Below are 54093 nucleotides of genomic sequence, written 5' to 3'. Positions count from 1 at the left end.
CAATTATGCCTCGGCATAATTGCGTCCGGAATCGGCTTTGTGCTTGCACAAAGCACTCCTTTCCGATTCCGTGACATCCGCCGGAGGCTTTAACTTCTTTCAGCGGGTGTTTGGACACCCGCTGAAAAGTGACTTTAAACCACATTCATCTCACCACCTATAGAAGCGGGAGATTTAGCTGAAAGAAGTTAGAATGTTAAAACTTTTTTCGCTGTTTCCATTACATCTTTATAGTTTGGTAACCAAACACCTTCAGCTTGTGGGAATGGGTACACAGTATCTGGTGCAGCCACACGAAGTACAGGTGCTTCTAAGCTTAAAATCGCGCGTTCTGTAATTTCAGCCACAACATTTGCAGCGATACCTGCTTGTTTTTGAGCCTCTTGTACAACGATTGCACGACCTGTTTTTTCAACTGACGTAATAATTGTTTCAATATCAATTGGTTGGATTGTACGTAAATCAATAACTTCTACAGAGTGACCTTCTTTTTCAAGCTCCTCTGCAGCCTTTAAGCTTTCGTGAACCATTAAACCATAGGCAATGATTGTTAGATCCTTACCTTCACGTTTTACATCCGCTTTACCTAGTGGAATTTCGTATGCTTCCTCAGGTACCTCTTCACGGAATGAACGATATAATTTTAAATGCTCTAAGAAAATGACTGGGTTATCATTTCGAATCGATGAAATAAGTAAACCTTTAGCATCGTATGGTGTAGATGGTACAACAACCGTTAACCCTGGCTGTGCAGTCATTAAGCTTTCTAAGCTATCAGAGTGCATTTCAGGTGTATGCACGCCCCCACCAAACGGAGAACGTATTGTTACTGGTGCATTATAGACACCACCGCTACGATAGCTCATACGTGCTAATTGACCACTGATTGAGTCCATCACTTCATAAACGAAGCCGAAGAACTGGATTTCAGGAACCGGACGGAAACCTTGTAGAGAAAGACCGACCGCTAAGCCACCAATACCTGATTCTGCTAACGGTGTATCAAATACACGGTCAACACCAAATTCTTTTTGTAGGCCTTCAGTTGCGCGGAATACCCCACCGTTGACACCTACATCTTCCCCGAATACAAGAACGTTTTCATCGTTCTTTAATTCTGTGCGAAGTGCATCTGTAATTGCTTGAATCATTGTCATTTGTGCCATAGGTTATTTCGACTCCTTCTCTTTGTAGATTTCATACTGTTCTTTTAAATTAGATGGCATTTCGCCTTTATACATGTTTTCCATTAACTGTGTTACTTTTTGTTTTGGAGCAGCATCGGCTTTTTTGATCGCTTCTTTAATTTCTTCTTTTGTACGTTCAATAACAGCCTCTTCTTTTTGCTCATCCCACAGACCTTTCGCCTCTAGGTATTTACGGAAGCGTACAAGAGGGTCTTTTTGTGCCCATTCATTATCTGTATCCGATGTACGGTAACGCGTTGGGTCATCCCCTGCCATTGTGTGAGGACCATAGCGATAGCACATTGTTTCAATTAAAGTTGGACCTTCGCCATTAACTGCGCGCTCACGTGCATCACGTGTTGCTACGTAAACTGCTAGCGCATCCATTCCATCTACTAAAATACTTGGTAAGCCTGCTGCTACACCTTTTTGAGCAATTGTTTTTGCAGCTGTTTGTAATTCACGAGGTGTTGAAATGGCAAATTGGTTATTTTGTACAATGAAGATTGCTGGTGATTTAAATGCACCTGCAAAGTTAATGCCTTCATAGAAATCCCCTTGTGATGAACCACCATCACCTGTATAAGTTACAGCTACAGCTTTTTTACCGCGTTTTTGAATACCAAGCGCTACACCCGCCGCTTGAATATATTGTGCACCGATAATGATTTGAGGTGCTAATACGTTTACGCCCTCAGGAACTTGATTCCCCATAAAATGACCACGTGAGAATAAAAACGCTTTATCTAAAGGTAAACCATGCCATACGATTTGTGGTACATCACGATAACCTGGTAAAATCCAATCTTCTTTTTCTAAAGCAAAGTGTGACGCAAGTTGTGAAGCTTCTTGCCCAGCCGTTGGTGCATAGAATCCTAAGCGCCCTTGACGGTTAAGAGAGATAGAACGTTGGTCTAAAATACGTGTATAAACCATACGCGTCATTAACTCAACTAGTTCCTCATTAGATAGTTTCGGGTCTGCCTCTTCATTTATAATTTCGCCTTCTTCATTCAAAATTTGAAACATTTCAAACTTATCTTCGATTTCAGTTAGCGTTTGTTTAGGATCAAAAATATTATTGTTTTTCTTGCTCATTTGTCACATCTCCCTTTCAGCTGTATTAAAATAAATCACCGTTTCAACTAGTACAACTTATTCTTTGCACTCAGTATACTGAATAAAATACTGTCGGTCAATCATATATTACGCGTACAAACAAAGATTTTTTCTAAAATAACGATTAAACGACTCTGTTCCATACTGTACCATTAATTAATAATAACTGTATTATAACAATACATTAAAGGTACTCAATTATTAAGTTTTCTTACATGATTACCAATAGTAGAATGCCCAGTTTCAGACAATCTAATAGCTATTGAAAAATTTTTTAAGTATATTCAAATAAGTTCTTTTTTCATGTGATTGTTTTAATACGTGATGTATACTTATAAGTAAGGCACTACAAAGTTGAAAGGAAGATTCATATATGATTTTAATGGATGATATTATTCGCGAAGGTCATCCGACTTTACGCACAAAAGCTGAGGAGGTAAAATTCCCTTTAACTGATGAAGTAAGACAACTTGCAGAAGACATGCTTCAATATATAATAAACAGCCAAGATCCTGAAATTGCAGATAAATATAATTTACGCAGCGGCATTGGATTAGCTGCCAATCAAGTAAATAGCCTCCATCGAATGTTTGCCCTTCATTTAATTGATGACAATGGCGAACAATTAAGTTTTGTAGCTATCAACCCAAAAATCGTTAGCCACTCTGTAGAAAACACATACCTTGCAGCGGGCGAGGGCTGCCTTTCTGTAGACCGCAATGTTCCAGGCTATGTACCACGTCATGCTCGTGTTACAGTTAAATTTAAAACTGTTGACGGTGAAGAGAAAAAAATTCGACTTAAAGGCATGCCTGCCATAGCCTTCCAACACGAATTAGACCATCTTAACGGCATTATGTTTTACGATCGCATCAATGAACAAAATCCATTTGCCGAAATTCCAGATTCTACACCATACGAGCGCGATTAGGAGCACAGAAAGAAAGCAAAACCCTGCAGTTATTTAAACTGCGGGGTTTACTTTTTTTCGACCACGTTATGAAATGCATCTGACACTTTAACTTTGGGATCAGTGTAAAAATTATTTCACGGATAAAGGTGTACAACTAAAAATAGTAAAAACAAACAAAGAAATTGAATAAAATTTACTAAATAGAAAAGCAACTAGCTGTATTCCTCCAACTAGTTGCTTCTCTTTCATTTCTTATATGATATTTAATTGCCGCATGATTTTCGCAAGACCATCCTCATCTACATGCTCTGCAATATGGGTAGCAACTGCCTTTACGCTCTCATGTCCATTCCCCATCGCCACGCCTGTCCCAACAGCCTGCAACATTTCAATATCGTTGAGTCCATCCCCAAAAGCAACAGCATCATTTAATGTCAGCCCTATCTTATCAAGGATCTTTTCAATACCAAGAGCCTTTGAGCCTCCCTTTGGTAAAATATCACAAGAATAGCGATGCCAACGTACAAACTCCACGTTTGGAAAAGCTTCACGATATAAATGTTCATCTTTTTCTTCCATGAATATAAGTGTTTGATAGACACTGTTCTGCATATAATAAGTTGAGTCTATCTCAGGATACGGGTAATTTAATGTATTTAAACTTTCTGCCACCCAAGCATTGTTTTCACCTGATGCAATCATTCGCTTGTCGTCTAAAAATACTAACAGTTCTTTTCTAGCTTCAGCAAAGGCAATAATCTTAGCTAGATCGTCTTTTTCAATACCATTTGTATAGACAACCTCACCTTTATAAACGACATATTGTCCATTAAAGGTTATATACGTATCAATTTCTAGCTCTTCTAGTAAGGATTGAATCATGAAAGGTCCACGTCCAGTTGCAATCGCTAGCTCATATCCATTACGACGAGCTTCAAAAAGCGCTTCTTTCGCAGAAGCAGGTAATATTTTCTCACTATTATAAAGTGTACCATCTACATCAAAAAATAATATTTTCTTCATCTTATAGTCCCCTTCATTATGTATTATTCTCCAAGGTTAATGACTTTACAGTGGCAATATTTTTCATTATAATGATCCTAAGGAGTGATGTGCCATGCTGAAGAAACTCAAACGTAAATTGTTGAAACAACTTCGCGGCATACTCGGAAAAAAATCAATTGCCTAACATTTGCCCTTCATTATTTGAAGGGCTTTTCTTTATTTTAGAGTAACTGCATGATAATATAAAGGAAATGCATTTATTTGGCTATGTGCAACCACTGTCTCATCGCTTTATTCAATTGCACCTTGTTGTAATTACGTCTGGATTGAAACACTGAGATACAAGAACTTCAAACGCCTAATTTCGCCCTTAGTATACTAGAAATTTGCTGTTTTTTCTTGTAGTACGTGCGTGGTATTAGTCAAAGGTGCAATAAAATTGTACGCAATAAAAGGAGAGCAAACTATGATTTACAAAGTTTATTATCAAGAAAGTGCAAATGAAATTCCAGTTCGCGAAAACACTAAAAGTCTATACCTTGAAGCTGCTTCAGAACGCGAAGTACGTGAAAAGCTAAAAGACCGAAACTACAACATCGAGTTCGTTCAACTGCTTGAAGGTAACTATTTAGTCTACGAACAAGCAAGTCCGAACTTCGTCTTGGAGGAAATTTAACAAGCATGAAGTTTGTTAAAAATGACCAAGCAGCTGTTTTCGCGCTCGGCGGACTGGGCGAAATCGGCAAAAACACTTACGGCGTTCAATTTCAAGATGAAATCATTTTAATTGATGCCGGCATTAAATTCCCAGAAGACGACTTACTCGGTATTGACTATGTTATTCCGGATTATACGTATTTAGTACGCAACGTCGACAAGATTAAAGGATTATTCATTACACATGGACACGAAGACCATATTGGTGGTATTCCCTACTTATTACGTCAAGTAAATGTCCCTGTCTACGGTGGTAAACTTGCACTTGGCTTATTACGTAATAAGTTAGACGAGCATGGCTTGCTACGTACAACAAAGCTTATCGAAATTAAAGAAGAAGATGTTATTAAGTTCAGAAAAACATCTGTTAGCTTCTTTAGAACAACACATAGTATTCCAGATGCTTACGGGATTGTTGTAAAAACACCACCTGGTAACATCGTGCATACAGGTGACTTTAAATTTGACTTTACACCTGTAGGCGAGCCAGCCAACTTAACAAAAATGGCTGAAATCGGACGTGACGGCGTACTATGCTTACTTTCAGATAGTACAAATGCTGAAAAGCCGAACTTCACTATGTCCGAGCGTACGGTTGGGAAAAGTATCGACGAAATTTTCCGTAAGGTTGATAGTCGTATCATTTTTGCAACTTTTGCATCCAACATCCACCGTTTACAACAAGCAACAGACGCTGCTATAAAATACGGAAGAAAAATCGCTGTCTTCGGACGTTCAATGGACAATGCCATTACAATTGGTCGTGAACTAGGCTATATTAATGCACCAAAGGATACATTTATTGATGCCCAAAGCATTAATCGTCTTCCTGCCAATGAAGTTATGATATTATGTACAGGCTCTCAAGGTGAACCGATGGCTGCCCTTTCTCGTATTGCAAATGGCACACATCGTCAAATCCAAATCCAGCCTGGTGACACAGTTATCTTCTCTTCTTCACCAGTACCAGGAAATACAGTAAGTGTAAACAAGATTATCAACTTACTTTTCCGTGCAGGTGCAGAAGTTATTCATGGTGCACTCAATAATATCCATACTTCTGGTCACGGTTCTCAAGAAGAACAAAAACTAATGCTGCGCTTAATGAAGCCTAAATTCTTTATGCCCATTCACGGTGAATTCCGTATGTTGAAAATGCATACTCATCTAGCAGAAGATTGTGATGTTCCACTTGAAAATACATTCGTTATGGAGAATGGTGACGTACTTGCATTAAGTGCCAATGAAGCACATGTAGCAGGTCGTATTCCTTCAGGAGACGTTTATATTGATGGTAATGGTATTGGAGATATCGGCAATATCGTCTTACGCGATCGACGCATTCTTTCTGAAGAAGGTTTAGTGATTGTTGTTGTAAGTGTAGATATGGAAAACCAAAAAATGGTTTCCGGTCCAGACATTATTTCACGAGGCTTTGTTTACATGCGTGAGTCAGGTACGATGATTAATGAAGCACAAAAAATGCTAAATCGTCACCTGAACGAGTCAATTCAAAGCAAAACTCCTCAATGGACTGAGCTAAAAAATGAAATTACTGACGTATTAGGACCATATTTATTTGAAAAAACAAAACGTCGACCTATGATTTTACCGATTATTATGGAGGTTTAACCTCATTACAAAAAACTGCGCAAAATTGCGTAGTTTTTTTATTTTTCCGAAACCTCTTTGCTCATTTATTCGTATATAGTATAACGACTCTAAAATCCTTTCAACGACAATAGGATTCGAATTGAATTAGAATACTACATTCAGTAAATACCGTTTTTGAAGTAGAGCTTCTTGAATGTAACCATGTAGTGCTATTAGTAGCACCGCAAGCAATTCTACTCCCTAGACTTTTACATAATTTCCACTATCACTTCAATTTTTCGTACGACCATTCGTTAATTTCAATAAAATAGGATCGCTCACCCGTTAGAGTGAGCAATCCTATCCTTATGTCTACAAATTAAAGTATTTAGCTATTACATAAGCAACCCATCTATAATCTGGCTGTAATCGTATGTTTTCGATTAAACCTTTTAAAATTGGTTTACTATAGGTTAGATTTTCAACTTGAAATTTTAATAATTCAAGAGACTCGCGTTCTATAGACTCTTCAAAGCCATCTAGATGTTGTTCGATTAATTCTAGCAAAGATTCCTGTGAAACTTCTTCATCGAAAGGTTTTGCTGTTAATTGAACGAGCTCTTCGGTTATAAATGGAATCGTCGTATACCTTGCAATAATTTCTGTCTTTTCAGCTAGAGATTTAGCCAATTGATCTAAATCGAGTGGTATATCCGAAAAAATAAAAAGTTCTGAATAACTTTTCATAAATCCTTTAATACAATACATGACATCATATTTTGTCTCGTGAAGTTCATCCTGATATAGCTGCTCAAGCATATAGATGATCGACTTAGACATATCGGCATCATAGGCAATTACTTTTTGAAACAACTCTTTTTTTGTAAGAAGTACTTTCTCATTAAAAAACACACGGGCAGATGCAGCATGTTTTTTAAATGCTTGAAAAATACTTTTGTAAAATTCAACCCAAATGATATCTTTACTAAACGAACTTCTGACTACTTGGTCAACATCAGTGACAAATTGTTGTAGGTAGTGCTCTACCATGGAAATTATAAGCTCGTCTTTTGTTTTGAAAGATAAATAAAATGCACCTTTTGAAATCCCACATCGTTCTGTAATTTGCTGTACAGATGTAGCTTCAAAGCCTTGTTCTGAGAATAGCTCCAATGCTTTCTCCATAATAAGTTGCTTTTTTAACATACTTTTAATTCTCTCCTAATGTATTTCATTGACAAATGACCGAATAGTCATTAGTATAAATAAATGAATCAAGTTAGTCAATAAAGGGTAGGTGTGAAAGTGAAAGGTTTAGTTAATTTCGTATTGAAAAACAAATTGGCAGTGTGGTTATTAACAATTATCATCACTGTCTCTGGTATTTATTCAGGTACAAGAATGAAAATGGAATCCATACCTGATATATCCATACCATATTTAATTGTAATGGGTGTTTATCCTGGTGCAACACCTGAACAGGTTATGAATGAGCTTTCCATGCCATTTGAAAAGTCAATAGAAAGCTTAGAAGATGTAAAGGCTGTTTACTCAAATTCCTCTTCAAACGTAGCTCAAGTTCAAGTTGAATACGACTACGGCATTGATATGGATGAGAAAAAACGCCAGTTAGAGTCCGCTTTAGATACGATCAAATTACCTGAAGGTGCTCAAAAACCAACAGTTATGGCAATTAGCATGAATATGATGCCTGTTGTCGCTTTATCAGTTAGTAGCTCTAAGGAAGATATTGTTGAATTAACGTCAACAGTAGAAGACATTCTACTTCCTAAAATCGAAAAAATTGATGGCGTTGCTTCAGCAACTATCAACGGTCAGCACATTAATGAAATATCATTTAAATATGATCAAGCAAAAATGGCTGCTCTCGGCTTAACAGAGGATTCTGTCAAGCAAATGATTCAAGCAAGTGATATGTCACTATCACTTGGTTTATATCAATTTACTGTTGGCGAACAAGCCGTATCAGTAGACGGTAAAGTACAATCTATCGATCAGTTAAAAGAATTATTGATCCCAGTCACACCTTCAGCTACAAATCCTTCACCATTCGTTCGCTTAGGCGATATTGCAACGATTGAAGTCGAAGGTAAAGTACAATCTGTATCACGTACAAATGGCAAAGATGCGATTGCGATTCAAATCGTTAAAGCTCAAGATGCAAATACGGTAAAAGTCGTAAATGCAGTGAAAGATTTAATGAAAGACGAAGAAAAATCATTAGCCGGCTTAAAAGTGGATATCTCACTTGACCAAGGTAAACCAATTGAAGATTCAGTCTTCACAATGATTGAAAAAGCAGTATTCGGTGGTGCCATTGCCGTATTAATTATTTTACTATTTTTACGTGATTTCAAATCAACAATTATTTCGATTATTTCTATCCCAGTTTCAGTATTCATGGCATTACTACTATTAAACTGGATGGATATCACATTAAACATTATGACTCTCGGTGCCATTACCGTGGCGATAGGTCGTGTTATCGATGACTCCATTGTAGTTGTTGAAAATATTTATCGACGTATCCATTTAAAAGGAGAAAAACTAACAGGTCGTGCTCTTATTCGTGAAGCGACAATTGAAATGTTCAAACCAATCCTTTCTTCTACATTAGTAACTGTGGCCGTATTCGCCCCACTAATGTTTGTAGGCGGTATGGTTGGTGAATTATTCATGCCGTTTGCGTTAACAATGTCATTTGCGCTAGGTGCTTCATTACTAGTGGCGATTACAATAGTTCCAGCTTTATCTCACTTCTTATTCCGTAAAAAAATATACGGCGAGAAAAAAGAAAGTCAACATAAAGAAGTTGGTAAACTAGCTCTTTGGTATAAAGGTGTATTAGAGAAAGCATTAAACCATAAAATCATTACATCAGTTATAGCGATTGTAATGCTTGTTGGTTCTCTTGCTTTAACACCACTTATCGGCTTCAGCTTCATGGGCTCTCAAGAAGATAAGGTTATGTACTTAACGTATACTCCTGGTACAGGCGAGCTAATGAAAGATACAGAAGCAAATGTTGCAAAAGTAGAAAAAGAATTAATGAAACGTAAAGACGTTAATATTTTACAAGTTTCTATCAATGACCCTACACATGTTGATCCTTCAGCAATGATGATGGGTGGCGGTGCTGGTGGTGCCTTAATGTACCTCATCTTCGATCCAGATATGAAGGACTTCCCTGAAGCACGTCAAGAAGTAGAAGACTATGTAACGAACATCAGTCAATCAGGAGAATGGAAATCTCAAAACTTCTCATCAATGTCGGGGTCTTCAAATGAAGTAAGTTACACATTATACAGTGAAGATCTAGATAAGCTTCGCAAAGCAGTGAAACAAGTGGAAGGCGCATTAAAAGAAGTTGATGGTTTAGAAGAAATTAAGTCTGATACTGAAGATCCATTTGTTGAAAATACCTTAAAAGTAGATCAAAAGAATGTTCTACAATATGGTTTAACTACTGCTCAAATTGTAATGGCTTTAAATGAAAATACATCACAAGAAGTTTTAACTAAAGTTCAGCATAATGGTGAAGATATTGATGTTATTGTACAACATGAAGAAAAAGCTGCGGCCAAATCTCTTGATGATGTATTAGCTACTAAAATCCAAACAGCTTTAGGCACAACAATGACAATCGGTGAGTTAGTAAAAGTAGAAGAAGGCACTACATTAAACACATTGTCTCGCTCAAAAGGTGAATATTTCGCAAAAGTTTCTGGTACGATTATCGGTGACGATATTTCAAAAGCAACTACAGCTGCTGATAAGAAAATCGATAAATTAGATTTACCTAAAGGTGTAACGACTGGCGTTGGAGGCGTTGCTGCAGACATGCAAGAAACGTTCACACAGCTTGGAATTGCTATGTTAGCTGCGATCGCGATTGTTTACTTCATCCTAGTAGTAACATTCGGTGAAGGTTTAGCACCATTTGCTATTCTGTTCTCACTACCATTCGCAGTAATCGGTGCATTTGTCGGCTTGTACGTTACAAATCAAACCATTTCTGTTTCTGTTATGATGGGACTATTAATGTTAATAGGTATCGTTGTAACAAACGCCATCGTATTAGTAGACCGCATTATTCATATGGAACGTAACGGACTTGCTATGCGCGAGGCCATTTTAGAGGCAGGTGCAACTCGTTTACGTCCAATCCTAATGACAGCCATCGCAACAATCGGTGCGATGATTCCAATGGCACTTGGTAATGGTGGCAGTGGTCTAATTTCAAAAGACCTAGCGATTACCGTAATTGGTGGTTTACTATCTTCAACATTATTAACATTAGTAGTTGTACCAATCGTGTATGAAATGCTATCTAAAATGTTAAAGAAAAACCGAAAAGATATGGAAGAAAATTAATAAATACATGTAAAAATGGGCTCTCCTTTAAAGGAGGCCCTTTTTTCTATATTTTGATGAAGCATTATCGTCTATATTCCTCTCAATCTCTAATAAAAAGCTTAACGAGAATTCACAAATCTTGTTATAATTAAATACACTTAAATGCTTTGAAGGGGGAGTTTTGTGAGCGACAAAATTTTCAAACAAGCACCACCTGTTTTAAAAACAGCAAGATTAACATTAAGGCCGATTTCATTAAATGATTTAGAGGCAATGTTTCATTATACGTCCAGTAAAAATGTAGCACGTTATGTCACATGGGATCCTCATAAAAGTTTAGAAGAAACAAAAATGTTTGTTGAATTAGTTTTAAATGGGTATACACAAGGTAATCATCTATTATGGGGCATTGAATATGAGCAGAAATTGATCGGCACTATCGACTTTGTTTCTTTTAATGACCAGCATAAATGTGCGGAAATTGGCTACGTTCTTTCTGAAGATTATTGGAATCAAGGGATTACGACCGAAGCAGTAAAAAAATTAATAGACTATGGATTTAACGAATTAAAAATAGTTCGAATACAAGCACGATGTTTCGAGGACAATATCGGTTCCCAAAAAGTAATGGAAAAATCGGGTATGCTTTTCGAAGGTACTTTACGAAAAAGTATGTTTGTTAAGGGTTATCATCGAAATGTGAAACTGTATGCCATCACGGACGATGACTATGTTAAATCATAATCGGACTAAGCCCTGCAAAAAATCAGCAGGGCTTATTTAACTTATAACCATTTCTCAATACAATAGACTTTTTTGGCCGTTGCATCTAACCTTACTCGTTTTCCTATAGCAATTGGATGCATTGGATGAGTATGACATATGTCAAATTCCGCTAAAATCGGAATATCAATACCATCTAACTGTTCAAGCAATACTTCATATGCGTTACGCCCAGTCCCTAAATCATCATAGCATTCATGCTTACCTAAAATAATGCCGCTTATTTTTTCAAATACACCATGCAATTTGAGCATCGCAAAATTTTTCTCAACGATAGCAGTATTTTTAGCACAATCTTCAATTAATAAGATATCTCCGTCTTTAATATTCGGAAAATAAGATGTACCAATGAATCCATACATAGCATTTACATTGCCACCGATTAACCTACCTTCAGCAACTCCTTCTTGAACCGTCACCCATTCATTCTTAAATAACTTCTTTTCCACCGTTTTTTCTAGCCAATTGACAGGTTCATCTGACCAATAAGTAGGCATTGGAATTTCATAAGGTATTGATTGTGATTTAAAGAAGTAGTTCTCGAAGAATTGATATGTATCATTAACTAAGGGCTCAAACTCACCAAAGGAAGGAACTAATGCTGGACCGTAATAAGTTGTAATTCCTGTTTTTGCGTAAAGTGCCAGTAAAATTGCCGTTGCATCAGAGTAACCAACCACGATTTTAGGATTGCTTCGAAACGCCTCAAAATCAATATATGGCAGCATACTATTTGAATTTGTACCACCTATTGTCGACATGATGATGTGGATATTTGGATCACGTAATAATTCATTCAATTCCTCTGCACGCTCTTTAGGAGTGCCTGAGCGATAGATATCAACTTTGCCCGTCAAACTACCTTCAATTAGATTAATATTTTTTTGTTCAAGAAAAGCTTTTGCACGCTTATATCGAGAAAGTGCATTGACGGATGCAGGGGAAGACGGTGAAAAAATACCGATATTAATACTTCTAGTGTTTCTTCTAGAATTCATATACATCCCCCCTTTGCATTACAATATTTTTGACATATAATATTCATCCATATATTCCCCATCAACATATAAGGAATGTCTTTTAGTCCCCTCAATTTCAAACCCCATTTTTTTATATAAAGCTATACCTGCCTTGTTATTCGCCATTACTGTTAGTTCCAAGCGATGCATGCTCTTTTCTTTTACCCAATCGTCGAGGTGACTAAACAACGCAGTACCAATTTTCTGTCCTCTATATTCACTATGGATACCTACGACTATATAGGCTCGATGTGAAACACTGGATGGCATATGATTACCTTGAACTATTAAATAACCAACTACCGTCTTTTCAATTTCAGCTATAAATAAAGCTGAATGGCTGTTATTGTTCATATTCTCGATAAATTTAGTAAACTGTTCAGTCTCTAACTTTCGTTCGCCTGGCCTGAATAACATAAAATTAGACTCTTCCGCATTTTTGATGACAGCTATTACCCGTTCAGCATCTTTACCTATTGCCTCTCTTACTAACATCTTGATCGTACTCCCTTCTTCATCAATTATGCCTTCAGCGGATGTTTGGACATCCGCTGAAGGAAGTTAAAATTTAGTGACATGGATTATCAAGTCTTCCGTGTTCATTTGAATTTCACCACCGATAGGAAACGTAAAGATCGGCTGTGTATGTCCAACATCAACATCATAGATAACTGGTATTCTTCTTAAATTTGGATGCTTATCTAAAATAAAATGTAGCTGCTCCTCTGTCATATTAGAAGCTCTTTGAAAACGCCCTATCGCTATGCCTTTAATATTGGTAGTGGCTTGTAATAATGAGGTGAAATCACGGGCAAATATTTCTGGATTAACTATTTCATCATCTTCTAAAAATAAAATACTATTCGTTAGATCAGGCATATACGGTGTCCCTTGAAGTAAATTTAACGTACATAAATTTCCACCAAATAATTGTCCACTTGCCTCTCCGTCAGAATACACCTTCCAGCTAGCTGCTTCAAAATGACGATTATGTTGATCTAAATACCATGCATCATCACTCCATACGCTTGATGCTTTAATTGTATATGGATTCTTTTCTAGTAAGCATTTTTGAAAATAGGATAGTTGATAGTCTTGTGCCTGTTCCATACGAAAGCTAGAAAAATGCGGACCCGAGTACGTAACAAATCCACACTTTTTTGTAATAGCGGTTGCTAAAGCTGTGATATCACTGAAGCCACAAAATATTTTTGGGTTATTTGCTATCATGTCGTAGTCCAAATAGGGTAATACCTCATTACAATTAAAGCCACCAATAACTGTTAATACAGCCTTTACATTGTTATCACGAAAGGCATCATGAATGTCTGTAACCCGATGCTCAATTGATGATGAATGTTGGAGATCACTTTCAAAAATATGTCGACCAAAAGATACACGAAAGCCTAATTCTTCAAGCTTTTTCTTCGTTTGTTCAGCGCCTTCTGCTGTGATGATTGCCGCACTACGACTAGGTGCGATAACCCGTATCTCATCACCTACTGTTAATTTATTCGGAATACGCAAACTGCTCCCTCCCCTTATACAATTTTCGCTATTAATCTTTCATCTTTAACCTGAATCTCATAAAGTATAAACTAGTAAAGATTCTTACTTTCTCACTCATTCATCTAACTGTGTGTTTTCTTTTTCAAATAGCATTTTTAATGAAGAATCGCCCTATTAGAATATAATAAATAAATATCTTTTATAGTCCCGCTCCCTGTGAAGGTTCATCTCAGAACTAAAATTTTCTCTATTATTACAAAGCGTTTATGGAAAATCAAGTATAAAATTACAATTTTCTGAATTTTCATCATGAAGGGTGGTTGATTACCGTTCCGACTGGGCGCTTTCACTTCTTCCGGAATGCTACATCGTTATTGTTTAGCGGCGATTTTGAGGTTCTATCGGTGTTGGTGTCCATTTTTCCGGCGATAAAAATCCATCAAAAAAGATGCATCGTAAAGTAATTTTACAATGCATCTTTTTTTTGATTGGCCAAGCGAATACTTCCGTCTAAGTAATTATGCTGGCAGCACAGACTCTTTAAAAAGATTATTGAACTTCCTACTCTAGTCAATCAGAGTGAACCTTCGCTACTTATTTTCTCTTTTTGCCAATCAATAGCGTGACTTGTGCCATTGTAAATGGCAATGAAGATTTCTTTCGATACGCTATATACTTTGGCTCCCAAAAATCTGCATATTTTAATTTAAAGTTTTTTAAGCCTTTAAAATGATAGAAATGCTGCCCATGTAAAAATATTTGTGCTGCAATTTTTTCACTCAAAAAGGAATACCTAGACCGCCCGACATTTGACAATGGCGACATCCCCATATTAAAAACACGATAGCCTTCTGTCTTTGTCCATTCAAAGAGCGATAGGAAAATGAAATCCATCGTTCCAGATGGTGCTCCTGGCTTAAAACGCATGAGATCTACTGAGACTCTTTCGCCATTATCGTACATGGGCATGATACTGGCAAAGCCAATAACTCCCTCTGCGCCACGTAAAATGGCAATGTTTGAAGTGTTTAAATAGTGTTCATCAAAAAAGCCAAGAGAAAAGCCTTTTTCTGCCCTTCCCTGCAACCATTTCGTTGATACTTCTTTCAATTCATTCATTAATTCCTGTGAGTAAGGAGGGCTTACTATATCAACAGTAAAATTTTCTCTTTCAAATTTATTTTTTACCGCTCGACGTCCCTTCATTCCCTTACCAGTAAGTGTAAACTTATCTAAGTCTACAAAAGCTTCCTCGCCTAGCTTAAAAAAACTATACCCATGCTCATGTAAGGAAGGGAAAATTTTATTGTTAATTTCATAAAAGACTGGTGTATAGCCATGCTTGTCCGCCAATTCCAAAAACTCCTGAATAGCAGATAAAAAATCTGCTTCATTTCCCACAGGATCTCCGAGTACAACGATCTTATCTGCATATATTTGATAAGAAAATAAAACTGTCCCTTCTTTATTCCAATGTACAAATTTGTCATGTAAAAAAATCAAATGTGAATACTCTGTCCCTTTATAGGTCATCAAATGATGTTTGATACTCTCTTCCTGCGCACTAGACAAAAGCTTTTCCATTTTCTTAGGTGCACGGATAAAATAACCTATATAAAAAATAACAATTGCTATTAGGATACCCATTACTGCACTATAAAATAGGTCTCGGTAATCTGTAATAATGTATTCCTGCAAAGTGGCCGGAATATGAATTATGGAAGTAGGTAAGTTCACATAACCAATCAATACATACATCGCTGTAATGATTGTCACTGCAGCAAGATCAACCAAAACGATCCCCCATGTCAAAACGTAACTTTCACGGTAAAATTGTTTTTTGGAGGCAATTAACAACACTGCAACAATCACTAAAAAAATCGCTTCTTCATAGTCGAAGCCTTTAAAAATCGAAAATAGTGCGGAACTACTGAGCACTATAAGGCAAAGCTGATATGCCCTTTTTACTTTATATTTAATTCCCCTACATAACCCTAAGAGAATAAAGCCAGCTGCAACAGTCAGTTGATGAGAGACATGCATGATTGGCGAAGATAAAAATTCCTGTGCTATTTTTAGTCGACTTAACACCCCCGGCACCGAAGCTGATAACAATAATACAATGCCAGAAAGAAATACCAATATCGTTAATAACGTGTGACTAAGCTTCTGAAAAATAACATTCGGCAAGTCATCCCACGATTGATTCCAACGATTCCAATATTCTTTTACAAATAAAAGAGCAGACACTAAAAACGGAAGCACAAAGTAGCCAATCCGGTACAAAATTAATAGAAAAAGCACTTTCTCATCAGCGATTCCTACACTTTGAGTCCCCCATAAAAAAACAAGGTCAAATGAGCCAACTCCACCAGGTATCATGCTGACAATTCCTGCACAAGAAGCAATTAAAAATATAGGAATTAAAGCGGATAATTCTATTGGTATCTTCAAAATAAACGTTAAAATCCAGATCACTAAAAAGACCGCAAGCCATTCAGTTACTGAAGTTACCATCAATTGAAGCGAGATCTTTGGACTTATAGAACCTGATTTTTTATAGCGAATGATGTGCATAGCAATAAATATCGGAACATATAAGCTAACAAGAATAACCGCTATCTTTAACCATCGCACCTCTTTCAGCAATGGGAAGTCCCAAAAGAATATATACATCATCCAGGCTAACAGTGAAATCCCTGTTAAATAAAAGAGTGTGACGGAGGCTATGCTTTTTAACAAGTCTTCCTTATCCTCTTTATATTTAGAATAGAAATAATTACGCAAAAATACACCAACTAAACCACCAAAGCCAATAAGATTAGAGAAGGTATTCACAATAAATGAATGATTCAGCAAAATACGTTTATTTATTTTGATTCCTACTATTTTCACTAAAATAACATCATAAAAAATCATCGGTGTAATGGCAAAGAAGGTGATGAAAAGAATAAATAAGAGCTCCCATATCTGCAGTTCATTCACTTCTTTCTTAAGTAAATGAACATCTATCCCACTTATCGATTGTAGAATTTCATAAATAGCTATCGCTAAAAGTACTATTGGAAATAGAACTTTCAAAAACTTCAATAGCGCCTCTTTTCGAACGTTGAACATGTGCTAAACCTACTCCCCATAAGCTTTCTTGAAACATCTAAGTTCATTGACAGCAGATTCTTTTTTAAAAAAATCTTCTGAAAACTAACACACCATTATTGTAGCGTATTCTCTGCTATATGTATCGTTCCCAGATACCCATAGTTACTATAATAAAAAGGTTTGCCCTATAAAAGATGTATTAAACAGCTTTATAAGACAACCGATGCAGAATCAATTATACCTCGGCATAATTACGTCCGGAATCGGCTTTGTGCTTAGGCCTGCAGATGTTTTTTGTGCGAAAGCGCAGTGCTTCAGCGGGTGTTTGGTCACTCACTGAAAGATGTTAAATATAATATCGATGGATAGGACGTCCCACACTTCCATATTGTATATCCACCTTTAATAAATTTTGTTTTTCTAAAAAGTCTAAGTAACGTCGAGCCGTTACACGCGCTGTTCCAATGTATGTAGACACTTCCTCTGCCGAGACCGCTTCGCTTCTTTCTTGAATATAGGCAAGCACTTTGTCTAATGTTGCTCGGTTAAAACCCTTTGGTAGCTCTTCTATTAAAATTGTCTCCACGATCGGAGGAACAGCCTCTTGCTCAAGGATACGTTGCTGCATTAGATGATCCACATCATGCTGTGTTAGATCTTGCATACCGCTTATTTCCTTTTTATATGTTTGATAATTCTTTAAAGTTTGCTCAATTCGTTCAAACGTAAAAGGTTTCATAATATAATCATAGACGCCTAGGTGTAAAATTCGCTGCACAGTAGGCATATCATTCGCAGCTGTTACAGCAATAACATCAACCGGGAGATGTTCTTCACGAATTTTCCCTAGCGTAGTGATACCATCCTGCTCAGGCATAAAAATATCCATAAAGACAAGCTCCGGGTTTAATTGTTTAATCCTCTCAATCCCTTCTATCCCATTACTAGCATAGCCTATTAGCGAAAATCCTTTGATTTGCTCAATAAATTGCCTGTTCACTTCTCGTACCATCGGATCGTCCTCAATTAATAACACATTTATTACATCCATCTACTCTTCTCCTAACTCCAATAAGATTAAGAAACTTGTCCCCTTCATAAACTCACTCACTACCTCAATATCACCATTACCTTTTCTTACAATTTCATGTATTAAATGCAAGCCAATACCGCGATTCTCATTTGCCTTTGTAGAAAATCCATTTTCAAACATACGAGCTTGCACCTCTTCTGACATCCCAATTCCATTATCAGAAACAGCAATTGCTAACACACCATCATGTTCATCTACAGAAATCGCTACATATTTATCATCCTTTGACAGCACATTTAGCGCTTCAAAGGCATTTTCAATTAAATTTCCTAACAAGACAACAAAATCGTGGTGATCTAATAATGGTGGAAAGCGTTTAAAATGACTTTTTCGATCGATTTCTACTTGTATGCCTAATTCTTTGCCGTAGCTAACTTTACTTAGCAATAATCCTGAAATATTTTCATTATGAAAGCGTTCATTCAAAAACTTCGTTAAAGAAGCTTCATTTTCGGTAGTAGCTGTAACGTATTCAAGTGCTTGCTTTGTATGTCCCAACTGCAGTAGTCCTGCAATCGTATGAAGCTTATTTTTATGCTCATGTGTTTGTACACGCAGCGCTTGAACAAAAGCTTTAACCCCTGTTACCTCTTCTGCAAGCTTTTTCACCGCGGTTAAATCTTTAAACATGGCAACTGCTCCGACTAACTCACCATTTACAATAATCGGGACACGATTACTCAAAATACTATGATGATTGATGTAAAGCTCTTGATCGTATACAGGATTTGCTGTTTCAACAATTTCTGGCAATCGTGTGTCAGGCAAAACATCATAAATATTTTCCCCGATACAATCCTCTATCTTTCTAGTAACACCTAATATATCAGCTGCTTTTTCATTAAAAATTGTAATATTCATTTCTTTATCGACCGCTATAATGCCTTCATGCATAGCATTGAACGTTTCTGTTCGTTCCACATACATCTTCGCAATCTCATGGGGTTCAAGCCCAAACATTTGCTTTTTAATATGTCGGCCAAGTGTATATGCCCCCCAAATACTAAAAACAAGCGATATAAGAATAGTGATAAAAATTTCATGCTCATAATTTTGCAGCATTTCTATAAAAGTTGGTAGTGAATACCCTACAACGACAATGCCTACTTGTTCCTTTTTCTCATCAATAATAGGGACAAACGCTCGAATCATTACACCGGCTTCCCCTTGCGCCTTCGATACATAATAATGCTCACTAAAGGCAGCATTTAAATCCTGTGATTCACTACGTTTCCCTATTTCTTTACTGACTGGGTGAGATAGTTTAATACGATTCTTATTCATCACAACAATATACTCTGCTTTATTAACAACACGAATTCCATCTACAATTTTATTGACATTTTTCGCCGCTTCTTTAATATTGTCATCTTTCAAATGTATACTGATTTCTGGCACATTTGATACAGTCCGCGCAACGAGCATAGCACGCTGACCAAACTCCTTTTCTTGCTCCGTTAAGAGGTTACCAAGTACAAAAATGCCCCCAAGTAAAAAGGAGAATGCAATGATTAAAAATGTCACTAACAGTATTTTGCCGTTTACAGGCATTTTCATCATTCGAAATCCTCCCCCTTTCCAAATTTGCATTTGCACTAATCATTTATGCCTCGGCATTATCTTATCAGTGGGATGTAACTCGGCTCACTTCTACAAATGATATGCTTTTAAGATTATCTTCAAAAAAATCTTTTGACAACACTTTTAGTTGACATAAATAGGAGAAAGTCATGAACTTAATGAACAATATTACGAAAAATTGGTATAAAACAAAATTTTCTATCACTAATTACTTTTGTATTATAACAATAGTAAATTCATCAAACAGTATCATAACAGCTTAAACTATTAAAAACACTACGTTTCACTTAAAATATGGATGAATGTACTTAATGAACGATATGTTTCTTATTTTCTAAACCTCTTTTTTTCAAAAGGATTCGCTATGATAATTCTAGTGAAAACGATATCAAAGAGAAAATTTTAGAAAAGAGGTAGCATAAAATGAAATTACTGAAAAATTTGACTGTTCAGGTTATAGCTGCGATCATTTTGGGGGTTATTGTTGGAGCCATCTTCCCTGAGTTTGGTGCCAGCCTTAAAATCCTGGCAGACTTATTCATCAAGCTAATTAAAATGTTAATCGCCCCTATTATCTTCTTAACAGTTGTAATCGGAATCGGTAGTATGGGGGATATGAAAAAGGTTGGAAAAATCGGAGGAAAGGCGTTACTGTATTTCGAAATTGTCTCTACCATTGCCTTAGCAATCGGTATTGCTGTTGCAATAATCGTTAGTCCTGGTACTGGATTAGATACATCAGGTGCTTCCGAAGCTGATATCTCAAAATATACAACTGCTGCTGCAGAAAGTGAGCAAGGTATAGGCGCTTTCATCTCTAGCATCATTCCTGAAAACGTTGTAGGTGCACTTGCAGCGGGGCAATTACTTCCTGTGTTATTCTCTGCAATATTGTTCGGCTTAGCAGCTGCTTCTATTGGCGCACCTGCGAAACCTGTCATTACATTTTTTGAACAAGTGGCAGAAATTTTCTTCAAAATCGTAAGTATGGTGATGAAAATTTCTCCAATAGGTGCATTTGGTGCAATGGCCTATACGATTGGTAATTTTGGTTTAAAATCTTTGGCCAACTTAGGTCTATTAATGGCTGCCGTCTATATTACAATGTTCTTATTCGTAGTCTTTGTTTTAGGCACAATTGCAAAATTCTTCGGCTTTAGTATTTTTAAATTTATCGCTTATATTAAGGATGAAATTTTCTTAGTCATTGGTACTTCATCATCTGAATCTGCCTTGCCATCTATGATGCGTAAATTGGAGAACTATGGTTGCTCTAAGCAAGTGGTTGGATTAGTAGTACCAACCGGTTATTCCTTCAATCTTGATGGAACTTCCATCTACCTATCCATGGCTGCCTTATTTATTGCACAAGCATACGGAATGGAATTGACGTGGATTCAAATCATTACACTGCTTGGGATTTTAATGATTACATCTAAAGGAGCCGCTGGGGTAACAGGTTCTGGTTTTATTACATTAGCAGCGACACTTGCTGCTTTCCCAATGATTCCAGTCGAAGGGATCGCGCTACTAATTGGTGTTGACCGATTCATGTCTGAGGCACGTGCCGTAACAAATTTAATTGGTAACGGTGTAGCTTGTGTAGTCGTATCGAAATCTGAAAAAGAGTTTGATGTGGAGATGCACGAACGTGCACTTCAGGGAAAAACTACGATAGTGTCCTAGAAATAAAAACGTTAAGTTAAAAATCTATAGTTTCTTAAAGGGTAGTGATGACAGCTTGTTGCTGTTTCACTACCCTTTTTATTTAACATATTGTTCAAGCAAACGTTGCGTATTTGTTGATTGCTCAAGTGCTTTTTTCTCTTTTGCCCAATAGTTCAAATATTGCTGATCTCCAACATTAAAAACCATCTGCTGTAATTCCTCATTTAGCTCAGAGCTAATAGCGACCTTTAAAATATCCACCTCATATAAAGGCTCTCCTTTTATTTCGTAGACAATATGATAGAGTGGTTTTTCTTCAAATATAGATCGCTCTTTTTTGCTTAATTTCTTAACATGGCTTAGAGGATAGTTTTCAATATAGGCAGTTGCATCCTGACCTGTTGCTTTAAATAAAGATTGCTCTCCTTTAAATAGCTCAATTGCATCAATTTCTGCTGCATGATCTAAAATGTGAGAAATAGCCTCTTCCTCATTTTTTTCGCGAAACTGCAATGTAAAAGCGATAATCAGAATAATTGCAGCAAATATAACTAGTTTCCATCTTCGTTTATTCATTTTCATTACCCATTCAATACCTTTTTAACAAAGCGATTAATATCTACATCAGCCCCAATGACAAGCATAATATCTCCTAGCAAAATTTTATCACTCGCCTGCGGAGATACGATGATATCTGAACCACGCTTAAGACCTACAATATTAATCCCATACTTTGCACGAATATCTAAATCCATAATGGAGTAGCCTGCAATCACATCATTGGCCTTAAGCTCCATAATTGAATGTTCATCAGAAAGCTCCAAATAATCAAGCACTGTATTAGACAGCATATTATTGGCAATGCGTATCCCCATATCACGCTCAGGATGCACGACAAAATCTGCACCAATTTTACGCAGAACTTTTTCATGGTAATCATTCTGTGCCTTTACAGTAATCTGCTGAACGCCTATTTCTTTTAAAATAATAGTCGTCAAAATACTAGCCTGAATATCTTCACCAATCGCTACGATCACATGCTCAAAATTACGAATACCTAATGAATTTAATACCGATTCATCCGTCGAATCTGCGATAACGGCCTGTGTGGCAATGGAAGCAAACTCGTCCACCCGCTCTGAGGAATGATCGATCGCCATAACTTGTGCACCTTGACTCATTAGTTCGCGGCAAATGCTTCCTCCAAAACGTCCAAGTCCAATGACAGCAAACTCTTTTTTCATCATTATAAATCCCTCCGAAAACTACTATACCATTATTGTAACGCATTCTCTGCTATATGTATCGTCAAAACAAGAGACTATTCGTCAATAAAAGACAATCATTGGACAGGACCGTTCTGCTTAGTGGCTTTTTTTGCTCGGTTGTTGTCAGGATTTAGTCGGGTGAGAGACTAAACTGCTCGGGTTGCCTAGGAAGTGATCAGGTTAACCCAAAACTGCTCGGGTTGCTCGAGGAAGTGATCAGGTCAACCTCTTTTTCGCTCGGGTTACTTCTCCATCCGCTTGCTCTTGTTTCAATCAACTCGATTCCTTATTCGCTCAGGGTAAGTCACATTTGCCGAGCTCCAAAATAATCCCGTTTTCCATAAAAAAGACGAGGGAAAATATCCCTCGCCTCTTAATCTGCTATTTTATGCGTTACGCATTTCATCTAAAACACGATTTACACGTTTTTCCAACATTTTCATACCGCTGCCACCAGCTTGCATGTGACGAAGTTGACCATCTTTATCGAACACAAAATATGCAGGTACGTATTGGTTTTCAAATGCATCTGTAAGCTTTAATTCGCTATCAACAAAGATTGGTTGAACAATGTCATGCTCTGCTGCTACCGATTTGATCGTTTCTAAGTTTGTATCTTCCTCAGAACGTGGCATATGCACGGCAATAACGTTTAACTCATCTTTGTATTGGTCACGGAAATTGTTGACATCCGGCATTGCCTCTTTACATAAATGACAACTAACTGACCAGAAGTGAATTAACGTTGGTTTTTCGCCTACTAAATCCGCTTTTGTTACTTCACCATTTAACCAAGTTGTTGCGCCTACAAGTTCAGGCATTTGTTCACGAAGTTTCATAAAACATTCTCCTTTATATATCAAGTTTAAAAAAATCCCCACAAACTTACTGTGGGGACTCTTTATTTGTTGAATGATCTAAAACTCTAAATTATAGAGTTGCTTGACCTGGACGCCAGTTTGCGGGGCAAAGACCACCAGTTTGTAAAGCTTGAAGTACACGTAAAGTTTCGTCTACATCACGGCCGATGTTGTTATCGAATACTGTTTGGTATTTTAATTCGCCTTCTGGGTTGATGATGAATAAGCCGCGTAGTGCGATACCTTCTTCTTCAATTAATACGCCATATTCTTTTGAAATTTGGTGATTTGTATCCGCTGCTAATGGGTATTTTAACTCACCAAGACCGTTTTTAGTGCGGTCAGTGTTAATCCAAGCTAAGTGAGTGTGGATTGTATCAGTAGAAACACCGATTACTTCCGCATCTAAGTCTTCGAACTCATCGTAACGATCGCTCATTGCAGTGATTTCTGTTGGACATACGAAAGTGAAGTCCATTGGATAGAAGAAAAGTACTGTCCATTTGTCTTGTGCTTTAATGTCTTCTAATGATACTTTGCCAAATGATTTGTCTGCAAGTACCGCTTCCATTGTAAAGTCAGGTGCTTGTTTACCTACCATGCGTTCTGCCATTATAAATCCCTCCGATTATATATGTAGTGTATATATTCCATTCGCACCAGCGAACTCGTCTTCTACGATAGCAGAGTAATCGTAGTTTTTCAAACAAGTAAACTTCACAAAAGTGCACACTTTTAATTATCTGACAAATTTTCGTCAAATCACCAAATGGAATAGCTGCTACAGCCTATTTATTAGCTACTTTTAACAATTTTATTCTAGTTTAAACGAAATTTTTCTACACAAAATTTATGTATAATTTCTAAAAATTTCATCTACTTTTTTTTCATTAAAAATGATTGCAAATTCTTTATTATTATGTATAATTGTAATGGTTTTAGTAAACTAAAAGTTTCGTTAAAGTAAACTTCGTATTTCAAAAGTTTATGATTGCTAAACTTCTTCTAGGAGGGAAAAGATGCAAATAGGAGCAAAAATCAAAGCGCTTCGTTTAAAAAAAGGTCTTACCCAAGAGGAGCTTGGAGAACGTACAGATTTAAGTAAAGGGTATATTTCACAATTAGAACGTGATCTAAATTCACCTTCCATTGAAACACTATTTTCACTATTAGAAGTTTTAGGGTCAACACCTAAGGAATTTTTCGATGATGGAGCACCTGAACAAAAGGTTGTATATACAGAGGAAGATCAATCCACTTATACAGATGAAGAAAAGAAATATGAAATTCAGTGGCTGATTCCTACATCAAATGAAAAAGAAATGGAGCCCATTTTCTTAACACTTGCTGCTGATGGTGAATTTAAGCAGTTTGAACCCTCCCTTTCAGAAACATTTATTTATGTTGTCGAAGGGCGTATTCGTCTCGTTTTAGGAGATGAACAGTACATAGCGAGTGAAGGCAATGCTCTCTATTTTGAAGCGACAGATCATCATCAAATTTTTAATGCACATGCTGATGAAACCAAAATTTTACTTGTCGCAACGGATTCATATTTATAGCTTAAGGAGGCGCATCTATGACAACGAATTCGATTATCCGCTTTGAAAACGTTTCAAAGTCCTATAATGACGGCACGGTCGTCTTAAAAAACATTAACCTGGAGCTAGAAAAGGGAAAATTCTATACACTACTAGGTCCGTCCGGTTGTGGTAAAACAACTATTTTACGTATGATCGCTGGATTCACAGAACCAACAACAGGAAATATCTATTTTCATAATAAAAAAATCAACTCAGTGCCAGCAAATGAACGCCAAGTAAATACTGTTTTTCAAGATTATGCTTTGTTTCCTCATTTAAACGTCTTTGAAAACGTCGCATTTGGGCTTCGTATAAAAAAGCTTCCTGAAAGTGAAATTAAAAACCGTGTTGTTGAAGCATTAAAATTCGTTAACTTAGCAGGCTATGGCAATCGTGAAATTTCTGAAATGTCTGGTGGCCAACGTCAACGTGTTGCAATTGCTCGTGCGATTGTGAACGATCCTGAAGTAATTTTACTTGATGAACCTCTTTCAGCTTTAGATTTAAAGCTACGTACAGAAATGCAATATGAGTTACGTGAGTTACAACAACGACTTGGAAAAACATTTGTATTTGTCACACACGATCAAGAAGAAGCACTTGCCATGAGTGATGAAATCTTTGTCTTAAGTGAAGGTGAAATTCAACAATCTGGTACACCGGTAGATATTTATGATGAGCCAATTAACCGCTTCGTTGCTGATTTTATTGGTGAATCAAATATTGTTCCTGGCGTGATGATTGAAGATTTCAAAGTTGAATTTGCTGGTAAAGTTTTTGAATGTGTTGACCAAGGTATGAAGCCAAACGAAAAAATCGATATTGTCATTCGCCCAGAGGATTTAGAAATGACAACAATCGATAAAGGCAAGCTTGTCGTTAAAGTTGATACTCAATTGTTCCGTGGGGTGCATTATGAATTATCTACGTACGACAAAGATGGGAATGAATGGCTCGTGCATTCATTGAAAAAAGCTGAGGTAGGGACAGAAATTGGTTTAGACTTTGATCCAGAAGCAATTCATGTAATGCGCTTAAATGAAACAGAAGAAGAATTCGACAAACGTTTAGAGGCGTATGGAGACGACGAAGATGCAAACTAAGACTTCGAAATCAGCCTTATTTCCATATGTTTTATGGATTGCGTTTTTCGTTATCGCGCCGATTGCACTCGTTGTTTACTATTCCCTACTAGATATACATGGCAATTTCACGCTCGATAACTATAAAGCTTTCTTTTCTTCTGTCTATTTAAAAATGACATTAAGTTCATTCTGGTATGCGTTTTTAATTACGTTCTTTACGTTACTTGTTTCGTATCCAACAGCCTATTTTTTAACGAAGACGAAACATAAACAGCTTTGGCTTTTACTAATTATTATTCCTTCTTGGATTAATCTTTTGTTAAAAACATATGCCTTTATTGGGATTTTCGGCTTGTACGGTCCATTAAATGCATTTATCGAAGTATTTGGTTTTGATCCGAAGCAAATGCTATTCACTGACATTAGCTTTGTGTTCGTATCCGTTTATATTTTTATTCCATTTATGATTTTACCGATTTTCAACTCATTGGATCGTTTAAATCCGGCTCTTGTTTATGCCGCACGTGATTTGGGGGCATCTGCCTTTACTACATTCCGTCGCGTTATATTGCCTTTAACAATGGACGGTGTTAAATCAGGTATTCAAGTTGTATTTATTCCTGCATTATCACTCTTCATGATCACTCGTTTAATTGCAGGAAATCGTGTTATTACACTGGGTACAGCTATTGAACAACAATTCCTTGTAACCCAAAACTGGGGAATGGGTTCAACAATTGCTGTGTTCTTAATTTTATTTATGGTCATCGTTATGTTAATTACAGGACAGAAAAAGGATAAAGGAGGTCGCGTACGATGAAAAAACTATCTGCTACAGCAAGAGTGTATTTAGCGATTGTTTTTATCGTTTTGTATGCACCTATCTTCTATTTAATCTTCTATTCGTTCAATAGTGGCGGATCAATGAATAATTTTGAGTCCTTTACGTTAGAACATTATATAGCCGTATTTGAGGATTCACGTCTACTCGTAATTCTAATTAATACAGTTATCGTCGCATTACTCTCTGCATTGATTTCTACAATCATTGGGACACTAGGAGCTATTGGCATTGTCACTGTTAAAGATTCAAAAATGCGCAATACACTACTTTCTTTAAACAATGTGTTAATTGTTAGCCCGGATGTCATTATTGGTGCAAGCTTCTTAATTTTATTCACAATGATTGGTATTAAATTAGGATTTACTTCTGTGTTAATAGCACATGTAGCGTTCAGTGTCCCAATTGTTGTACTGATGGTCTTACCGAAACTATTAGAAATGAATAAATCATTAATCGATGCTGCATTAGATTTGGGAGCAACGAAAAAAGATGTCTTGATGCGTGTTATTTTACCGTATATTCAACCTGGTATTTTTGCGGGGTTCTTCCTTGCCTTAACGTATTCTCTAGATGATTTTGCGGTAACGTTTTTCGTGACAGGTAACGGCTTCAGTACATTATCTGTTGAAATTTACTCGATGGCACGTGCCGGTATTTCCTTAACGGTTAACGCTATATCTGGTTTAGTATTCTTTGTAACGGTTATCGTCGTAGTTGGCTATTACTTCATTACAAGCCGCGCTAGTAAAAGAACGGGGGGAACTCAATGAAGCAATTAATTCAAGCAACAATCGCCATACTTGTCGTTTCCGCCCTTTTATTCTATGCTGCTGACGCCCTAAGTGCTGGTGGTGGGAAAAGTGGTAAAGATACGTTAACTATCTTTAACTGGGGAGAATATATTGACCCGGATTTACTAAAGCAATTTGAAAAAGAAACAGGCATTCACGTCATTTATGAGACATTTGATTCAAATGAAGCAATGATGACAAAAATTCAACAAGGTGGTACGGCTTACGATATTGCAGTCCCTTCTGAATATATGATTGAAAAAATGAAGGAAGAAAACTTACTTATTCCTTTAGATAAAACGAAAATCCCTAATTTAAAAAATATCGATCCTTATTTTTTAGATTTACCATTTGATGACGACAATAAATATTCTGTTCCATATTTCTGGGGAACAGTCGGTATTGTCTATAATCCAAAGCTCGTTGGAAACCTAGACTTCTCATCTTGGAAGGACTTATGGGATCCTTCATTAAAACGTAAAGTCTTTTTAGTAGACGGTGCACGTGAGGTAATTGGCATGGGCTTAAACAGTCTTGGCTACTCACTCAACTCTTTAAATAACCAGGAGCTACGTAAAGCTACTGATAAACTAATCACATTAGCGCCAAATGTTAAAGCCATTATTGGAGATGAAATTACACCGCTGATGGTTAATAATGAAGCTACTGTAGCACTCACTTGGTCTGGTCAAGCAGCTGACATGTTATCGGAAAATGAAGATTTAGACTTTGCTGTACCAAAGGAAGGCTCAAACTTATGGTTTGACAATATGGTGATCCCAAAAACGTCAAAAAATATAGACGGTGCACATGCCTTCATTAATTTTATGCTAAAAGCTGAATCAGGTGCTAAAAACGCTGATTATGTAGGCTACTCTACCCCTAATACTGCAGCGATGAAGTTAATGGATAAGGAAGTTGTAACTGATCAGCGCTTCTATCCTTCAGAAGAACAACGTAAAACATTGGAAGTTTATACGAACTTAGGCCCTGATTACTTAGGCAAATACAATGAGCTGTTTTTAGAATTTAAAATGAGTATTCGATAAACCATTTTAACCCACTTATAGCTGTTCTCACGTTACAAACGTTGAGAACAGCTTTTTTCGTTTAGCTGGAGGTAAACTTCTGTGGAAAACTAGCAGGTCGTATTTATGTTAAATAAAAGAATCCCTATAACTTTACTAGTGAATCTCAGACTTATAGTCAATAGTAAACGTACAAACCTTGTGGTAGACTGTAGTATATTTGATTAAAGAAAGGGGTATTCGATGACCCAGCAGAAGTCTAACAAGGCGGCTTTGTATATTTTAATGTTTAATATGTTTATCGCAATGGGGAGTATCGGAATTATTATTCCTGTCATGCCTGATTATTTAAAACTATTTGGTGCTGCAGGACAAGTACTTGGTATGTTGATTGCAACGTTCGCCTTTGCACAATTCGTATTTTCTCCAATCGCTGGGAATCTTTCGGATCAATACGGTCGAAAAAATCTCATTATTTTCGGTCTTATCGTAACAGGACTTGCACAAATTGGTTTCGGGCTTTCTACAGATGTATGGATGCTCTTCTTGGCACGCTTTTTAGGTGGTCTTGGTTCTGCATTTGTAGCTCCTCCTATAATGGCTTTTGTAGCAGATGTCACAACGTATGAGGAACGAGGAAAAGGTATGGGTATGCTAGGGGCAGCAATGTCCTTGGGTTTCATGATCGGACCAGGTATCGGTGGATTCCTCTCAAAAGTTAGTTTGCATTTTCCATTCTATACTGCTGGATGTGCAGCTATCTTAGCAGCTATTTTATCGTTCTTTTTATTACCTGCTACAAAACCGAACACTGCGAAAAAAGCGCAGAAGCAGGATAATCTTGCAAAACAGATGGCCCGTTCAGTCCGAATGCCTTATTTTGTCATGCTAATCATCATGCTTGTATTCTCTTTTGGGATTGCTAACTTCCAAACAACATTATCATTATTTGTGACAGAGAAGTTTAATTACACACCTACTGATATCGCTATTATTTTAGTTATGGGCGGCGCTTTTGGTGTTGTTGTACAGATGTTTGTTATTACACCGCTGTTTAATCGCTTCGGCGAAATGAAAGTAGTGTTAGTCAATTTATTTATTGCAGCCGTTTCGATTTTCTTAATATTATTCGCATCTGGTTTTGCACTTATTTTAATTGTAGCGACAATCTTCTCTACAGCTACGACATTGATTCGCCCAGCTGTCAACACATTGATTTCAAAGCTTGCTGAGAATGAACAGGGCTATGCAGCTGGTCTAAACAATGCTTATATGAGTCTTGGTAATATGATTGGTCCAGCTTTAGCAGGTATATTATTCGATTGGAATATGAACAGTCCTTATATATTCGGGTCTATTATTTTAATGGCTTGTTTCTTCCTTGCCCTTATTTGGACAATGAAAAAAGCACCACATCTTATGCATCCTGATACAAAATAGTCTGAAAAGTTATTGACTATTTTTAGTAGTATGCTACATTAATATGTGAAAAACCAAAAGTTCTATTAATTACCACTAGGGGAGTCTTTAAAAGGCTGAGACGTATATTATCATATACGGACCCTTTGAACCTGATCTAGTTCACACTAGCGGAGGGAAGTGTCGACACTTGCTTTTTACTATTAAATGCAAGGCCGCTTCCTATTGTTTTAAGGAAGCGGCTTTTTTGTCTGGTTTATCAGCAATTCACTAAAATACTAAAAAGGAGTGGAGATTATGTCAATTCGAAAATTAACAATCATGGCCTTATTAGTAGCAATTGCCGTAGCAGGTTCTACCTTCGTATCCATACCAACGGGAATTGCGCGTGCCTATCCTGTACAGCATGCTATAAATGTTATTGGCGCTATCATTCTTGGACCAGTGCCTACTGTTATGGTCGCCTTTGTCACAGCTATTATTCGTATTTTAACAGGCACAGGCTCATTATTAGCTATACCTGGCAGTGTCATTGGTGCTTTATGTGCAGCTCTTGCCTATAAATACAGCTGCAAGCAATGGCTAACAGGTGTCGGTGAAATGTTTGGAACAGGTATTATTGCCTCTCTCATTGCAGTACCTTACGCGCATTTAGTAATGGGAACATCCGTTGCTTCTTTATTTTTCATGCCAGCCTTTTTAACCTCAAGTACTATTGGTGCTATGTTAGGCATTGTCATTGCTAGCAATTTGCGTAAGACTGTATTTGTAACTAACCTACACACTCTGCTTAAATAATATTAAAAAACGTTACTTCTTAATGATAATTAATTAAAAAAGTAACGTTTTTTTGTTCCAACTAAATTCATTCATACTTCAATGGTAATCCCATTTCATGAGCAATTAATAAAAAATCTTTTTTACTTATTTCAAAATGACCAAACCTGAATTTATAGCCATATTTCGATGTATCTTCTACAAATTCTAAATAATCTAAGATCCTTTTTATTGGTACAGCCTTTGCTTCTTTATAAAAGTCTATATCTCTTCTAAAAGGAATAAAATTTTCTGCCATTTGGAACTCGTATATTCGCTCGTCCTTTATCCTTCCAATTGCGGTAAATGCTCTTACAGGCTCGTTACCATCTAGACTGTTTTTAGGAGAATAATAAATGATCCAATCTCCTTTTTGCATTCGTTTCAAAGGTCTCTCTTTACCATGACATAACTGGCCGAATCCTCCCTCAACCCCTTTTTGAACATGATTAAGAGATACTACTCCAATCCAATATTTCGTGTCTCTTTCAGGCGTAGGAAGAGGATTTTTATTAGGATTTAATGACATAGCTACCTTCTCCTTTTATTTTGGATTCATCATAAATGATTTTATTTTTTCATTTTCAAGAATCAGCTTCTCTTCCAGAATCACTGGGTTTGGTAAACCATCCCAAGTTGTTGAAACAATTGCGCTACATTCTATATCATCGCCTTCAATATTTTGGATCGTTAATTTAAAGCCTTTCGGCATAGGTGACATGTAAAAGTTCTGTATTTCTTTTTTCCCTTTAAAAGTTTGACCTTTAAAATTTTTCAATTCCCCATGATCTGCATACATATCGGATAAATCTTGGCCCTCTTCTTGTGCTCTTCTTAAATATTCTTCCATAACCTTTACTGCTTTCATCTGTCATCACTCTTTCTTGTTATTTGATAAGGTTATCAATTATGCCTCGGCATAATTGCGTCCGGAGGGTTTAACTTCTTTCAGCAGGTTGCTGAAAAAAGTTAAACCCTATTCACGATTTTCATATACTTTTGTCAAAATGCTTTTCAATTGCTCTTTTTCTTCCAATGAAAGTACATTTAAAACTTCATTCTCAGAAATCGCAAGGGTCTTCATTAATTGTTCTGCCAAATTTCCACCCTGCTCCGTAAGGCCTATTAAATTCTCTCTTCTATTTTCTTGATTTTTCTCCCTATAAACATAATCTCTTCTTTCTAGATCATCGATAAAAAAGCGGACACTGTTTTTATCCAACTTTAGCATCTGTCCTATTTGAATTTGGCTAAGTTTTTTGTCTTTTACAGCCATCATAATCCCGACTTCTCTGGATTTCATTTGAAATTTTTCACTAATATATTGCTCGAGATTTTCCTCTAAAGCCTCCGCTAATTTAAAACTTAGAAAACCAAATGAATTCATTATAGTGGTCATGTCTGCCCCTCCAAATCTGTAGTACTTAAAAATGATAGTAATATTTTATTACTATCATCAATCATTACATTTATACACATTATTTACAAGATAAATTTTTCTTATCACAGAAAAATTTTCTAATTTTACAAAAGAGCAATCTAGCGTGGGATAATACAAAAGGCAAAGCTTATCTGATTGTTTCTCATAATATTGGTTCAAAAGTAAATGTTGGTGTGCTCAAAAATCATTTAACACAATTGGGATTTGACTCTGCAAATTCAATCGTTTTAGATGGTTCATGTTCAACTAAAATGCGTGTTCCGGTTAATGGTGCTGTTAAATACTACGGTTGTATGCATAATAATCGTAACATCGGAAATATGACTCGTGTACACGGAAGTGACTTTTTCGGATAATGAAAATAGGATAAAGTTGAGAATTTATACTGTTTTTTTTATAATAGTTATCATAATCCAGTTCGAATAAGGACTGGATTATAATAACTAAAAGAGGTAACTCAAATGACAAAAAGTTATATGGCAAAGATACTTCTATTACCGATAATAGTAGCATTAGTTACCACGTGTAGTATTCTATTTATCGAGAGGGATCCGGAATCGGAATTAATGCCTCTTTCGATGTATGAGAATGCAATGCTTTTTGTACTGTTCTATTTAGCAATCTATTTATTTACTATTGTTTTGGTAGCTCCTATTAATATTTATATTTCTAAAAAGCTTGGAAATAAGTTGATATCGTTTATTCTGTTTAATATTATAGGGTTAATTTTGATAGGTTGTATTGATATTTGGTTCTTAACTCTTGATAATTTAATCTCTTTATATTTGATTTTCCCATTGTTCTCAATTTTAACTATCCCATTTAAAAAGCTTCAACCTAATAGTTGAAGCTTTTTTTGGAGATTAATACGAAAAAATTAACCCTTCAACATAACGTGGGGTTGATTTCCGTTCCGACTGGGCGCTTTCCTGGGGCGTCTGGACAACAGATGTTTTTTGTGCGAAAGCGCAGCGACAGCAACAACAGCACCGATGTTGGTCACGAAGGCTTTATCACAGGATGTAATGGTTTTAGCCTTCGTTCCTCTATCGCTGATCCCCAAGGAGTCCCCTAGTCGTAACGAAGACCAACTTATATGCATGGCATATGTTTTAATAAACAAAGTATTAACTTTTGGTGATAGGCCAAGAATTAGCTCATTGAGTTAAACTTTAATTAGCGTGGCTTTCTTCATTGTCCTCACCAATAGGGTTTTATGGACGTTAATCCAGATAAAAAAGGCAACCCCGAGTGAATCACTTGGGACTGCCTTGATAGTATTCTTATTTCGTATAATCAAACAAACATCGTGCATGGTCTTGCACTACCTCTACAAAAGCCTCTACTTGTCGTAACTCAAATGAAGATTCATAGCCAATTAACCAAGTATCACGTGTTAAACCAAATTCTTTTTCATTATTAGTTAATGCAATTTTATTAATGCCATCATTGTCATTTAACGTTATTGAAGGCAAAATAGCATAACCGATACCATTCAATGCCATTTGCTTACAAATTTCAATCTGATCAACTAAAATTTGTTTTCGTGGATTTGATGCGAAATGCTGCCGCCACCATTGTTGAATTTCCTGATAATAGTTGGAATCACTTTTAAATTGAATAAAAGGTCGGTCTGACGTCAGGACATCTTCTATCGTTTTTAACTCTTTATCTACTAAATAAAGGGTGTCACGAAAAAGATGAATTTTTTCCCCTCTCCAATCAACCTGCCCACGCACAATCCCTACATGAGCCTCACCCTCATAAAGTGCTTTTACAATTTCAGAGCTCCAGCCGGTCATAAGAGAAATTTTTGCCTCAGGATATTTCGTTACAAAATCCTTTAATATTATCGGAAGCCAGTTTTGTCCGACAATCGATGCACAGGCGATTTTCAATGTCCCGTTTACTTTCGTCGTTAATGATTGGATTGTTTCATAAATCTCTTCTTTTTTGCTGAGCATTTCTGTTGCATAGGCAATAATAAGCTCTCCAGCAGGTGTCGCCGTAAGTCCTTTTTGCGAACGAATAAATAACTGCGCTCCCCAGTCTTTTTCAATAGTTTGAAGCCTTTGAGAAAGTGCTGGTTGCGATAAAAATAAACGTTCTGCTGCTTTACGCATATTACGTTCCTCTGCTAGTACTTTTAAAATTTCAGCCTCCGTTGCCATCAATCAGTAAACCTCCGATACAAGCAAAGAGGACCTCATGATTTTCATCTGAGTCCCCTCTTAAACTACTACTCTTTTTGATAAATATATTTTTTCAATTGCTTTAGAATAACACGTCTCGTTAAAATTCCTGCAAATGTTCCTTCTTCGTCCACAACACATAAAAAGGCGTGGTTAATAACTAAGTCCAGAGCTCGCTGAAAAGTATCCGTCAACTTTAATACAGCGATATCTTTATCCATTATCGTATCCACTTTAATATCTGGTAACTTTTCATATTCAATATGTTCTAGTCCAAGAATGGATTCAGTAATCATCTTCATACTTAGTAAACCTTGAAGTCGGTATTTCAAATCTAAAACAGGTATCGAAGAATACCCTGTACGTGTAAGTACTAGGAGTGCATGTTCCGCACTATTTCCACTTTGAACATGTGCAACCTTTTCAGATGAAATAATAAATTCACTAATTGGCATTGCTAATAAGTCTTTGCTGTTAGTTGAAATCATGAACTTCTTCTCCTTTTCTGTCCTCGCTTTGCAGAACAGGATGCTTCCCTTTTATCATATCATAACTATTCCTTTTATGACCACGACAAGGCCGAGAAGAGTTTTTTATTACCACGAATTATTTTAGCAATTTGAAACAAAACTAAGTATCAAAAGTGCATATATAAGAGGGTTTCACCTGATAGGAATGGAAATATCTTCATTCAGTTTATATTTAGAAAATATGAACTGAATGAAGAAAAAAATCTTTTTAATAGCCGTACTTACTCCAATAATAAAAAATCATTATCCCTAAAAAAAGCAAAAAAATGATATATACCCATACTATTGGGTTGAGCATAGTCGCATACTCTTCAACAGTTTCTGAAATCGGCGTATCGTTTTCTGATTTCCGCTGAGACGTCATTTTAGCAATTTTCAGCGTCGACACAAGCGAAATGGCAGAAATAATCGTAATGGCAATAAGAGCCGGTATTAACCACATACCCATCGGCAAAACTCCTTTCTTTACCCTTAGTATGCGTCAACCCAGCTCTTCATTATGCAAAGATTTTTATTTTAGAACGGATACTGATTGAGCCATTGCCCACCATCAAGTGTCACACATTCTCCGTTCATATATCTTGCCTTATCAGATATCATAAATGTTGCTAAATCAGCAATTTCTTCAGGCGTGCCTGTACGGCCTAACGGAACCGAGTCCAATGTACGAGCAGCAGCAGCCTCTGACTCCCAAAGCTTTTCTGCACCACCTGTACGCTCAATTGGACCTGGAGCAATTGCATTTACTCGAATTCCATATTGTTTTCCCCATTCAACAGCTAACGTTCGAGTCAATGACAATACACCTGCTTTCGCTGCTGCAGAATGAATAACACCAGGACCTGCATTCCATGCGTAAGTCGCGACCATATTAAGAATAGATCCTTTAATATTATTTTGAATCCAGTACTTACCGACTGCGGAAGAACAATAGAATGTTCCATTTAAAACAATATCAACAACAGCCTTCCAACCATTAGGTGATAAATCCTCTGCACGCACTATAAAATTACCAGCTGCATTATTCACAAGCCCATCAACCTGTCCAAACTTTTCAACAGCAAATGCTAGCATTGCCTCTGCATGCTCAGGCACTCGAACATCCATTTGGAATGTTTCAATCGTTTTTCCAGCTTCTAAAATAAAGGCTTTCGCCTCTGCCAATCGCTCCTCATTACGACCTGTAATAACAACATTTGCCCCTTCAGCAACGAATTGCTTCGCCATATAAAGCCCCATTCCACTTGATCCACCTGTAATAATAATTGTTTTCCCCTGCAACATACGATTTCCCCCTCCACAAAAAATGAATGATGATTCACTTAAAATATTACTATATTTTCTCGAATATGTCATATTAATTCTACAAACACATGGAGAGATTGAAAGGTTCTACTAGCTGGGATTCTAATGTTGCTGGGTATTCGCGGGTATTTCACTGTTGCGCGCGGGTATTCGCTTCTCTTCCGCGGGTATTTGCTTCTCTTCCGCGGGTATTTCCTTGCATATAGTTTCAAAAAAATAAATTGGATCACCGCCATAACGTGTGGTTGATTTCCGTTCCGACTGTGCGCTTTCTTGGGGGCGTCGGGCCAACACGATGTTGGTCACTAAGGCGTTATCACAGGATGTGTTGCTTTTAGCCTTCGCTCTATTGCTAATCCCCAAGGAGTCGCCCAGCCTCCACTCCCATCAACTTATATCAATTTCTCTTTGGCATAATTGTTGCTGTCGCTTCGCTTTCGCACAGATAAACTATGCGTCCGGGTTTTGAAAAAGATAAATGGCATACGTAATGTCATACACACCTTTTGGCGATGAGCCAATAAATTGGTTTAATTAATAAAAAATAGAGTTACAAATTAAATATGATTTGTAACTCTATTTTAGACAACTTCTTATCGAAACCCTAAAACTCATAGTGATAGGCAATTTTGTAAAGTTCCATAAGCTCTGCCTGTGTCGGAACTTTAGGATTATTTCCAGGGCTACCACTGGCAATTGCATCAGCTGTCATTTTTGGAATAGCATCGTAAAAGGCTTGTTCATCAATTCCCCATTGTTTTAAATTCCCTATTTCCATCTTCTTGCACATTTCCTTAATCGAATCAATAGCTAAATCGGCAAGCTCCTCTTGAGATAACTGCTCATTATCTTTATTGAAAAACTTACCTAGATCCGCTAGCCGATCGACACAAGCATCCTTTGAAAATTCTAATACCGCTGGCAAGAGCATGGCATTTGAAATACCATGGGGCACATGGAATAACGCTCCTATTGGACGAGACATACCATGTACTAAAGCGACAGAAGCATTTGAGAATGAGAGACCTGCTTGCATGGAGCCTAGCGACATCGCTTCCCGAGCATCAATATCATGACCTTGCTCGTAAGCTTTTAAAATATTATGAACGATTAACTCCATGGCTGATAGTGCAAGTACATTCGAGTAAGGATGTGCTAAACGAGATAAATAACTTTCAATAGCATGACTTAATGCATCGATACCAGTCGCTGCAGTGATGGAGGGTGGAGAGGTAACCGTTAAAATCGGATCTACAATAGCGATGTTTGGCATAAATGCAGGCTGCTTAATCATCATTTTCACGTCATTTTTCGTATTAGTAATAACTGTTACATCCGTCGCTTCTGAGCCAGTCCCCGCAGTTGTCGGTATCGCAATATGTGGAATCGGTGCTTGCTCTGCGATTTTTGCCAGTTTCATATAATCGCCAATATAACCATCATTCGTTGCAACTACTGCAATTGCTTTTCCTGTATCGATACAGCTCCCGCCACCGACAGAAATAATAAGATCACAGCCCTCAGATTGTAAAATATGAAGCCCCTCTGCTACATACGTATCCACTGGTTCCGTTGTTACGCCTAAATATGAAAACGATTCTAATCCATTTGCTTTTAATAAAGTGCTACATTGATTAACAAAGCCTAAACTATCCATGATCGGATCACTAATGATAAGAGCCTTAGTCCCTAATTTTTTTGCGTATTCGCCTACTTCTTTAAAAGAATCTCGTCCATAAACGATCGTTCCTGGTGAATGAACCGTGTAGATTGTTTTTGTTTGAATCATATTTCACCCTCCTAAGCTATTGTGCTGTATACCCGCCATCCAAAATAATCGCTTGACCTGTTAAACCCTTTGCCAGATCGCTAGCTAAATAAAGCGCAAGTCCTGTAATTTCTGATACATCTAGTAAGCGTTTTTGAGGAACGAGTGGATAAAGTACCTGCTCAAGCACTTCCTCTACTCGGATTCCCCTTGTTTTTGCTAAATCCGTAAACTGATTACGCACTAATTCTGTATCGACATACCCTGGACAAATCGCATTCACGGTTATCCCCTCAGTTGCAACCTCTAGTGCCGCTACTTTCGTTAGACCGATAAGTCCATGCTTTGCTGCATTGTATCCGGCCTTACCTGCAAACCCAATAACGCCATTAATGGATGCCATATTAATAATGCGTCCGAACTTATTGTTCTTCATATGTGGTAACACATATTTCATTGCTATAAAAGGTGCAACAAGCATCACTTTTTGCATGGATTCGAAGATTTCTGTCGCGAAATCCTCTATAAGAGAAACATGTTGAAACCCTGCGTTGTTAATGACAATATCTATTGTCTTAAACTTTTTAACAGTAAAGTCAATCGCATCACATATTGCCTGTTCATCCGTAACATCACATGTGTATGCTGTTAATTGCGGATTGTGTTTAATTGCCTCCGCTAAAAGCTGTTCATTCATGTCTGTTATCACTACATTCGCTCCCTGTTCAGCAAACGCTAGTGCCATGGATAACCCAATTCCACGTGCTGCTCCAGTAATAAATACTGTTTTTCCTTTCACGCAAACCCTCCTGAGAATAAAGTATCCTACCTATAATTTGAGCCATTTAAAAAGAGCTGTAAAAGAATACAGCTCTTCATTTGTATTAGTCGTTATTACTTGGGAATGCAAACGTAGATGCTGTCGATGCTTGACCTGTCATCCAACGCTCTGATATTGTTTTTGTTTTTGTGAAGAAGCGTGCTTGATCGGGACCAAACATATGACCTTCTCCAAAACGAGAACCTTTAAATCCAGCAAAGTTATGGTAACCAACTGGAATAGGAATTGGTACATTCACGCCAACCATACCAACATCGATTTCTGTTGTAAATTTACGAGCTGCTAAACCGTCATTCGTAAAGATTGTAACCCCATTTCCAAGCTCATGTTTATTAATAAGTTGAATGGCTTCGTCCAATGAATCAACACGTACAACATTTCGAGCTGGACCGAATATTTCTTGTTCATAAATTTCCATGCCTGGTTTAACATTATCTAGCAATGTCGGCCCTACAAAGAATCCTTTTGACTCTTTGACAATAGCAAGTTCACGACCATCACAAACAACTGTTGCGCCTTCAGACTCGCCTCGATTGATTGCCGCAATAATCGCTTCCTTCGATTGCTGTGAAATGACAGGGCCAAAATCTGTTTCTGGATTTGTATATGAGCCTACCTTCAAATTAGTGATTTTCTCCTTTAAGATTTCAACAAGACGATCTGCGGTATCCTTGCCAACAGGCATAATCGTAGAAATGGCCATACAACGCTGAGAGGCCGCTCCATAAGCTGCTCCGATAAATGCATTTGCTACCTGGTCAAGATCTGCATCAGGCATCACAACCATATTGTTTTTTCCTCCACCAAGCGCTGTAACACGTTTACCGTATTTCGAGCCCGTTTCATAAATATATTGGGCAACTGGTGTCGATCCTACAAATGAAATTGCTTGCACAATTGGGTTTTCTAATAGTTCATTTACTGCATCTTTATCCCCGTTTACTACCGTCCAAATACCATCTGGTAACCCAGCCTTTTTCCAAAGTTCGCTCACATACAAGGCAGTCATAGGAACACGTTCAGAAGCTTTTAAAATAACGGCATTGCCGACAGCAATTGCCATGCTTGTTTGTGCTAAAGGCACCATGATTGGGAAGTTAAATGGCGAAATAGCCGCTACTACACCTAATGGATACTTTGCAGAGTAGGCATTAATCTGACCACCGACATTGACAGAATACTCCCCCTTCATTAAATGAGGTGCACCGATAGCTAAGTCAACGGACTCCAAACCACGGGTAATTTCACCTCTCGCATCTTCAATTGTTTTACCGCTCTCTTTACAAATAATTTGTAAGAGTTCCTCCATATTTTCAGTAATAAGATTACGGAACTTTAATACAACCTCAGCACGTTTAGCTACTGACGTATCTCTCCATTGTGGAAATGCTGCCTGTGCCTTATCAATGGCTTCCCGAGTTTCTTCTACAGTTGCAAGTGGCACCTTGGCAATCACCTCACCCGTCGTAGGATTGTATACAGAACCAAAGCGACTACTTTTTCCTTCCACAAGCTCTCCACCAATGAAATGTGTTAATGTTTTAACCCCATGTGCCGTTGTCATATTTATTGTCCTCCTTTAAAATTGTTCAATTTCTTTAAACTTAAATAAACTGCAGACATATCATTCTTTCTTGAAAATCCAATGCACCCTAGCCAACTCCAGTCTTTTATCGTAACATTAGTACGAGAAAATCTGAATGACCATAGTCATTGACTTCGGTCACTTAAATCATAATCAAATTAATTCCATATCGTCAATCAAAATTTTTATATTTTCAGATTTTTTTAAAAAAACATCTTAATATACTTAATTCGGAGGAATATGAGAATATGAATTCATTAACGAGCCGTCAAAAAAAGGCATTAGAAACACGGGAAAAATTACTCAAAGCATCATTAGATTTATTTAATAAACATGGATTTGAGCATGTGTCTGTTGAACAAATTACGAAAGCATGTCATGTATCGAAGGGAACGTTTTACACCCATTTCCCGTCTAAGTACGATGTTATTTTAGATAAATTTAAGGAACTTGATAGTTTTTATAGTACTGTGGAAAAAAATATTGACTCTACCTTACCAGCAAGCGAAAAAATTCTAACTCTTTATAAAGAGCAAATGAAGTATTTAACAAATGTTGTGGGCAAGGATTTAATGCGAACAGTCTATACCGCTGCGATGACAAGTCAAGTGGAACAAGGTCATTATTTAATTAGTCCACAAAGGAAAATATTCCAAATCATCAATACTTATTTAGAGGAAGGCGTTCGACTTGGAGAATTTCGCCAAGATTTGCAGGTTACTCAAGTGCAGGCTATTATTCAGCGTTGTATGCGTGCAAATGTCTATGATTGGTTAATTCATCATGAAGACTTCAATTTATCAGCGGAAATGGCGCTATTTACAACTATTGTGTTAGATGGATTGAAAGCAGAAAATAAATAGCTAACTTTTAGAAGGGTTGCATAGATGGAAACTGCATGAGCTCGGATGAAGCGATTTTCTGATCCGGTTGTATCTCCATTCGCTCAGGCTACCGGGAGAACTGATCAGGTAGCTCGGAGATATGATCAGATTATGTCTTAATTTGATCGGGTAATCGGAAGTAGTGATCAGCTCAAGCCTTTATTTGATCGGGTAATCGGAAGTAGTGATCAGCTCAAGCCTTTATTTGATCGGGTAATCGGAAGTGGTGATCATCCTAGCCTTAATTTGATCAGGTAACCGGAAGTAGTGATCGGGTTAAGCCACCTTGAATTGTACATTCGTTCACCTAGATCCTCCCCTTCCCAAAGCTCTACAAAAAAGTAGCACTTCATCCCATTCATGATGAAGTGCTACTTTGTTTGTTGGCTTTAGCTAATAAAATATTTATTAACAATGGTTTCTACGGGTAATGGCTTGTTATATAAATAGCCTTGCCCTTTTTGGCATCGGTGGCGTTTTAGGAAATCAACCTGTGATGGTTCCTCGATCCCTTCAGCAACGACCTCCAACCCCAAATTATGGGACATTGAAATAATGGCCTTAATAATGGCCTCATTTTTATCATCTTTTGTAATATCTGCTATAAACGATTGATCAATTTTTATAATATCTATCGGATAACGCTTTAAATAGCTTAGAGATGAATAACCCGTTCCAAAATCATCCACGGAAACATAAACACCTAGCTGCTTCAATTCGGTTAGAATTGAAAATGTTTCATGGACATTCGTCATGGAGCTTTCGGTAATTTCCACCTCTAATAATTCAGGCGGCACATTATATTTTTTCAAGGCCGCTTTAATTTTCCGAGCAAAGTTTTCTTTTCTAAATTGTTTTGGCGAAATATTGATGGCAATTCGTACTGGTCGATAGCCATTCATCTGCCACTCTTTTTGATAGCGACACACCTCGTCAATAATCCAATCACCGATTTCAATGATTAAACCTGATGCCTCTGCAATAGGTATAAACTGTGCAGGAGACACGAAGCCAAATTTCCGGTTATTCCATCGTAATAATGCCTCAAAGCTATTAGTACTGTTATCCATTAAATCCATTTGCGGCTGTAAATGAATACTTAGTTCATTAAATTCGATAGCACGACGTAAATGCGCCTCCATCAGTGCCTCATTTTGAAAAATAGTTGTCGTATCCTCACGATAGTAACGGTAGTGCGAACGACCATGCTCTTTTACAGAAAATAATGCTTTATCTGCTTTACGTATAAGCGTTTCTAAATCTTTGCCATCCGCTGGACTAAGGGAGATACCAATTGACACGCTAATAAAATATTCCTGCCCATCAATCATGAATGGCTGTTTTAATGCATCTAAAATAGCGTTAGCCGTCTGTTCAATTTTGTTGACCGTTGCATCTTTTAGAACAAAAATAAATTCATCACTATTATAACGATAAAGCGAGCATTTGGAGTAACAGAGCTCATGAAGTCTTTGACTAAACATTCGTATAAGTTCATCACCCTTACTTTCACCAAGGGATTCATTAAACTTTTTAAAACGATCAATATCCATTAAAATAATAGCTGCTTGCTGATTATGCTTTTTATCATTTAAATGCTGAAGCCACTGTTCTTTTAAAGCCTTACGATTCCAAATACCCGTTAATTCATCCATTAATGCTAGGTAATAAAAGGCCTGATGATCATTCATAAATGAAGTGGCATCTTTCACAAATAAATGGACACCTATAATTTCACCATTCAAGTATGTTGGATGTGTTCTTAAATAAAATGGTTCTTTACTTAACAATTGGTGTTCAAACATGCATTGGGGCATACCCAATGCTGAGCCCTCAATAGTTTTGGCAAATAATAATTTAAATTCGTTGATATACTTACTCTCTAATAATGAAAAAATATTTTGTCCTATCAAGCTTTGTTGTTCTTTTGACAAAAGAGAAGTGGCAGCAACGTTTTGATGAATAATGCGACCTTGCAAATCAGTTGTTAACACCGGACATACGTGTTGTTCCACAAATTGCAAATAGGGTTCTACTTCATTCTGCTTCTCACGTAGAATAACTGCTACAACTGAATTTTCTAAGTGCTGTACACGAACAACAAATGTTTTTACTTTGTGCTCCGTACATACTTCTAGCCTTTGGTCTATATTGAATTCTTGTTGTAATATATTCGATAATTGCAGCCAGCATTGCTCCGTAAAAAACTGTTCTGCGTTGGTGGCTTTCACATCTTGTAGCTTCATAAATGACGGTAGCTTTTCGTTGAAATTAACGACTTCAAACGCTTTTGTATCAACTTTTCTCAAACATACGACAGCATCAAATGGATTAAGTTGTATGATTTGATGATAGTCTGCAAATTGCGCTACATTCTCTTTATATTTTTTCATGATATCCCTCACTAAGTAGCGTGTTTGCTTTATTCTTCGTCTAGCGTAGGTTTTAGTGCATCCTTTAGGAAAATTTCCTGACTATTAATTGGATCTTCACCACGATCAAATTCTTTGTAATGATATTTTCCATTGGAGTCTTGAATACGAGCTTTTGCTGTATCTTCAAGTTGTGTATTCATAATGTTAATAATACGAGCTTTTGCTTCACTTGCATATACTGGGAATAAAATTTCCACACGTTTAATCATATTACGAGTCATCATATCTGCAGAAGACAAGTATACTTTATTTTCCCCATTATGATGGAACCAATAAATACGCGAATGCTCAAGGAAGCGACCAACAATACTCGTTACTGTTATGTTTTCACTAATTCCAGGGATGCCTGGTCTAATGCAACAAATACCACGAATGATCAGCTCTACTTTCACACCTGCAATGGATGCCTCATATAGCTTCATCATTAAGTCTTTATCCGTTAGTGAATTCATTTTAGCTCGAATAAAACCATTACCATGCTTCTTATGACATGCAATTTCCTCATCCATTAAGCGGATAAATTCATCTCGAATATCAAACGGTGCCACAACTAAATGATTAAAAGCTGGTTTCTCTGTATAACCACTTAAATAGTTAAAGAAGTTAGTGGCATCAATGCCAAATTCCTTATCTGTTGTTATGATACCCATATCTGTATAAATTTTTGCAGTTGCATCATTATAATTTCCTGTGCCTAGATGTACAAAACGTTCAATTTTTCCATTTCGACGACTCACAACAAGCGTTATTTTCGAGTGTGTTTTTAAGTTATTCATACCGTAAATAACAAGGCAGCCGGCTTGCTCAAGTTGCTTTGCCCAAAGTACATTATTTTCTTCATCAAAACGCGCTTTCAACTCAACTAAAACTGTTACCTGTTTACCATTTTCTGCTGCAAGCTTTAAGGCTTGTATAATGGGAGAATTACCACTTACACGATATAATGTTTGTTTGATGGCTAACACGTTCGGATTAACGGCCGCTTCTGCAATAAAATCTACAATTGGCACAAACGACTCATATGGGTGATGGAAAAAAATATCTTGTTGCAGAGCTTTTTCAAAAATATTTTCATCCGACTGTAAATCTAATGGTGGCTGTGGAATAAAGCTTTCATATTCTAAATGTTCTCGACCAACAGATATGCCTTTTACAAAAGAGAACATAAATGTTAAATCTAGCGGTCCATCTATATGAAAAACATCCGTTTCTTCAATTTCAAATTCATCTAGTAAGTATGTAAGAACTTCCTCGCTCATTTCGCCCTCTCGAACTTCTAGACGACTACCAACACCCCATTTACGTTTTTTCAGCTCTTTTTCGATTTCTACAAGTAAATCTCTTGCACCTTCTTCATGAATCGTTAAATCAGCATTACGTGTTAAACGGAAAGCCTGAGCTGATTTGACACTGTAACCATAAAAGAGTTTTTCTATATGCGCTACAATCACGTCTTCTAATAAGACAATAACGGTCTCTCCGTCTGCTGATGGTACTTTAATATAACGATCTAAGACAGATGGAACTTGTACAATGGCTACCTTTTCACGATTCTCTAAGTCAGCTTCATCTTGCTCTAATAAAACAAGTAAATTTAATGTTTTACAAAGCAAAATTGGGAAAGGACGATACGCATCTACAGCTACGGGTGTTAAAACAGGGAAGATGGTTTCTGCAAACATTTCATTGACAAATGCTTTCTGTGTACTAGTTAAGTCTTTCATGTCTGCAATATGTACATTATGTTGTGGTAATAAATCATATATTAAGTGTCTGTAAACTTCAGTTTGTCGGCGCACTAATGCCTGAGTTCGCTCTGCAATTTTCGCTAATTGCTCTTTTGGTGTTAAGCCTGACTTATTTTCGGGCTTATGGAAACCTGCACGTACTTGATCCTGAAGACCTGCAACACGCACCATGAAAAATTCATCCAAATTCGAGCTAAATATGGCTAAAAATTTCAATCGTTCTAGCAGAGGATTATCGACATCCTCTGCTTCCTCTAAAACTCGTTCATTAAAGGCGAGCCAGCTTAATTCACGATTATTATAGTATTGCGGTTTAGCGATTTCCTCTAGTAATCGACCTTGTATTTCTGATGATTCTTTGTCACTTAACTGATTATTCGTAACTTCAGTTGTCATAATTGTTCAACCCTCTTCCACAAAGTTTATTTTTATCGGTATCTTTAGTGCGCGTTCTAGATGTTTTTTTTGTCGGTTTGCTTGGTATATTTCAGCGGCCGCATTGTGTTTCACATAGATGCTAAGCTGTACATAATCCTCTTTAGTTTGCATCTTAATGGCCTTGACAATTCTTCTTTTAGACACATTTAACGCATAGACAAATTTCAAAAAAGCACCAAAATCTCGTATTTTACGATACTCCTCACGACTCATCCATTCTGTAAACGGAGTAGCAAATCGCTGATAATAATCTTTATTTTTATATGAGGCTAAAAGTGCTAATTTTACACGTTCCTTATGATTTAGCCCATCGATAGATTGGTTCGCAATTAAATAAAAGGTATGCTGGCTAGCAGAGCTTAACTCAATATACTCCCCTATATTAAACACCCTCGCCGCTTTCTCCAATAATTGCAAATCTTTTGGATGATGTTGCAAATAACCGGAGTGGCAACATTCACGGTACAATTGATCTGTTAAATGCATTAAATAATCCGCTTCTTCTTCGGAACGACCATACTGACGAGCCAATCTTTTAGCGTTTTCCTCAAACACATTGTACTTATCGAACACACTTTTATCTGTTTGCAAAATACGCTGTATAATGAGCCCTTCTCGTAAACCCTTCTTTGTTATCTGGAACAATTCACTGCCAACAACTTCCATTAACACATTGAAAACCTCTAATGCAGGGACAATGATATCCGCACGATCTGCCGAAAGCCCATCTAACTGTTTCAAATCATGAAAGCTTAAATTACCTAAAAATACACTGAGCTCCTCTAAATTTCCTTTCGTCATTTCGTAGCCATGTACACTTGCTAGTGGATATGCATGTTTTTGTTGGTGGATTTGGGCAATATTTCGAGCACTACCACCAATAGCGATAATCGGTAAACCGATATCCTGAATCCATGAAAGTGATTTGAACTGTTCCTTCACAAAAGTAATAAGTTCCTTTTTTTCACTTCCATTCATAATTTCGCCCTTTACAAAACGTTGCTTTAAAGAAACTGTACCAAAAGGAAAACTATGAGACTTCTGTAGCTCTTTATTTTCAAAAAGCGTTATTTCAGTACTACCGCCACCAATATCGATCGTCACAGCGGACTTCGTGCCTATAGAATGAGCTACAGCAATAAAGCCATAATATGCCTCTTCATCTTCAGATAAAAGCTCTATTTGAATGCCTGTCCGTTTTTTCATTAAGGTCATAATTTTTTCTCTATTGGTCGCCTGACGGATTGCAGCTGTTGCAGCAGCTTTAACATCAGTCACTTCATAATCATCAAGTATTGCTTTAAAAGTCAATAATGTTTCTGTTAATACTTGTATACCTTCTTCAGACATTTCACCAGAGGACTGTAAATATGTACGTAAACGGGCAACCGTTTTAATATTGCCAATCTCACGAAGTCCCTCTTCTTTATCGTATTGATACAATACTAATCGAACAGTGTTTGAGCCAATATCGATGATAGCGGTTTTTAATTCATTCAAATAATCACTTCCTTAGCGCATGCATGCAGAGTATTAATGGTTCTACCTCAAATATTGAGCTGAGCCATTATGTGTAGGTACTCAAACAATCAGGAACTCCCCTTTTTTCGATAGAAGTGTCAGGATATTTACCTTCCTATCAAAATTGTATAGACACCCCAACAAAAAGAACCTTATTATTTTGTTCCTAACCTCATGGATCTATACAAAAAAGCCGGAGCCTAAAAGAGGCATCCGACTTTCTTTAACTTCTTTCAGCAAGTGTTTTATGTAACGTAAGTGAAACGGCAGTTACAAGTGTTTTGGTAGCGAAAGCGAAGCGTCAGCTACAAATGTCTTTTGTACCGAAAGTACAACGGCAGGTACAGAAGTCTCCCCCCTCTATAGATGGTGAGATGAATGCGAATTTAAGTTACTTTTCAGCTGGTATCCAAACATCCGCTGAAATAAAGGAACTCAGTCTAAGTTACCTTTTCCAACTTTATCTTTATTGTAAAACCTTGATAAAAATTTTTTATATGATAAGTTGATCGATTCGTAAAATAAGCTCCGCAATTTCTGGCTTACTAATTTGATCCTCTGCACCTACTTTGTCACCTTTATGACGAAGATCATCCGTAATTAAGCTTGAGAAAATAATGACAGGAAGCTTTTGGAGATCTGGATGCTCCTTTATTTTACGCGTTAAATGATGCCCATCCATTTGTGGCATTTCAATGTCCGTCACAACTAATTGAATATGCTCGGATACATCGCTACCACTCTTGATGATAGATTCGAGGTATTCATAAGCATCATGGCCGTTTTCAAAGAATTCAACATTCTCATAACCTGCTTCTTTCATAGTATCGAATAAGAGCTTACGTAGTAATGGTGAATCTTCTGCAATTAAAATTCGTTTTTCAGAGCGCTCACGTTTACCAAGCTTTTTAACGGCTTCTACACTAATACCAGAGTCTGGATTTATGTCTACCATAATTCTTTCGAAATCAAGCAATAAAATCATTTGCTCATTTTGCTTAATAACCCCAATTACTTGGGATGTTCCTCCCTGATACATATCAGAAGGTTTTTCGATTTGATTCCATGAAATACGGTGAATCTGTGTTACATTATCTACATGGAATACTACACGCTGTTTATTAAACTCAGCTACAATATATTTTTGCTGAGAACTACGCTCTTGACTTTGAATACCTAATACTCGGAGCATATCAACTACCGGTAAAACCTCACCTCGTAATTGAATAATCCCTTCTACATGCGGGTGCGCGTGTGGAATAAATGTTACTGGAATCGGTTGAATAATTTCCTTTACTTTAATAACGTTAATACCAAATTTATTATTAGCTACTTCAAATTCAACAATTTCTAGCTCATTTGTGCCACTTTCTAATAATATACCTTTATGTTCCAAAGCAACCCCGCTCCTTTCTATCCAACTTCTATTTATAATTCAATTGTATCATAGGCAATACATTTCTCCTACTTGCTTTTTCCAATTTTATCATTAACATGGCTCGACATCCATAACGCGGGTTGATTTCCATCAAAAAAAACAGTTAGTGCTGCCGCTTCGCTTTTGCAATTTGTCCAAGTGGCTTATATGACACCCTCAGGAAAGTGCTCAGCCTGATATACATGGCATACGTATATGTTTTATCAACTATCATCTCCAACTTTTGAGCCATTGACTACTTTTAGATGGACCAATAGGCCAATTATCGTCATCACAATTAATGTCGATAACGCAACACGACTTGCTAGCGTTCCGTAGTCTTTCATCCATAATGTAACCGTTCCGTAGACTGCTGGCCCGATAATGGAGGATACTTTACCCGAAAATGCAAATAGGCCAAAAAACTGACCCCGTTTTTCTTCTGGAGACAATTCAATAATATATGTTCTAGATGTTACCCACATGGATCCTAGCGATACGCCAAACATACTACCCGCAAGCCAGAACATCCATTGCTGTGTCGCAAAGACAGCAAATGTTAAAGCAACAATCATTAATATCGCCACCACGGTTATCGCACGCTTGGCTCCAATTGCTTTTGTAATATAACCAAATGCAAAAGAGCCAATAATAGTTGACACCGTAGACACTAAATAAAGCACGATAAATTGACCTGAAGTAAAGCCTACGATTGTTGTTGCATATACAGCCATCATTGCAATGGTTGTTGCAATTGCATCGTTTAAAAAGAAGTAAGCAATCATAAAGGTGAAAATAGCTTTATATTGCTTCATATCCTTAAATGTTTGAACAATCTCCTTATAACCATCTAAAAATTTAATAGACTTTCGTTGAGACGTTGGTATCGGTGTATCTTTATTAATAAAAAATAATGGCAAAGAAAATAATAAATATAAAATGGCAGTTGGAATAAATGCTCGATGGAAATCACTATTTCCTACGTACAAATAAACAAGTAGTCCCAAAATTGTACCCAGATAACCAATCGCTACCCCATAGCCAGAAATAAGGGGCATTTCCTCTTTCGTCCCTAAATCACCCATCATGGAATCATAAAATACTAGACTGGAATTAAAGAAAAATTTTGCGATGATAAAACTAGCTACAACTAAAAATAAACTAAGTGGCACACCTGAATAATTTGTTGGTGTCTGTAGATTCGCAAAAACCCCCATCATAAAGGTAAAAAAGATGGAAATAGATGCAAACCATACTATAAATCTCTTTTTATAGCCTGTATTATCAATCCAGACACCAAAAAGTGGCGAAAAAATAACGAGGAAAAAGCTAGCAATAGCATTCGCATAAGAAATAAACGTGCTTGCCACCTGCTGCATTACCTCATTCGTCCCTAAAACCTCATCCATATAAAACGGAAAAAATATCGTATTAATATTTGAAGAAAATATTGTATTCGCAAAATCATAAAATGCCCACGACAAAATTGGCAGTGATAAATAAAGAGCTAACTGACTCCGATGCTGCACGTCTACTGTTGAATTTCTCTTCATAAAACCCTCCTCCCATTCTCTATACTATTAAATAAATTCCCCCATGTAATAAAAAATACCTTTTATTTAAAGAAAATTAACACTATTTACAATATACATTCAGTTTCATTGACCATAATAAAAAAATATCCAAGCCCCCTCGCTTGGATATCCATTGTACTATTCTTCTATATTCACCCACATAGAAGACCATTGTTCAATTGCTTTAAGGACCGGTGCAAGTGCATGTCCTTTTTCTGTTAGCTTATATTCAATCACTACTGGTGTTGATGGAATAACTGTGCGCTCCACAATGTTCTCAATCTCTAATTCTTTTAATCTCTCCGTTAACACACGACTGCTAATACCCACCTGATTTTTTATTGTTGAGTATCGTTGAGGACCTTCTAATAACTGATAAATAAGCAGGGTGTTCCAGCTATGATTTACTATTTTTAATGCCTTTTCAAATCGTGGACAAATTTTTTTTTGATCCAATTTTCCTGCCTCCAAAGTATTTTGTTCTTATATAAGAGTATATCATTTTTTCGAAAATCAGTTTAAAAAATAAAATTTAGTTACTTGACAAAAGTTATTTTTAAAAATAAACTAAGTTACGAAATGTAAGCTAAAAACAAAAGGAGTTTATTTAACTATGCAAAATATCGGTTCAACTATTTTACGTGTGATGCTCGGCATTATTTTTGCAACTCACGGTTTCCAAAAGTTTCAGGGAGGTATCAGCTTCACAGCTGATTATTTTGATGCCATTGGTATTCCAGGCTTCATGGCTTATATTGTTGCCATTATAGAACTAGTCGGTGGTGTAGCAATTATTTTAGGCTTAGGCACAAGACTTTTCGGGGCTTTATTGACAGTGACAATGATCGTTGCCATTTTTACAGCGAAGCTTAGCGTTGGCTTTATCGGAGAAAACGGCTTAGCTGGATATGAATTAGATTTAGCTTTAGCTGCAATGGCTTTATACTTTGCACTTGCAGGAGCATCTAGTTTTTCTTTAGACGCAAAACTTTTTGATAAAGAGTGATGCTTCCGTAGTTAACTATTTTCTGTGTGGTAGTGATCTACAATATCAATTTCACCTTGGCGTACTTATAGCTGTCGTTACAGCTAAATTGCCACAGGACGTGGGTTCGTGGGTTCATTCCTCTATTTGTATGTACGCCCATTGAAAAGGAATCACATGCCCATTAATCTCCCACCTATCAGCGGTGAGCGTCTTCTACTGAATAAGATATATATGAAACCCGAAGTATCTAAGATTGATACTTCGGGTTTCATATAATTTTAAATTCTATTTTCTAGTAGGTTAACTTTATTGATATGCCTTTAAAAGTGCCTGAGTACCGTTTTCACCATAGCCCTCTTCCATTAGCCTTTCATACATATCATAAGCAAGTGTTAGACCTGGTAATGTAATCCCCATTTTTTTAGATTCATCTAATGCTATTTTCATATCCTTTACAAAATGCTTTATATAAAAGCCTGGTGCATAATCTTCTTTGATCATACGGGGGGCTAAATTACTTAACGACCAAGAGCCTGCTGCACCAGATGAAATGGATTGCAATACTGTCGGTAAATCAAGTCCAGCCTTTAAACCGTAAGCCAGTGACTCACACACACCAATCATTCCGGAAGCAATAACGACCTGATTACACATTTTAGCATGTTGCCCTGCACCTGCTTCACCTTGATAAACAATATTTTCACCGAAATGTTGCATGACTGATAAAACTTGATTGAATGTAGCTTGGCTACCTCCAACCATAATTGATAATGTCCCATTTTGAGCACCAATATCTCCTCCAGAAACAGGTGCATCAAGCGCTTCTACTCCTAGTTTTTGGGCATGCTCGAAAATTTTCTTTGCCAATGTTGGCTCAGAAGTGGTCATATCAATAACGATATTGCCAGATTCAGCTGTTTGAAATAAACCGTTATCTCCAAAATAAACTTCCTCAACATCCGTAGGGTATCCAACCATTGTAAAGGCAATTTCCTTATTTTTAAATGCTTCAGCTGGTGTACTTGCCCAAGTTGCACCTAACGCCAACAGCGGCTCCGCTTTCTCCTTTGTACGTGTATAGACTGTTACCTCATGACCATTGTTTAATAAATGTTTAATAATACTACCACCGATACGAAAAACATATACATATTTAAAAAATGTAGACATTTCTACTGTGACACAACTTATATCTTCCGACTTTCGTATTTGTGTCTTCCTTATTCACTGAGTCTGGTTTCGCAAAAAGCTACTGCCATTTAGTATGACTCTCCAAAGGCTTAAATTCCGCAGTATCGTTGCGTACACATCTAAGGTTTATTGTCAGATCAATTATGCCTCGGCATAATTGCGTCCGAAATCGGCTTTGTGCTTAGGCCTGCGCGATGCAGGTCAGTTAGCCGTTATCGCATGGATGCGATGGTTTTAGGCTAACATCCCCTAAGAACTCCTTTCCGATTCCGTGACATCCGCCGGAGGCTTTGGGCCAACGTGATGTTGGTCACTCAGTCGTTGCCACAGGACGTGGCGTTCTTAGACTGAGTTCCTCTATTTCAGCAGGTGTTTGGACACCCGCTGAAAAGTAACTTTAATCCGCATTCATCTCACCATCTATAGAGGTGGGAGACTTCTGTACCTGCCGCTGCACTTTCGGTACAAAAGACATTTGTAGCTGACGCTTCGCTTTCGCTACAAAAACACTTGCTGAAAGAAGTTAAATTCCTTAGATTGAGTAATTTGCTAAGTTAATGCTTGCGTTCAAATCTCTACCCAACTTTAATCCACAAGAGCAGATATTTAATTGTTCAACAGAGTAATATCTCGTACCGCCAGAAGATACATGGACAGGCATAAACTCGCCCTTTGCTTCCATTCTTCTCAGCGTTACAACATTTACACCAACACGTTTAGCAAATTTCCCAATGGACATTCATTCCATGCGTACCACCTCTCTTTCGCTATGATAAAATCACATTACCCTATTTAGAGAGGTTGTTAACATTTTTATAGTTGTATATATTTTTCTTGTTCACACGAAGGCGCAACCCTTCATGCAGTCTTTCTCTCAC

At 37.0% G+C, this 54093-nt stretch carries 47 protein-coding genes, 1 pseudogene and 1 riboswitch; of the genes and pseudogenes, 16 read left to right on the top strand and 32 right to left on the bottom strand.

Annotated elements, in window-relative coordinates; translation table 11 throughout:
* Positions 1 to 188: 188 nt before the first annotated feature.
* Both ACFXN8_RS17160 and pdhA read right to left on the bottom strand, forming a co-directional pair.
* Complete coding sequence (locus tag ACFXN8_RS17160; RefSeq protein ID WP_376072869.1) at positions 189 to 1166, bottom strand: alpha-ketoacid dehydrogenase subunit beta; 978 nt, start codon at positions 1164 to 1166, stop codon at positions 189 to 191.
* A 3-nt stretch (positions 1167 to 1169) separates the two neighbouring features.
* Entirely contained in the window at positions 1170 to 2285 is a 1116-nt protein-coding gene (gene pdhA, locus ACFXN8_RS17155; protein WP_376072866.1) for a pyruvate dehydrogenase (acetyl-transferring) E1 component subunit alpha, read from the bottom strand.
* Positions 2286 to 2679: 394 nt separating this feature from the next.
* Between pdhA and def the strand changes: the two genes are divergently transcribed.
* Positions 2680 to 3237: a peptide deformylase gene (gene def, locus ACFXN8_RS17150; RefSeq protein ID WP_376072863.1), complete on the top strand. Its 558-nt coding sequence runs from the start codon at positions 2680 to 2682 to the stop codon at positions 3235 to 3237.
* 234 nt (positions 3238 to 3471) lie between these two features.
* Here def and ACFXN8_RS17145 read toward each other — a convergent pair whose 3' ends face one another.
* Positions 3472 to 4242 carry a Cof-type HAD-IIB family hydrolase gene (locus ACFXN8_RS17145; protein WP_386846760.1) on the bottom strand — a complete coding sequence of 257 codons (771 nt, stop codon included), beginning with the start codon at positions 4240 to 4242 and terminating at the stop codon, positions 3472 to 3474.
* Positions 4243 to 4690: 448 nt separating this feature from the next.
* On the opposite strand from ACFXN8_RS17145, the gene ACFXN8_RS17140 reads away from it, so the two are divergent.
* Together ACFXN8_RS17140 and rnjA are read left to right on the top strand one after the other, a co-directional pair.
* A complete protein-coding gene (locus ACFXN8_RS17140; RefSeq protein WP_376072857.1) occupies positions 4691 to 4900 on the top strand; it encodes a DNA-dependent RNA polymerase subunit epsilon in 210 nt (69 codons plus the stop codon).
* Between the two features lie 5 nt (positions 4901 to 4905).
* Complete coding sequence (rnjA, locus tag ACFXN8_RS17135; RefSeq protein ID WP_376072854.1) at positions 4906 to 6573, top strand: ribonuclease J1; 1668 nt, start codon at positions 4906 to 4908, stop codon at positions 6571 to 6573.
* A 333-nt stretch (positions 6574 to 6906) separates the two neighbouring features.
* On the opposite strand, the gene ACFXN8_RS17130 is transcribed toward rnjA, so the two are convergent.
* Entirely contained in the window at positions 6907 to 7740 is an 834-nt protein-coding gene (locus ACFXN8_RS17130; protein WP_376072851.1) for a TetR/AcrR family transcriptional regulator, read from the bottom strand.
* A 99-nt stretch (positions 7741 to 7839) separates the two neighbouring features.
* Between ACFXN8_RS17130 and ACFXN8_RS17125 the strand changes: the two genes are divergently transcribed.
* Together ACFXN8_RS17125 and ACFXN8_RS17120 are read left to right on the top strand one after the other, a co-directional pair.
* A complete protein-coding gene (locus tag ACFXN8_RS17125) occupies positions 7840 to 10929 on the top strand; it encodes an efflux RND transporter permease subunit (protein WP_386846756.1) in 3090 nt (1029 codons plus the stop codon).
* A gap of 165 nt (positions 10930 to 11094) precedes the next feature.
* On the top strand, positions 11095 to 11655 hold the full coding sequence (locus ACFXN8_RS17120) for a GNAT family N-acetyltransferase (RefSeq protein ID WP_386846754.1): 561 nt from the start codon (positions 11095 to 11097) through the stop codon (positions 11653 to 11655).
* Positions 11656 to 11696: 41 nt separating this feature from the next.
* Here ACFXN8_RS17120 and ACFXN8_RS17115 read toward each other — a convergent pair whose 3' ends face one another.
* The 6 genes from ACFXN8_RS17115 to ACFXN8_RS17090 all read right to left on the bottom strand — a co-directional run bounded on the left by ACFXN8_RS17115 (position 11697) and on the right by ACFXN8_RS17090 (position 19974).
* Positions 11697 to 12692 carry a S66 family peptidase gene (locus tag ACFXN8_RS17115; protein ID WP_386846752.1) on the bottom strand — a complete coding sequence of 332 codons (996 nt, stop codon included), beginning with the start codon at positions 12690 to 12692 and terminating at the stop codon, positions 11697 to 11699.
* A gap of 18 nt (positions 12693 to 12710) precedes the next feature.
* On the bottom strand, positions 12711 to 13208 hold the full coding sequence (locus ACFXN8_RS17110; RefSeq protein ID WP_386846750.1) for a GNAT family N-acetyltransferase: 498 nt from the start codon (positions 13206 to 13208) through the stop codon (positions 12711 to 12713).
* Between the two features lie 66 nt (positions 13209 to 13274).
* Positions 13275 to 14240 carry a S66 family peptidase gene (locus ACFXN8_RS17105; protein WP_386846748.1) on the bottom strand — a complete coding sequence of 322 codons (966 nt, stop codon included), beginning with the start codon at positions 14238 to 14240 and terminating at the stop codon, positions 13275 to 13277.
* Between the two features lie 576 nt (positions 14241 to 14816).
* On the bottom strand, positions 14817 to 17339 hold the full coding sequence (mprF, locus tag ACFXN8_RS17100) for a bifunctional lysylphosphatidylglycerol flippase/synthetase MprF (RefSeq protein WP_386846746.1): 2523 nt from the start codon (positions 17337 to 17339) through the stop codon (positions 14817 to 14819).
* A 328-nt stretch (positions 17340 to 17667) separates the two neighbouring features.
* A complete protein-coding gene (locus ACFXN8_RS17095) occupies positions 17668 to 18372 on the bottom strand; it encodes a response regulator (RefSeq protein ID WP_376072830.1) in 705 nt (234 codons plus the stop codon).
* Positions 18373 to 19974 carry an ATP-binding protein gene (locus ACFXN8_RS17090; RefSeq protein WP_376072827.1) on the bottom strand — a complete coding sequence of 534 codons (1602 nt, stop codon included), beginning with the start codon at positions 19972 to 19974 and terminating at the stop codon, positions 18373 to 18375. It abuts the gene before it with no gap.
* A gap of 444 nt (positions 19975 to 20418) precedes the next feature.
* Between ACFXN8_RS17090 and ACFXN8_RS17085 the strand changes: the two genes are divergently transcribed.
* Positions 20419 to 21681: a dicarboxylate/amino acid:cation symporter gene (locus tag ACFXN8_RS17085; protein ID WP_376072824.1), complete on the top strand. Its 1263-nt coding sequence runs from the start codon at positions 20419 to 20421 to the stop codon at positions 21679 to 21681.
* Positions 21682 to 21759: 78 nt separating this feature from the next.
* Here the strand turns inward: ACFXN8_RS17085 and ACFXN8_RS17080 are convergent, their stop codons facing one another.
* From ACFXN8_RS17080 to ACFXN8_RS17065, 4 genes are all read right to left on the bottom strand, one after another.
* A complete protein-coding gene (locus tag ACFXN8_RS17080; protein WP_376072821.1) occupies positions 21760 to 22239 on the bottom strand; it encodes a hypothetical protein in 480 nt (159 codons plus the stop codon).
* Between the two features lie 5 nt (positions 22240 to 22244).
* A complete protein-coding gene (locus ACFXN8_RS17075; protein ID WP_376073193.1) occupies positions 22245 to 22907 on the bottom strand; it encodes a potassium channel family protein in 663 nt (220 codons plus the stop codon).
* A gap of 410 nt (positions 22908 to 23317) precedes the next feature.
* The gene (locus ACFXN8_RS17070) at positions 23318 to 23770 is read right to left on the bottom strand and encodes a TlpA family protein disulfide reductase (protein WP_053483465.1); all 453 of its coding nucleotides are present in this window, start codon (positions 23768 to 23770) and stop codon (positions 23318 to 23320) included.
* Positions 23771 to 23861: 91 nt separating this feature from the next.
* Positions 23862 to 24404, bottom strand: a complete 543-nt coding sequence (locus tag ACFXN8_RS17065; protein ID WP_285397472.1) for a peroxiredoxin — start codon at positions 24402 to 24404, stop codon at positions 23862 to 23864.
* A gap of 406 nt (positions 24405 to 24810) precedes the next feature.
* On the opposite strand from ACFXN8_RS17065, the gene ACFXN8_RS17060 reads away from it, so the two are divergent.
* From ACFXN8_RS17060 to thiW, 7 genes are all read left to right on the top strand, one after another.
* On the top strand, positions 24811 to 25353 hold the full coding sequence (locus ACFXN8_RS17060; RefSeq protein WP_079559677.1) for a helix-turn-helix domain-containing protein: 543 nt from the start codon (positions 24811 to 24813) through the stop codon (positions 25351 to 25353).
* A 17-nt stretch (positions 25354 to 25370) separates the two neighbouring features.
* A complete protein-coding gene (locus ACFXN8_RS17055; RefSeq protein WP_370076967.1) occupies positions 25371 to 26477 on the top strand; it encodes an ABC transporter ATP-binding protein in 1107 nt (368 codons plus the stop codon).
* The gene (locus tag ACFXN8_RS17050; RefSeq protein ID WP_376072813.1) at positions 26467 to 27279 is read left to right on the top strand and encodes an ABC transporter permease; all 813 of its coding nucleotides are present in this window, start codon (positions 26467 to 26469) and stop codon (positions 27277 to 27279) included. Before ACFXN8_RS17055 ends, ACFXN8_RS17050 begins: the two co-directional genes overlap by 11 nt.
* Positions 27276 to 28073, top strand: a complete 798-nt coding sequence (locus tag ACFXN8_RS17045; protein WP_376072810.1) for an ABC transporter permease — start codon at positions 27276 to 27278, stop codon at positions 28071 to 28073. The genes ACFXN8_RS17050 and ACFXN8_RS17045 overlap by 4 nt, the downstream gene beginning before the upstream one ends.
* Positions 28070 to 29143 carry an ABC transporter substrate-binding protein gene (locus ACFXN8_RS17040; RefSeq protein ID WP_386846740.1) on the top strand — a complete coding sequence of 358 codons (1074 nt, stop codon included), beginning with the start codon at positions 28070 to 28072 and terminating at the stop codon, positions 29141 to 29143. Before ACFXN8_RS17045 ends, ACFXN8_RS17040 begins: the two co-directional genes overlap by 4 nt.
* A gap of 222 nt (positions 29144 to 29365) precedes the next feature.
* Positions 29366 to 30562 (top strand): MFS transporter, encoded by a 1197-nt coding sequence (locus tag ACFXN8_RS17035; RefSeq protein ID WP_376072804.1) that lies wholly within the window; start codon positions 29366 to 29368, stop codon positions 30560 to 30562.
* Between the two features lie 67 nt (positions 30563 to 30629).
* A riboswitch (TPP riboswitch) is annotated at positions 30630 to 30737 on the top strand.
* 101 nt (positions 30738 to 30838) lie between these two features.
* Positions 30839 to 31339, top strand: a complete 501-nt coding sequence (gene thiW, locus ACFXN8_RS17030) for an energy coupling factor transporter S component ThiW (RefSeq protein WP_386846737.1) — start codon at positions 30839 to 30841, stop codon at positions 31337 to 31339.
* A 67-nt stretch (positions 31340 to 31406) separates the two neighbouring features.
* Here thiW and ACFXN8_RS17025 read toward each other — a convergent pair whose 3' ends face one another.
* The 3 genes from ACFXN8_RS17025 to ACFXN8_RS17015 all read right to left on the bottom strand — a co-directional run bounded on the left by ACFXN8_RS17025 (position 31407) and on the right by ACFXN8_RS17015 (position 32756).
* Positions 31407 to 31886: an EVE domain-containing protein gene (locus tag ACFXN8_RS17025; RefSeq protein WP_386846735.1), complete on the bottom strand. Its 480-nt coding sequence runs from the start codon at positions 31884 to 31886 to the stop codon at positions 31407 to 31409.
* A gap of 15 nt (positions 31887 to 31901) precedes the next feature.
* Complete coding sequence (locus ACFXN8_RS17020) at positions 31902 to 32207, bottom strand: ketosteroid isomerase family protein (RefSeq protein ID WP_386846733.1); 306 nt, start codon at positions 32205 to 32207, stop codon at positions 31902 to 31904.
* A gap of 126 nt (positions 32208 to 32333) precedes the next feature.
* The gene (locus ACFXN8_RS17015) at positions 32334 to 32756 is read right to left on the bottom strand and encodes a MarR family winged helix-turn-helix transcriptional regulator (protein ID WP_386846731.1); all 423 of its coding nucleotides are present in this window, start codon (positions 32754 to 32756) and stop codon (positions 32334 to 32336) included.
* A 503-nt stretch (positions 32757 to 33259) separates the two neighbouring features.
* Between ACFXN8_RS17015 and ACFXN8_RS17010 the strand changes: the two genes are divergently transcribed.
* Positions 33260 to 33646 (top strand): pilus assembly protein PilB, encoded by a 387-nt coding sequence (locus ACFXN8_RS17010; protein WP_386846729.1) that lies wholly within the window; start codon positions 33260 to 33262, stop codon positions 33644 to 33646.
* Between the two features lie 435 nt (positions 33647 to 34081).
* Here ACFXN8_RS17010 and ACFXN8_RS17005 read toward each other — a convergent pair whose 3' ends face one another.
* The 7 genes from ACFXN8_RS17005 to ACFXN8_RS16975 all read right to left on the bottom strand — a co-directional run bounded on the left by ACFXN8_RS17005 (position 34082) and on the right by ACFXN8_RS16975 (position 40998).
* Entirely contained in the window at positions 34082 to 34969 is an 888-nt protein-coding gene (locus tag ACFXN8_RS17005; protein ID WP_376073190.1) for a transcriptional regulator CcpC, read from the bottom strand.
* Positions 34970 to 35037: 68 nt separating this feature from the next.
* The gene (cbpB, locus tag ACFXN8_RS17000; RefSeq protein WP_376072765.1) at positions 35038 to 35478 is read right to left on the bottom strand and encodes a cyclic-di-AMP-binding protein CbpB; all 441 of its coding nucleotides are present in this window, start codon (positions 35476 to 35478) and stop codon (positions 35038 to 35040) included.
* Between the two features lie 250 nt (positions 35479 to 35728).
* Positions 35729 to 35968 (bottom strand): short-chain dehydrogenase, encoded by a 240-nt coding sequence (locus ACFXN8_RS16995; protein WP_376072762.1) that lies wholly within the window; start codon positions 35966 to 35968, stop codon positions 35729 to 35731.
* Positions 35969 to 36036: 68 nt separating this feature from the next.
* Positions 36037 to 36804 (bottom strand): 2,4-dienoyl-CoA reductase, encoded by a 768-nt coding sequence (fadH, locus tag ACFXN8_RS16990; RefSeq protein ID WP_376072759.1) that lies wholly within the window; start codon positions 36802 to 36804, stop codon positions 36037 to 36039.
* A gap of 625 nt (positions 36805 to 37429) precedes the next feature.
* Positions 37430 to 38614: an iron-containing alcohol dehydrogenase gene (locus ACFXN8_RS16985; protein ID WP_386846726.1), complete on the bottom strand. Its 1185-nt coding sequence runs from the start codon at positions 38612 to 38614 to the stop codon at positions 37430 to 37432.
* A gap of 16 nt (positions 38615 to 38630) precedes the next feature.
* Positions 38631 to 39392: a 3-hydroxybutyrate dehydrogenase gene (locus ACFXN8_RS16980; RefSeq protein ID WP_376072748.1), complete on the bottom strand. Its 762-nt coding sequence runs from the start codon at positions 39390 to 39392 to the stop codon at positions 38631 to 38633.
* 85 nt (positions 39393 to 39477) lie between these two features.
* Positions 39478 to 40998 carry a CoA-acylating methylmalonate-semialdehyde dehydrogenase gene (locus ACFXN8_RS16975; RefSeq protein ID WP_386846723.1) on the bottom strand — a complete coding sequence of 507 codons (1521 nt, stop codon included), beginning with the start codon at positions 40996 to 40998 and terminating at the stop codon, positions 39478 to 39480.
* A 269-nt stretch (positions 40999 to 41267) separates the two neighbouring features.
* Between ACFXN8_RS16975 and ACFXN8_RS16970 the strand changes: the two genes are divergently transcribed.
* On the top strand, positions 41268 to 41882 hold the full coding sequence (locus ACFXN8_RS16970) for a TetR/AcrR family transcriptional regulator (RefSeq protein ID WP_386846721.1): 615 nt from the start codon (positions 41268 to 41270) through the stop codon (positions 41880 to 41882).
* Positions 41883 to 42292: 410 nt separating this feature from the next.
* On the opposite strand, the gene ACFXN8_RS16965 is transcribed toward ACFXN8_RS16970, so the two are convergent.
* The 6 genes from ACFXN8_RS16965 to ACFXN8_RS16940 form a co-directional block, all read right to left on the bottom strand.
* The gene (locus ACFXN8_RS16965; protein WP_386846719.1) at positions 42293 to 44296 is read right to left on the bottom strand and encodes a sensor domain-containing protein; all 2004 of its coding nucleotides are present in this window, start codon (positions 44294 to 44296) and stop codon (positions 42293 to 42295) included.
* 29 nt (positions 44297 to 44325) lie between these two features.
* Entirely contained in the window at positions 44326 to 46482 is a 2157-nt protein-coding gene (locus ACFXN8_RS16960) for an RNA degradosome polyphosphate kinase (RefSeq protein ID WP_386846717.1), read from the bottom strand.
* A gap of 6 nt (positions 46483 to 46488) precedes the next feature.
* Positions 46489 to 48024, bottom strand: a complete 1536-nt coding sequence (locus ACFXN8_RS16955) for a Ppx/GppA phosphatase family protein (RefSeq protein ID WP_386846715.1) — start codon at positions 48022 to 48024, stop codon at positions 46489 to 46491.
* A gap of 514 nt (positions 48025 to 48538) precedes the next feature.
* A complete protein-coding gene (locus ACFXN8_RS16950) occupies positions 48539 to 49441 on the bottom strand; it encodes a chemotaxis protein (RefSeq protein ID WP_386846713.1) in 903 nt (300 codons plus the stop codon).
* Positions 49442 to 49686: 245 nt separating this feature from the next.
* Positions 49687 to 51015 (bottom strand): MFS transporter, encoded by a 1329-nt coding sequence (locus ACFXN8_RS16945; protein ID WP_386846711.1) that lies wholly within the window; start codon positions 51013 to 51015, stop codon positions 49687 to 49689.
* 159 nt (positions 51016 to 51174) lie between these two features.
* Positions 51175 to 51492 (bottom strand): winged helix-turn-helix transcriptional regulator, encoded by a 318-nt coding sequence (locus tag ACFXN8_RS16940; RefSeq protein ID WP_386846709.1) that lies wholly within the window; start codon positions 51490 to 51492, stop codon positions 51175 to 51177.
* 157 nt (positions 51493 to 51649) lie between these two features.
* On the opposite strand from ACFXN8_RS16940, the gene ACFXN8_RS16935 reads away from it, so the two are divergent.
* Positions 51650 to 52042: a DoxX family protein gene (locus tag ACFXN8_RS16935; RefSeq protein ID WP_386846707.1), complete on the top strand. Its 393-nt coding sequence runs from the start codon at positions 51650 to 51652 to the stop codon at positions 52040 to 52042.
* A gap of 288 nt (positions 52043 to 52330) precedes the next feature.
* Here the strand turns inward: ACFXN8_RS16935 and ACFXN8_RS16930 are convergent, their stop codons facing one another.
* Entirely contained in the window at positions 52331 to 53194 is an 864-nt protein-coding gene (locus ACFXN8_RS16930) for an NAD(P)-dependent oxidoreductase (protein ID WP_386846705.1), read from the bottom strand.
* 628 nt (positions 53195 to 53822) lie between these two features.
* A pseudogene (locus ACFXN8_RS16925) lies at positions 53823 to 53954 on the bottom strand (helix-turn-helix domain-containing protein); the annotation flags it as partial.
* Positions 53955 to 54093: the final 139 nt, after the last annotated feature.

This window comes from Lysinibacillus sp. NPDC059133 (genome assembly GCF_042755925.1).
GTDB lineage: Bacteria > Bacillota > Bacilli > Bacillales_A > Planococcaceae > Lysinibacillus.
The sequence above is the reverse complement of the archived record's forward strand: the minus strand, read 5'-3'. Positions and strand labels throughout refer to the sequence as shown.

Coding starts and splice junctions, on each gene's coding strand:
- ACFXN8_RS17160 (WP_376072869.1), bottom strand. CDS start 1,166: ATGGCACAAATGACAATGATTCAAGCAATTACAGATGCACTTCGCACA.
- pdhA (WP_376072866.1), bottom strand. CDS start 2,285: ATGAGCAAGAAAAACAATAATATTTTTGATCCTAAACAAACGCTAACT.
- def (WP_376072863.1), top strand. CDS start 2,680: ATGATTTTAATGGATGATATTATTCGCGAAGGTCATCCGACTTTACGC.
- ACFXN8_RS17145 (WP_386846760.1), bottom strand. CDS start 4,242: ATGAAGAAAATATTATTTTTTGATGTAGATGGTACACTTTATAATAGT.
- ACFXN8_RS17140 (WP_376072857.1), top strand. CDS start 4,691: ATGATTTACAAAGTTTATTATCAAGAAAGTGCAAATGAAATTCCAGTT.
- rnjA (WP_376072854.1), top strand. CDS start 4,906: ATGAAGTTTGTTAAAAATGACCAAGCAGCTGTTTTCGCGCTCGGCGGA.
- ACFXN8_RS17130 (WP_376072851.1), bottom strand. CDS start 7,740: ATGTTAAAAAAGCAACTTATTATGGAGAAAGCATTGGAGCTATTCTCA.
- ACFXN8_RS17115 (WP_386846752.1), bottom strand. CDS start 12,692: ATGAATTCTAGAAGAAACACTAGAAGTATTAATATCGGTATTTTTTCA.
- ACFXN8_RS17110 (WP_386846750.1), bottom strand. CDS start 13,208: ATGTTAGTAAGAGAGGCAATAGGTAAAGATGCTGAACGGGTAATAGCT.
- mprF (WP_386846746.1), bottom strand. CDS start 17,339: ATGTTCAACGTTCGAAAAGAGGCGCTATTGAAGTTTTTGAAAGTTCTA.
- ACFXN8_RS17095 (WP_376072830.1), bottom strand. CDS start 18,372: ATGGATGTAATAAATGTGTTATTAATTGAGGACGATCCGATGGTACGA.
- ACFXN8_RS17090 (WP_376072827.1), bottom strand. CDS start 19,974: ATGATGAAAATGCCTGTAAACGGCAAAATACTGTTAGTGACATTTTTA.
- ACFXN8_RS17085 (WP_376072824.1), top strand. CDS start 20,419: ATGAAATTACTGAAAAATTTGACTGTTCAGGTTATAGCTGCGATCATT.
- ACFXN8_RS17080 (WP_376072821.1), bottom strand. CDS start 22,239: ATGAATAAACGAAGATGGAAACTAGTTATATTTGCTGCAATTATTCTG.
- ACFXN8_RS17075 (WP_376073193.1), bottom strand. CDS start 22,907: ATGAAAAAAGAGTTTGCTGTCATTGGACTTGGACGTTTTGGAGGAAGC.
- ACFXN8_RS17070 (WP_053483465.1), bottom strand. CDS start 23,770: ATGAAACTTCGTGAACAAATGCCTGAACTTGTAGGCGCAACAACTTGG.
- ACFXN8_RS17065 (WP_285397472.1), bottom strand. CDS start 24,404: ATGGCAGAACGCATGGTAGGTAAACAAGCACCTGACTTTACAATGGAA.
- ACFXN8_RS17060 (WP_079559677.1), top strand. CDS start 24,811: ATGCAAATAGGAGCAAAAATCAAAGCGCTTCGTTTAAAAAAAGGTCTT.
- ACFXN8_RS17055 (WP_370076967.1), top strand. CDS start 25,371: ATGACAACGAATTCGATTATCCGCTTTGAAAACGTTTCAAAGTCCTAT.
- ACFXN8_RS17050 (WP_376072813.1), top strand. CDS start 26,467: ATGCAAACTAAGACTTCGAAATCAGCCTTATTTCCATATGTTTTATGG.
- ACFXN8_RS17045 (WP_376072810.1), top strand. CDS start 27,276: ATGAAAAAACTATCTGCTACAGCAAGAGTGTATTTAGCGATTGTTTTT.
- ACFXN8_RS17040 (WP_386846740.1), top strand. CDS start 28,070: ATGAAGCAATTAATTCAAGCAACAATCGCCATACTTGTCGTTTCCGCC.
- ACFXN8_RS17035 (WP_376072804.1), top strand. CDS start 29,366: ATGACCCAGCAGAAGTCTAACAAGGCGGCTTTGTATATTTTAATGTTT.
- thiW (WP_386846737.1), top strand. CDS start 30,839: ATGTCAATTCGAAAATTAACAATCATGGCCTTATTAGTAGCAATTGCC.
- ACFXN8_RS17025 (WP_386846735.1), bottom strand. CDS start 31,886: ATGTCATTAAATCCTAATAAAAATCCTCTTCCTACGCCTGAAAGAGAC.
- ACFXN8_RS17020 (WP_386846733.1), bottom strand. CDS start 32,207: ATGGAAGAATATTTAAGAAGAGCACAAGAAGAGGGCCAAGATTTATCC.
- ACFXN8_RS17015 (WP_386846731.1), bottom strand. CDS start 32,756: ATGACCACTATAATGAATTCATTTGGTTTTCTAAGTTTTAAATTAGCG.
- ACFXN8_RS17010 (WP_386846729.1), top strand. CDS start 33,260: ATGACAAAAAGTTATATGGCAAAGATACTTCTATTACCGATAATAGTA.
- ACFXN8_RS17005 (WP_376073190.1), bottom strand. CDS start 34,969: ATGGCAACGGAGGCTGAAATTTTAAAAGTACTAGCAGAGGAACGTAAT.
- cbpB (WP_376072765.1), bottom strand. CDS start 35,478: ATGATTTCAACTAACAGCAAAGACTTATTAGCAATGCCAATTAGTGAA.
- ACFXN8_RS16995 (WP_376072762.1), bottom strand. CDS start 35,968: ATGGGTATGTGGTTAATACCGGCTCTTATTGCCATTACGATTATTTCT.
- fadH (WP_376072759.1), bottom strand. CDS start 36,804: ATGTTGCAGGGGAAAACAATTATTATTACAGGTGGATCAAGTGGAATG.
- ACFXN8_RS16985 (WP_386846726.1), bottom strand. CDS start 38,614: ATGATTCAAACAAAAACAATCTACACGGTTCATTCACCAGGAACGATC.
- ACFXN8_RS16975 (WP_386846723.1), bottom strand. CDS start 40,998: ATGACAACGGCACATGGGGTTAAAACATTAACACATTTCATTGGTGGA.
- ACFXN8_RS16970 (WP_386846721.1), top strand. CDS start 41,268: ATGAATTCATTAACGAGCCGTCAAAAAAAGGCATTAGAAACACGGGAA.
- ACFXN8_RS16965 (WP_386846719.1), bottom strand. CDS start 44,296: ATGAAAAAATATAAAGAGAATGTAGCGCAATTTGCAGACTATCATCAA.
- ACFXN8_RS16960 (WP_386846717.1), bottom strand. CDS start 46,482: ATGACAACTGAAGTTACGAATAATCAGTTAAGTGACAAAGAATCATCA.
- ACFXN8_RS16945 (WP_386846711.1), bottom strand. CDS start 51,015: ATGAAGAGAAATTCAACAGTAGACGTGCAGCATCGGAGTCAGTTAGCT.
- ACFXN8_RS16935 (WP_386846707.1), top strand. CDS start 51,650: ATGCAAAATATCGGTTCAACTATTTTACGTGTGATGCTCGGCATTATT.
- ACFXN8_RS16930 (WP_386846705.1), bottom strand. CDS start 53,194: ATGTCTACATTTTTTAAATATGTATATGTTTTTCGTATCGGTGGTAGT.